Consider the following 57,671-nt stretch of genomic DNA (forward strand, 5'->3'; position numbering starts at 1 on the left):
TTATGTTTTTTACTTTGGCAATCATATTTAATTTCATACTACTTTAATTTTTGATTAATAAATGTCACTAATAATGACAATAAAAAAACCTATAAGGTTGCATGTAAATCATTTTTTAGTTTAACTTTTTTGTTTCTTTATAAGAAAAATATGATCATTTTAAAACTGCATTTTCGATTGCATTACGCAACCCTTTAGATATATCGCATCTAATAAGTAAATCAAAAAATTACCTTGTGAAAAAATTATTATTTATCCCTTTGACGATCATATTTCTCATATCTTGCTCAGAAAGCACAGAATCAGAATTAATTCCCTTTAATTCAAAATTATTCCCTCAACAATGGCGATTAGTTGCTATGACAGGTAGTATTGCAAATATGCCTCCTATTACAGGTAGGAAAATGTCTTGGCAAGAGTCTTATACTTTAAATACTAACAAGACTTTTGTTAAATCCCGGGATACTAATGGAAATGTAAGTCTTGCTACCGGAACATATACTTTTCTTATGCTATCAGATGGCACCTATTTAGAACTTACCTACATTTCAGAAAATAACCTTATAGGCAATTGTAATAGTGATCTTAAAGAAATACTTAGATTAAATGATTCTCAAGATAAGTTAACCGCAACATGGTGGGCTTGTGATGGACCTGGTTTATTTTATGAAAGAAAACAGTAAATGTAATCATATATCTAAAGCTGGATATGATATCTTAAAGCTATAAAGTTTTGATGATAAATGGATATACAAAAAAAAATTAAATTCTTTTTATGGGTATCCATAACGAACATATTAATTCTTGCAGTAGTTTAGTACTAATAGTGAGGCTGTTATAAAATTCACTATTTGATTTAGCAAGGTGATTATGGTAAATGAACAAAGTAGACTACAAGATTTAGAAGAGTACCATATTATGGATACTCCTCCAGAGAAAGAATTAAATGACCTTGCTGAAATTGCATCTGCTCTTTGTGATACTCCAATATCACTTATATCATTATTAGATAATAAACGACAGTGGTTTAAAGCAGTTAAAGGGCTAACTGTAAAAGAAACGCCTATTAAAGATGCTTTTTGCCGATTTGCTTTACATAATGCAGATGAAGTTTTAGTAGTCGAAGATTCTTTACTTGATGATCGTTTTAGAGAAAATCTTTTGGTAATTGGTGATCCAAATATACGTTTTTATGCAGGCGCTCCTTTAAAAACGCCTAACGGAAATGTGCTAGGAACATTGTGCATTATTGATCGCAAACCTAGGTTTATGTCAAAAAACCAAAAAAAAGCTTTGAAACTTTTGGCAAGTAGAGTAATGGATTTTCTTACTACTCGAAAAATAATGATTCAACAAGCTCATAAGATTGAGTTTAATCGTAAGAGGTTAAAAAAATTAACTGATCAAGTGCCTGGTATCATTTTTCAATTCGAAATGACCCCACAAAAAGAAATGTCATTTTCATTTGTAAGCAAAGGTGTCGAACAAATGAATTCTGGATTAAACACTAATGAAATTTTAAAAAACCCTAGTGTTTTATTCAACAGCATTTATGAACAGGATTTGTCACTTGTAGAAAATAGTATTTTGAAATCATATTCTAACATGTCATTATGGGAAACAGAATTTAGAGTAGTACTTTCCAGCAATTCAAAACCCTTATGGTATAAAGGTACGGCAAAGCCTGAATCACAAAAAAATGGTAACGTAATATGGTATGGTATTATTCAAGATATTTCTTATCAGAAGGAATACGAAAAAACCATAGAACAAATTTCTTTCGATATTTCACATGTACTACGCAAACCTATTTGCACTATGCTTGGTTTAACTACATTAATTGAAAATGAAGAAATTAATGAAGAATTATTAAAAAAGTATTCTAAATACATTAGAGTTGTATCTGATGAACTGGATAACTTTACAAAAACTCTAAATGAGACCTATGCTAAGAAAAAAAAGAGAGCATACAGCAAATCACAAATTAACTAATTTTTCTTTCGTATAAGTTTATCGTATCGCTATTGTATACAATCTTCTCGTAAACCACAAAATTATAACCATTCACTATTCGAGTATAACATCTCACTTTTAAAATAAACTAAAATATGTACCTTGGTATAATTACATATTATAACAAGGAATTTTTATGATGGATAAGCCAGAGTTTTATTTTAAAAATGATCAAGAATGGCGTTCTTGGCTTCATGATAATCACCAATCATCAAATGGTATTTATCTTATTTTTTATAAAGTACAAAGTAAAAAACCCAGTATGCGCTGGGAAGAAGCTGTAAAAGTAGCCCTTTGTTATGGGTGGATCGATTCTACAGTTAAAAAGTTAGATCACGAGAGGCGCAGACAATATTTTTGTCCTCGTAAACCTAAAAGTGTTTGGAGTAAAGTAAACAAAGATTACATTATTGATTTACTCAAAAGTAATCTTATGCACCAAAGTGGTTTATTAAGTATAGAAACAGCCAAAAAGAATGGATCTTGGATAGCGCTCGATGATGTTGAAAAAGGCATAATTCCTAAAGATTTAAAACTTGCTTTTGATGCAAACCCAAAAGCTTTTAGGAATTATCAAAATTTTGCTCCAAGTTATCGTAAACATTACCTGTATTGGATCAACCAAGCCAAAAGACAAGAAACGAGAGACAAACGAATTCTAGAAATCATTAAATATTGTACCGCAAACATAAAATCAAGAGGAAATCGGTGATTCTACTCTTAAATTTAATAAAACAATAATTTTTTATTCTTTTCCTTTGATTAAAAAAACCGTGAACATTATGCAAAACCTATACTATAATACTCAACGTATCTTTCGCTATAAAAAATCATATGATCTATAAAAAAACATCATTAGATTATTATACGACTTATTATACACATGTGATCCATGATATATAACACTTATGCCTTAACAACACTTTAAGATAAATTACTCTGTAATTCGTTATTTTCGAAGCATATAAATTACACATCATGCACAAACACATCATCACATCCCTAATTCTGGGATTATTTATCATTACCTCTACACAAGCACAAAAAAATAAAAAAAACGAAAAAGAAGACGAAAAATGGAATGTTTCTAATCCCAATGGAGAATTCAACTACAAAAATCATGCTTTCTCTACTACAGAAGGAACTTGGATGAATCTGGATGTTAGTCCAGATGGCAAAACTATTGTCTTTGACCTTTTGGGTGATATTTATAGTATCCCTATTTCTGGTGGAAATGCAAAAGTATTACGCTCCGGTATCCCTTTTGAAGTACAACCACGCTTTAGTCCTGATGGAAAAAAAATATCTTTTACAAGTGATGCTGGTGGTGGTGATAATATCTGGGTAATGAATATTGATGGTAGTAACCCTAAACAACTTACTAAAGAAAAATTTAGATTGCTAAATAATGCAACGTGGATGCCCGACTCAAATTATCTAGTTGCACGAAAACACTTTACATCTCAACGTTCTTTAGGTGCAGGAGAAATGTGGCAGTATCATATTACAGGAGGTGACGGACTTCAATTAACAAAAAGAAAAAATGATCAGCAAGATGTTAATGAACCTTCAATTTCTAATGATGGAAAATATTTATACTATAGTGAAGACATGTACCCCGGAGGCTTTTTTCAGTATAACAAAGATGCCAATAAACAAATTTATGCGATTAAAAGATACAATTTTGAAAATGGTAAAACTAGTACTATCACAGGTGGTCCCGGCGGTGCATCACGACCTGAAGTATCAAGAGATGGAAAAAAATTAGCATTCATCAAAAGAGTACGCACCAAATCCGTATTGTATGTACACGACCTTGAAACTGGCGAAGAATGGCCGATCTATGATAATTTAAATAAAGATCAACAACAAGCTTGGGCCATTTTTGGAACGTATCCAAATTTTAGTTGGATGCCCAATAACAATGAAATTATCTTTTGGTCCGGGGGAAAAATTAATAAAATAAACGTAGATACTAAAACAAGTACAGACATACCATTTAAAGTAGATGCAAATATAAAAATTGCAGAAACTATTCATTATAATTCACCTGTTGCTCCAGATACATTTACTTCAAAAGTAATCAGAAATGTAGTTACTTCTCCTGATGGAAAAACTATTGTATTTAGTGCATTGGGGCAGTTATGGAGTAAAACATTACCCAAAGGAAAACCACAACGTTTAACCAACCAAAGTAAATATTTCGAATTTGAACCTAGTTTTTCTAACGATGGTAGACATATAGTTTTTGTTACCTGGAATGATGAAGAATTAGGCTCGGTAAGTAAAATACCTAGTACTGGTGGTACAGCAACCAAACTTACAACCGAAAAAGGTATCTATAGAACTCCAAAATTTAGTACATCCAATGCTTCTATCGTATATAGAAAAGAAAATGGAAATAGCGATCAAGGTTTAAGTTTTACAAAAAACACTGGTATTTACACCATGTCGTCCTCTGGATCAAACCCTAAACTTGTTATAGAAGAAGGAGAATATCCGACCTTTTCTAAAGATGGAAAACGCATATTTTATCAGACTGGTGGAACATACTTTGGGAGTCTTACTAAAGAATTGAAATCGGTTGATCTAAATGGAAAAGACAAAAGAACTCATGTTAAATCTAAATATGCTAACCGACTAGTAATTAGCCCAGATAATAAATGGATTGCTTTTACCAATCTTCATAAAGCATTTATTGCTCCCTTGGTTTTAAATGGAAAAGAAATCAACCTTGATAACAAGTCCAAAACCGTTCCTGTATCTCAAGTTTCAAAGGACGCAGGTGTAAACCTTCATTGGTCCAGAGATAGCAAAAAAATATTTTGGACGTTAGGTGATGAATATTTCACTAACAATATTAAAGATAGATTTACATTTTTACCAAACTCACCAGAAAAAGTTGGAGAAATTACTACTGCAGGTATCAAAATTGATCTTGTGGTGAAAACCGATACTCCAGAAGGCAAAATTGCATTTACAAATGCTCGAATAATCACTATGGAAGGAGACCAGGTTATTGAAGAAGGGACAATCATTATTAATAAAAACAGAATAGAAAAGATAGGCAAAGTCAATGAAATAAATGTCCCAGCAGATGCAAAAGTATATGATGTAAAAGGAAAAACAATTATGCCAGGAATTGTAGATGCACATGCTCATGTTGGAGGTTTTAGATATGGATTAACAACTCAAAAACATTGGCAGTTATATGCTAATTTGGCTTTTGGTGTTACCACAGCCCATGATCCTTCTGCTAATACAGAATCTATTTTTACAATGTCTGAAATGATTAAAAATGGACGTATGGTTGGGCCACGCCTCTACTCTACTGGGATTATATTATATGGTGCCGATGGCGATTTTAAAGCTGTTGTAAATAATTTAGAAGATGCCAGATCATCAATTAGAAGAACTAAGGCATTTGGAGCAAAGTCTGTAAAAAGCTACAATCAACCTCGTAGAGACCAACGTCAACAGGTAATTCAAGCCGCAAGAGAACTACAAATTAACGTTGTGCCAGAAGGGGGTTCTACATTTTACCATAATATGTCTATGATTATGGATGGGCATACGGGTATCGAACACAATATCCCCGTAGCTCCTGTCTATAAAGATGTAAATGAGCTTTGGAAAACAAGTAAAACCGGATATACCCCAACGCTCATTGTAAATTATGGAGGAATGAATGGAGAATATTACTTTTATCAAAAAGACAATGTCTGGGAAAACGAAAAACTTCTAAAATACACTCCAAGATCAATCGTTGATGCTAGATCAAGACATAGAACTATGGTACCAGACGAAGAATATGAAAACGGACATATTTTAGTCTCCAAAACATGTAAGGCATTAACCGATTTAGGTGTTAAAGTTAATTTAGGTGCCCATGGACAATTACAAGGACTTGGTGCACATTGGGAGTTATGGATGTTACATCAAGGAGGTATGACTCCTATTGAAGCGCTACGAGCTGCCACAATTAATGGTGCAGAATATATTGGTGCCGGAGCAGATATTGGTTCTTTAAAAGAAGGAAAATTAGCAGATCTTATTGTTTTGGATAAAAACCCTTTAGAAAACATTAGAAATACCGAAACCGTTAAGTATACCATGGTAAATGGAAGACTGTACGATACTGATTCTATGAACGAAATAGGTAATACTTCTCTAGAAAGATCAAAATTTTGGTGGGAAAACAATAAATACAGTCAAGCATTTCCTTGGCATCAGGAGTCTCAAAGTTTTATGAAACCAGGATGTGGTTGTCATATAGGTCATAATTAAAATCAAAATTTAATATTATGAAACATCTTATATATATACTGACTTGCTCCTTGTTGTTGCAAAGCTGCGTGAACCAAAAAACAGAAAGTCATGAGGTCACCAAAGAAACAAAAGAGGATATTAATTACTTTGATTATACCAATCGAGATGATCAATTTATGGGTGGGATTAAAATGATCCCTATTACCACTCCAAAAGGTGAGTTTAAAGTATGGACCAAACGAATAGGTAATAATCCCAAGATTAAAGTTCTGCTGCTGCATGGAGGTCCAGGAATGACTCATGAAATTTATGAATCCTTTGATGGTTATTTTCCACAAGAAGGAATAGAATATTATTACTATGACCAGCTTGGTTCTTATTATAGCGATCAACCAAAAGATAAAAGTCTATGGGATCTTGATCGTTTTGTTGAAGAAGTCGAACAAGTACGCATCGCTTTAGGTTTAAATAAAGACAATTTTTATCTCTATGGGCAATCTTGGGGAGGTATATTAGGGATGCAATATGCACTAAAATATCAGCAAAATCTAAAAGGATTAATTATCTCCAATATGGTCGCTTCTATACCTGATTATCAAAAATATTCTGACGAAGTATTAGCACCACAATTAGATCCTGAAGTCTTAAAAGAGATCATGAGTTATGAAGATAAAGAAGACTATAGCAATGAGCGGTATCTGGATTTAATAGTCCAGAATTACTATACTAAACATATTATTAGAATGCCTGTAGATCAATGGCCCGATCCTATTAATCGAGGCTTCAAACATCTTAACCCCGATGTATATGTAACAATGCAAGGACCAAGTGAATTTGGTATTAAAGGTGATGCCACACTTAAAAATTGGGATGTAAAAGATCAACTTTCTAAAATTACAACACCAACTTTGGCTATTGGTGCTCAGTATGATACAATGAATCCTAAAGAAATGGAATGGATTGCTAATGAAGTACAGAACGGCAGCTATTTACACTGCCCTAATGGTAGTCATTTATCTCAGTTTGATGACCAAAAGATTTTTTTTGAAGGTCTCATTAAATTTATTAAAGATGTAGATAATCAAAACTTTGATCAGGACAATTCTTAAATACAGGTTCTAAATGAAAAAAATATAATGAGAAACTTTCTTTTTACAATACTAACAATAAGCCTACTAAGCTGTTCGCAAAAAGAAAAAGAGCACTTTGATATTGTTATTTCAAATATCAATCAAATCCAGATTGAAAATGGAGATATTGCTAGCAAAACTGTTTTCATATCTAATGGAAAAATCGTAAAAATCACCAATTTTGATAGTATTAAAAATTATGTCGCCGAACATAAAATTAATGGTAAAGGAAAATTCTTACTCCCGGGGTTTTGGGATAATCATATTCATTTAAGAGGTGGTGAAACCTTAATCGAAGAAAACAAAAGATTATTACCTTTATTTATAGCTAATGGAATTACAAGTGTAAGAGATGCTGGAGGTGATCTTACCACTGAAGTTTTGCAATGGAGAAAAGACATTAAAAACAATTCATTAATAGGCCCTACTATATACACTTCGGGACCAAAACTTGATGGTAAAGATGCTACTTGGGCAGGTTCATTAGTAGTAGAATCTAGTAATGATATAAATTCGGCATTAGATTCATTACAAAAAATACCTTCAGATTTTGTAAAAATATATGATAGCAAAATTTCAAGAGATAATTATTTAGAAATCTTGAAAGAAGCTACAAAAAGAAATATGATTTCCTCTGGTCATATGCCTTTTACAGTAGAACTTAATGAGGCTGTTTTTTCTGGCATTAATGCTATTGAACATTTATACTATGTTTTAAAAGGTTGTTCTTCTAATGAAAAAGAAATAACACAAGCTATTATAAATAAAGAAATCGGTTTTTGGGATTCGATGGAACAATTAATTAACTCCTATGAAGATACTACTGCTCAAAAGACATTTACGTTATTAAAAAATCATGACACCTATGTTGTACCAACACTTCATATAGGCAATGTATTAAGTTATATCGATGAAGTAGATCATACACAAGATCCCTATTTAAAAATTATAGGACCAGGAATTATCGATACTTATAAAGGAAGAATCAATCGTGCTTTAAATGCTTCAAATGAAGCTAAAAAATCTAGAAAAGAATTAAATACTTTTTTTAAAAAACTATCCAAATCATTGAATGACGCTGGTGTTAAATTATTAGCAGGGTCAGATAGTGGTGCTTATAATTCTTATACTTATTCAGGTATTTCATTACATAAAGAACTAGAAGCAATGGTAAATGCTGGCATATCCCCTATTAAAGCCATTCAAGCATCATCTTTAAATGGTTCTAAATATTTAAAAAAAGATAGTCAAACCGGAACAATATCCGTTAATAAAGCATCAGACTTGGTAATTTTAAATTCAAATCCTTTATTAGATATAAAAAGTACTCGTGATATTTATCGAGTAATTAAAGGAAATCAAATATTTGATCCCGTCGTGATTGCAAAGCAATATGATTGCTCAGAATGTTTTATCATCAATCATTAAATAAGTAACCTATGAAAAAGTTTTTATTTATAATTCTTACAATACTTGTAACGTCATGTGCGCAACCACAGAAACAAATTAGTAAAACCGCAATTTTAATTACAGATGCCACTATTATTAATGTCCTTGACGGTTCTTTACAAGAAAAACAGCAAATCGTAATCGATTCTGGTAAAATAAAAAGCATAAGTAACATTGTCGAAAATGCAGATAAGTATACTACTCATATTAATGCATCAGGAAAGTATGTACTTCCTGGACTAGCAGAAATGCATGCACATATACCTCAACCCTCAACAAATAAAGAACGTATAGAAGATGTGTTATTTTTATATCTCTCTAACGGAATTACAACCATTAGAGGAATGTTAGGACATCCAACTCATTTAAAACTTCGTCAAGAAGCAAATACTAATCAAATTGTAAGTCCTAGAATTTTTACTTCTAGTCCATCACTGAATGGAAATTCAATTAAAACTAAAGAAGAAGCAATTACTAAGGTTACCGCTTATAAAAAAGAAGGGTATGATTTTCTGAAAATTCACCCAGGAATTAAACTTGATGTATTTAATCAGGTCGTAAAAACTGCAAAAGATGTAGGTATCCCTTTTTCAGGACACGTACCCGTTGATGTCGGTGTGCGCAATGCCTTAAAAAGTAAATATGCGTCTATAGATCATATCGATGGTTTTCTCGAAGGTCTCGTTCCAGAATCTGAAAACGTAAACCCAAACGACAATGGATTTTTTGGTTATAATTTTACTCCATTAGCAGATGAAAGTAAAATTGAAGAATTAGTACAATTAGCAAATTCTAATGAGATTTGGATTGTACCAACACAAAGTCTATATGAAAGATGGTTCGCGCCTATAACAGCTGAAGAACTTCTAAAAGATCCCGAAATGAAATATATGCCTGCCTCTACCTTGCAAAATTGGAAAGAACGTAAAGGACAGTATACAAAGGGCAATCCGAATTTTAACGAACCTCAATGGAAACAGTTTAATAACATTAGAAGAAAGTTGTTAAAACAATTAAATGATAATGGTGGTAGAATATTACTTGGATCTGATGCTCCACAGCTATTCAATGTTCCAGGGTTTTCTATTCATCATGAAATCGATGGAATGATAGGTGCGGGATTAACTCCATTACAAATTATCCAATCAGGAACGATAAACCCAGCAAAATTTTTAGGAAAAGAAGATACTTTTGGGCAAATAAAAGTAGGTCTCGATGCAGATATATTGATTCTTAATGCCAACCCCATTGATAACATTAAAGCGTTACAACAAATTAATGGTGTACTCTATAGAGGACAATGGTTATCTAAAAAAACTATTGAATCTAAACTTGAAAAAATTGCTATAGAAGCATCTAAAAACTAGCAACAGCTATGACTACAAATTCAACACAAAACATATTACTTTGGACAATTCTGCTGATTCTTTTTGTTCCTCAGAATGGAAAGGCTCAACAAATCAAGGTTCCTAAAGATACTACAATAGTTACCAATCACACTACAAATATAAAAGGGAAAACTATTCCTTATAAAGCAACGGTAGGGTTTCAACCCGTTTGGGATCAAAACAGAAAACAAATAGCCTCATTATCCTATACCTATTATAAAAGAACTGATATAAAAAATGATCAGAACAGACCCCTACTAATCTCTTTTAATGGTGGACCAGGATCTGGTTCGGTTTGGATGCATATTGCATATACAGGGCCTCGAATCCTTAAAATCGATGAAGAAGGTTTTCCTATTCAACCCTACGGTGTTAAATCTAATCCTAATTCTATTTTAGATGTAGCCGATATCGTATTTATTAACCCAGTCAATACTGGTTATTCAAGAATGATAATGGATGCCGAGGGTAAAATGCCCGAAAAAGAAGTTTTCTTTGGAGTAAATGCAGATATAAAATATCTCGCCAGTTGGGTAAATACTTTTGTTACTAGATATAACAGATGGAGATCTCCGAAATATCTTATTGGCGAAAGTTATGGAACCACAAGAGTTTCTGGGTTGGCCTTTGAATTACAAAATAACCATTGGATGTACCTTAACGGTGTTATTTTGGTTTCGCCAACTCAAATAGGATTTAAATTTGATGGACCTGTAGAAGTAGCAAATCGTCTACCTTATTTTGCCGCTGCAGCTTGGTATCACAAAATGTTACCTTCAGAATTACAAAGTAAAGATTTATTAGAAGTATTACCCGAAGTAGAACAGTATGCGGTAAATAAACTACTTCCTGCTATTGTAAAAAGTGGATATTTAGATGCTTCAATAGAAGAAGAAGTAATTACAAAAATGGCATATTATTCAGGTTTGTCTAAAAAAACTATAAAACAACATAATCTCGAGGTTCCTAAAAGTTATTTTTGGAAAGATTTACTACGAAATCGTGATGGATTTACTATTGGAAGATTAGACTCTAGGTACAAGGGGATGGATATCAAAGAGGCTGGTGAAATGCCTGATTATAATAGTGAGTTAACCGCTTGGCTTCATGCTTTTACTCCAGCTATTAATTATTACTACACACAAGAATTAAATTTTAAAACGGATCTTAAATATAATATGTTTGGGCCCGTTCGCCCTTGGGATAGAACAGAAAATAACGCAGGAGAAAGCCTAAGAAAAGCAATGGCGATGAATGCCAATTTACATACAATGATTCAATCAGGATATTATGATGGTGCTACCACATATTTTAATGCCAAATATGTAATGTGGCAGCTCAATACTAATCGAAAATTAACAGATCGACTTAGTTTTAAAGGATATCGTAGTGGTCATATGATGTATCTTAGAAACGAAGATTTGATTAAGGCAAATGATGATATTAGAGATTTTATCATAAAATCCTCTACCACTATTAGTAAAGGTTCAAAGTATTAGAGACTTCAAAACATGCTAAAGAATAGCAAATCAAAATTCTTGTTTATTGAAATTCTGTTTATCTTTAAATCAAAAAACACATATCCAACTTAATTAATACTATGCAATTAGCACAAGTAAATATAGCAGAAATGCTAGCGCCAATAGACGATCCTATTATGGCTGATTTTGTAAATAACCTTGATCGAATTAATGAACTTGCCGAAAAAAGTGATGGTTTTGTATGGAGACTTAAAGGTGACGAGGGTAATGCAACAGCAATAACAGTATTTGATAATTTATTCTTGATCATTAATATGTCTGTATGGAAAGATTCAGAATCATTATTTGATTTTGTATATAAAACAGCACATTCTGATATTTTAAAACGTAAAAAAGAATGGTTTCATAAATTACCGCGGATGCATATGGCATTTTGGTATATCGAAAACGGACATGAACCTACTCCAGAAGAAGCAAAAGAACGTCTTTACTATTTGCAAGAACACGGGGAAACGCCTTATTCTTTTTCTTTTAAAAGCAAGTTTACAGAAACAGATGCTAAAGAATATATTCCGAAAAAATAAGGATATTTACTCACAAAATGGCTTTGACACCAAAGATTATACTACTTTTTTTCTGTCTTGTATATTGTAATTTATTTGGCATACAGGAGCAAATAAAATTTGAAAAAGAACAGCGGATAAAAAAAGTACAAGTACCACAAAATGCATTGTCATTTATAGACTCTTGTTTTACACAAAAGAAAATAAAATGGTTTGCCGAAAAAAGTCAAGACGGAAAAACATTTGAAGCCAAGGCTAAATATAATAACTACAGATATAGTATCGAATTTGATACATCAGGGAACCTTATTGATATAGAGAAAACGATTCCTTATAAAAGTTTGCCTACAGAGATCAAGACCAAAATTAATCTTAGATTATCTAAAGCTTTCTTGAAACCAAAAATTATTAAAATTCAAGAGCAATGGGTAGGCAATAAAAAAGCACTCCTACAACTAATTAAAAAAGGTAATACATCAGAACAGTATGTTTTAAATTATGAAATAGTACTTAAGGCTAAAAAAAGTGGTGCTTTTAAAATGTTTGAAGTGCTTATCAATACTAACGGAGAAATTATCAAAACGTTAGAAATTATTGAACGTAATACAGATAACTTAGAATTTTAGTAAAAAGATATAAGTTAATGAGGAAAACTTTTTATTTATTTTTCTGTATCATGATATATTCATTCTCCTGGTCGCAATCTACGTTTACCTCTGGTTTGTTACCACGAATAAGAATATCATCTAAGTTAACAAACACTATTAAATGGGTAAACGGTATAGAATCCAGGCAACTCTTTACAGATAATACTAAGAAAAACTCCTTTGACTATTTCTTAACAGATATATCTTCTCTAGCATCCTTTAAAATTGGACATAATAGCTCTCTTAATGGTGGATATTTGTTAAGAATTGAAGATAATCAAGTAACCCATAGAACTATTCAACAGTATAGTTTTGTGTATTCTTATCATGCTATACGAGTAGGCCATAGATTTGTAACCGATCAGACATTTAGTACTACTACTTTACCTAAATATAGAGGTCGTTATAGAGTAACTTTAGAAAAACCACTTAACGGAGATAAAATAAACCCAAATGAGTTCTACATAAAACTAAGTAATGAATATTTGTTTTCATATCAAGACAGTAAATTAGATATTGAACTTAGAGTATTGCCATTTTTAGGTTATGAGCTTAATCTTAAAAACAAGATAGAAGCAGGTATTGATTATCGTCTTAGTAAATTCATAAATTCAGATCCAAAAAACACGCTATGGTTTACAATTAATTGGTTTTATACCATTCAAAATCTTAAGAATAAAAAGTAACTGGATACAAAGGATTAACTCTATTTTATAATGAAGTTTCTAACAAAATATATACATTAGTTATATAAATCAATAACAATGTCAGCAATTATCAAAATAAGACCTTTAGGATTTCCATGGGAAACGAATGATCCTTTTTTATTCTGTGCATATCATGAAGATCAATATCCTAAAGGAAATGGAAAATTAGGTCCAGAAGCTTCGTTAAATGGACGTAATATCGGGCAAGATTTTACACTTAAAGATGGTTGGAGAATGTATCATGGTAGTAAAATCCCTGGATTCCCCGCACATCCCCATAGAGGTTTTGAAACAGTAACTATTGCCCAGCATGGGCTAGTTGACCATTCGGATTCTCTGGGAGCGGCAGGCAGATTTGGCAATGGTGATGTGCAATGGATGACCGCTGGTAAAGGAGTACAACATTCAGAAATGTTCCCTTTACTTAAAACAGAAGAAGAAAACCCTTTATTACTTTTTCAAATTTGGCTTAATCTTCCAAGGGAGAAAAAAATGGTAGAACCGTATTTCAAAATGCTTTGGAATGAAGACATACCTATCATAAAGTTAACAGATGAAAATCAAAAAGTTATCGAAATTACATTAGTAGCAGGTACACTTAATAACCACATAGCACCAGAACCTGCACCAAATTCATGGGCAGCAAACCCTGAAAATGAAATACTAATATCAACAATAAAAATAGATGCTAATGCAAAATATACTTTTCCTAAAGCTTCTTTAGGAATTAATCGATCTATATACTTTTTCAAAGGAACTGAAATAATGGGCGAAGAATCTACAATCCCTGTTAATCATGAAATTGTTTTGAACGCTAATCAGGAGTTCACAATAAAAAATGGCGATACCACAGCACACATACTCCTATTACAAGGCAAACCAATAAATGAACCTGTTGTTAAACATGGGCCTTTTGTAATGAATAGTCAAATTGAAATTCGAGAAGCAATACAAGAATACCAACAAACCGAATTCGGAGGATGGCCTTGGCCCGGTTATGATCATGTTCATGATAAACGTAAAGGTCGTTTTGCACTGTACCCTGACGGAACAGAAATTGTAAAGTGATGTAACTTTTAAAATACGAAAAGAAATAAATTAGCAACATTAGTTTCATATACTTTAACATTATATTATCTTTAAGCATATCATTGTCAATATCTAAGAAGATTTTACCTGAATGTTTGCTAGAAATACGCTTTTCTTACTCCTAACCTTTTTTCTATATTCAACATTCTTTGTTTCTTGTTCAAAGAAAGAAATTTTAACAGATGACGAAAAAAAATGGCTTGATAATAATAAGGTTACCTTAGGATTTTTCCCCTACTACCCTCCATATGAATTTGTAAGTAAAGAAAATGAAATCATAGGATTCTTTGTAGAATACTTTGATTTGATAGAAGAAAAAATTAATTATAAATTCGACAGGAAATATTATGTAGAGTGGCCAGATGTAATGCATGATGCAAAAAATCAAAATGTTGATATAATTTCTCAAATACAAGCCACTCCAGAAAGAAAAGAATATTTAAACTTTTATGCAGAGTTGTTCGAGTCTAAACATGTTCTTGTTACAAGAAAGAACTCTTTGTTTGACACTATTGATGATTTTAAAAATAAAATTATTACGATCCCCGAAGATTATGCCATTTTAGATATTCTAAAACTTAAATACCCTAATCATAACTTTGTAGAAGATGAAGATGACCTAAAATGCCTTCAAAAATTAAACTCTGGAGAATACGATGCCTATATAGGTCCAAGGTCTGTTATTAATTTTTTGATAAAAAACAAAGAACTTAACAACCTACAAATTGCTTCTGAAACAAATCTTTCATATAAGCCAGGTCTATCCGTTCATAAAAACAATAGGGTTTTAAACAATATTATTAGAAAAGCAGTAAACAGTATTTCTGAATCAGAAAAAGAAGATCTAATTGGAAATTGGTTGTATACACAAACACAACCTTTTTATAAAAAAAATAATTTTCTGATTCCTTTTATCATAATTTTATTGTCGGTATTAAGTACCATATTGGGCATTAATTTTTATTTAAATTATATTGTAAAAAAGAAAACAAAAGAACTAAGAATTTCGAAAGAGATTGCCGAGAAAGACAATCAACTTAAAACAGCATTCATTAATAATATTTCACATGAAATTCGAACACCAATGAATGGAATCATTGGATTTTCAAAGTTTCTTGAAGAATCACTTACAAGTACCGAAAAAGAAAAATACACTAAAATTATTATCAATAGTAGTAAACAACTTATCACTACTATGGATAACATTCTTGAGATTTCTAAACTACAAACGCAACAGGTCGCCCTTAATCTCAAAAAAACTGATGTATTCAAGTTATTGGATCAAGTGTTTTCTAATTTTGAAGAGAAGGCAAAGAAAAAAGAGATTGCTCTTATTCTTAATAATAATTTATTAGAACATGAACGATTTGCGCTGCTTGATCAATCTAAATTAAATCAAGTTATTTCAAGTTTAATCGAAAATGCAGTTAAATTTACAGAAATAGGTGCTGTGCTTATCTCATGTAATATTTTAAATTCATCACTTATCATCGCCATTAGAGACTCTGGGATAGGAATAAATTCAAAAGATCAAAAAAATATTTTTAAAAGTTTTTCTCAATCAGAGAACCAAATTTCACGAAGATATGGTGGCCTAGGTTTAGGATTGACTATTGCTAAAGAGAATGTTAGTTTAATGGGAGGTAAATTATCATTTTCTTCTATTCAAAATCAGGGATCCACTTTTAGGCTTGAACTACCATATTCTATTATTAAAACACAAAACTCAAATGTTTCTGAACAAAATGACTCTCAGTCTAGTAAACTCAAAGAATATAGAGCATTAATAGCCGAAGATGGTGAGGTCAATTTTTTATTCCTCAAAACTATATTAATGAAAATAGAAAACTACTTATTTGTCGTATATCGGGCAAAAAATGGTAAAGAAGCGGTAGATTTTTGTAAAAACAATGATTATTTGGATATCGTTTTTATGGATATAAAAATGCCCGAAATGGATGGATATGAAGCTACAAGGCTCATAAAAAAAATGAATACCCAACTCCCGGTTGTAGCCCAAACTGCATATTCTAGTAATGAAGATATTCATAATGCCTTTGCTGCCGGATGTGACGATTTTATTTCAAAACCCGTAGATCCAAAAGCATTAAAAAAAATAATTGAAAAATACCTAGTAATTTCTTCTTCCTGAAGAATACGGCATACTTAGGTTGCATTGATTATTTGCAACTATTTTATAAATATCTTAACACTTTTCTTGAAAGTGTTGCTATTAAATAGTATCTTTAATTTAAGGGAGTAAAAAAAGTAAGGGATAATTAGTATAAGTTATGCCAAAACACATACAACAAGTTTTTCTTTTAGCTCTTGTGCTATTAGGTCTTTTTTCCTGCTCCAAGTCTCAAACTCTTAGTGAGGCTGATAAAAAATGGCTCCGAGATAATGATAGTATTTCTGTAGCTTTCTTTCCGTACTATGCACCGTATCAATTTATAAACGAAAACGAAAAAATAGATGGTATTCTTACAGATTATCTATCATTGATCGAAGATAAGATGGGGCATAAATTCGAACGGAAATTATACAACAACTGGGAACAATTATTAAAAGATGCAGAAAATAATAAGATAGATATCATCTTAGAAATACAACAGACAGAAAAACGTGATAATTATTTAAATTTCTATTCTCAACTTTTCAAGTCCAATTTTGTCTTGATTACAAAAGATAATTCTTTCCAGAACTCTAAACTTAGTGATTTTCATAACAAAACAGTAGTGGTTCCGAAAGATTACGGGATACATGAAATGCTTAAAGAGCAAGAAAAAAAATTGAATATTGCAACAGAAGTAGATGATATAGCATGTTTAAAAGAAGTTAATAGAGGAACATATGATGCCTATATCGGGCCTAAAGCAGTAGCTAACTATCTTATAAAAACAGAAAACTTAGAAAACCTTAATATCGTTCTTGAGACTCCGTACAGTTATACTCCTAGCCTAGCTGTACAAAAACAGAATGTAGAGCTTAATCAAATTATATCCAAAACAATCAAAACAATAAAAGATTCTGAAAAACAGGTTATTTTTGACAATTGGCTATACAATGCAATAGTTCCTTTCTACAAAAAACCAAGTTTTTGGATTGGTCTTTCAGGTATTATTTTAATCTCGCTTATTATTATTCTATTACTTAATAGATATTTAAAGTACTTAATTCGAGAAAAAACTAAGGAGTTAAAGGTTGCTAAAGAACGTGCAGAAGAAAGTAATAAGCTAAAAACTGCATTTATACATAATATCTCTCACGAAGTACGGACTCCTATGAATGGGATTATTGGTTTTTCTGAATTACTTAATGATCCACAAATAACAGTTCCAAAACAAAAAGAATATTCAAAAATTATCATTGATAGTAGCAATCAACTTATTAATATCATCGATGATATTATTGAAATTTCAAAATTAGAAACCAATCAGGTAGAGGCCCGTTTTGAAGAAACCAATTTAAACGATATACTTAGACTACTATTTTCTGATTTTCAAAGTAAAGCTATTCTAAAAAAAATAGCCATTTACCTTAATAACGCCATACAAGATGAGCAAGCTATTATCTTAACAGATAAATTAAAACTTAACAAAATACTCTACAATTTAATTGATAATGCTATTAAATTCACAAACAAAGGTAGTATTGAAATTTCTTGTAAAATCGATAATGGAAATATCCTTATACAAGTAATAGACACTGGAATAGGTATTAAACCAGAGGACCAAGAATTAATTTTTAGAAATTTTTCTCAATCCGAAAAAGAAGTCACAAAGAGTTATGACGGACTTGGATTAGGCTTATCCATTGCTTTAAAAAATGCCAAATTACTTAATGGAAATATTTCTTTCACATCAACTCCAAAAAAAGGATCTACTTTTATATTAACGATTCCTTATCATCCTATCGTAGATCCAAATAAAGTTGATCCGTCTTTAAAAGAAATTAATGATATTTCAACAAATACTCCTATTAAACAAGTTATTTTAATTGTCGAAGATGGAGAAGTAAACTTTCTATTTCTTAAGACTTTATTATTAAAAATGAAAGGTTATAAATTTGTGATTCATAGAGCTGAAAATGGAAAAGAGGCATTAAATATTTGTGAAAACAATACACACATTGATTTAGTACTTATGGATATCAGAATGCCTATAATGGATGGATATACGGCTACACGAAAAATCAAAAAAATCAGACCCGAACTCCCCATTGTAGCACAAACTGCTTATTCTACAGAAGAAGATATCCAAAAAGCCCTTGATGCTGGTTGTGATGATTTTGTATCTAAACCTGTAGACAGAAAACTCCTTGGTCCAATTATCAGTAAATATTTTTCTGGTTTAAAAAAATCAATACACTCCTAAATGTCTATAAAAAATCAGTATTTAGGTTTTTTAAATAGCAGTTCATTATGGCAAGGCCGTTTTTCTGATGTAATTCAATTTGATTTTGAAGCACTAAATACTCCTGCTGTAATTCCAGACACTTTACCTTTTTCAATTTCAGAAAATGAAGTTTTAGGAAAGTGTATCGAACAGTTTTTTGCTTATACTATTGACAATACTAAAGACTATCAAATTATTACTAAAAACAATCAAATATTTAACGATAAAATTACAATTGGTGAGATTGATTTTATGATTAGAGATCTCCAAAATTCAAAAATTTTACATATTGAATTAGTTTATAAATTTTATATCTACGATCCTAGTATTACTACTGAAATTGATCGATGGATTGGTCCAAATCGTAAAGACTCTTTATCCCAGAAGATTAAAAAATTAAAAAACAAGCAATTACCTTTACTTTATCGACAAGAAACTTTGTCCCTACTAGATTCTTTAAATTTAAAATCTCAAGATATCGATCAAAAAGTATGTTATATGGCTAATCTTTTTGTTCCTATATCACATATTGGGAAAAAATTACCGCATATTAATCCTAAATGTATTATTGGGTATTGGATAAAATTTGAAGATTTTACTGCCAAAGGTTACTTAACAAATCAGTTTTATATCCCTAAAAAAAGAGATTGGGTAACATCCCCCGATACTAATAGCATTTGGTTTTCTTTTGCTAGCATTCTAGAACAAGTTAAACCTTCACTTTTACAAAAAAAATCTCCATTACTTTGGATGAAAAGTAATGAAGATTCTTATCAACGTTTTTTTATTGTTTGGTGGTAATTTATTATTTCGATTAATTTCAAATTAACAAAAACCAACTTCTCTTTTACAATCCGCTAATATAACTTCCGTATAGATCATTAAACCTAAAACCTTCGGATAATCTATACTTGCTCAATTTTTTGTATTCTACCAATCCCCATAACAAGAATTCTTTCATAAAATAACTATCCTCATCATTCAAATCGGCTTGATACTCTTTTATCAAATCTGTAAGCGGAGAAATCGCATCTAGTTTTGAGGTATATTCCTGATCAGAAACATCATCTAACAATTCAAATCCACTTTGTTCAAAAAACCAGCTTAATAATGTTTCGTACGGGCTTTTATAGTCTTCTTTTTCTAATTTTTCTATCGCAGGAAAATAGTCAGGAAATAAAGTTTTAATAGCATTTGCAATTAGAGAATGTGCTACAGAAGAAGCTCCTTCTTGTTCTCCTTCATAAACCAGTTCTACTTTACCTGTTACAGCTGGAATAATACCCGTAAAATCACTTAATCTTAGTGTAGTAGTATCATCTCCAGATATCAACGCTCGATGTTCTGCAGTACTTAAAAGGTTTTCATAAGCGGTAATACTCATTCTAGCACTAATACCACTTTTATGGTCTATAAACTCACTATCGCGGGCTTCAAAACTAATTTGTTCTAAAAGATCTTTAGCTAGTTCAGGAACATATACCAAATCACTTTGTCTAGTATCTAATTTAGCTTCTTGTTGCGTAATTGTCTTTGCTATAGCGATAGTCTCTGGATAATGGGTTAGAATTTGAGAACCAATCCTATCTTTTAGAGGAGTAACGATGCTTCCTCTGTTTGTATAATCTTCTGGATTTGCAGTAAAAACAAATTGTATATCTAAGGGTAATCGTAGTTTAAATCCTCTAATTTGAATATCCCCTTCTTGTAAAATATTAAACAAAGCTACTTGTATACGAGCTTGTAAATCTGGTAATTCATTAATCACAAAAATACTACGATTTGCTCTAGGAATCATTCCAAAATGAATAACACGATCATCGGCATAACTTAACTTTAAATTAGCTGCTTTAATAGGATCAACATCTCCAATAATATCCGCTACGGTAACATCTGGAGTTGCTAATTTTTCAGAAAAACGTTCTGACCTATGTAACCAACTTATAGGTGTATCATCTCCTTTATCTTCTATTAAATTTGTAGCATATCTAGAAATAGGATTAAAAGGATCATCATTAATTTCAGATCCATCTACAATAGGAATCCATTCATCTAAGAGATTAATCATTTGCCTTGCCAACCGTGTTTTGGCTTGCCCTCTTAATCCCAATAAATTAATATTATGCCTAGAAAGAATCGCTCTTTCAAGTTCAGGAATAACAGTGTTTTCGTATCCATGTATACCTGTAAAAGTATCTTCTTTTTTACTAATCTTAGTTCTTAAATTATCCCTGAGCTCATCTTTTATAGACTTTCCTTTGTAACCTGTCTCTTTTAGTTCACCTAAGGTTTTTATATTTTGAATCTTCATATAATTTTTATTCTCTTTTCTTTTTATCCTTTAATTCTCTTTTTTCTATTGGTTTCGTAATCTTCAAAGATCATCTCTCCTAAACCTTTTAACCCGGTATAAAATGCTTTTCCTTGATTTGCATAGGTAAATTCTCTTACAAACTGCATTAAATAAGAGTCTTGAGCGATCATAAATGTAGTGATTGGTATATGTAACTTTCTTGCTTGTTGAGCCATCATATAACATTTATTTACAATATGTCTGTCTAAACCATTACTATTTTTATAATATTGACCATCCGGCATTTTTAAACAACTAGGTTTACCGTCTGTAATCATAAAAATTTGCTTGTTTGTATTACGTTTTCTGCGTAACATATCCATTGCCAACTGTAAACCAGCAACAGTATTAGTATGATAAGGGCCTACTTGCAAATAAGGTAAATCCTTGATTGCAATTGGCCAGGCGTCGTTTCCAAACACCAAGATATCTAGAGTATCTTTGGGGTATCGCGTTGTAATAAGCTCTGCAAGTGCCATCGCTACTTTTTTGGCAGGAGTGATTCGGTCTTCACCATACAAAATCATGCTATGACTAATATCTATCATTAACACCGTACTCATTTGAGCTTTGAACTGAGTTTCTTCTACAACAAGGTCATCTTCTGTAAGGTTTAGGTCCCCAATACCATGATTAATTTGTGCATTTTTAAGACTTTCTGTCATCGAGATTCGTTCTAGAGAATCGCCATATTGGTAATTACGAAACTCACCAGAGTGTTCGTCTCCCCTACCAATATAGTTCGTTCGATGATTACCCGATCCACTTCGCTTTAGTTTACCAAAAATTTGATCTAATGCTCTTTTACGAATTGCTTGCTCGGTTTTAGCAGTAATTGACATCCCTCCTTTTCCATCAGGTTTAATCTCTTCTCGAATATACCCCTTCTTTTTTAAGTCTTCGACAAAATCATCCAAAGTATATTCATCGTCTGTTAACTGATATTCTTTATCCAACTCTTTCATCCAATCAAGTGCTTCATCCAAATCTCCAGAAGTATGAGTGATGATCTCTTGAAAAATATCAAAAAGTTTATCAAAAGGAGATTGTTCAGGGGCTTCGTAGATTTTAAAAGAGAAACCCTTTTTAAAATTTTTCTTTTTCATAAGTTAAAGTTAGTACATTTTTATATAAGAAGAGGGCATATCAACCCGATAAGAAATCAGAATTAACATTTGTTTTACAGAACTTTTATAGAAAAATATCTTACCAGTACGTTTAAAAATAAAAATAACTAACAATTGTTATCTTTGGGAAAGCCTAAGAGGCAGATAAAACATCTTAATACGTATACATATTCATCACTCATTTATCACATCAATCCTATGAAAAAATATTTCTTACCAATAGTATTCACTCTTTTTTCAATCTTAACCTTGGCTCAAGATGATGCAGAAAAAGTGGCATCTACTGTTTCTAAATCCGAAATAAAAGGGCATATCTACTTCTTAGCTTCTGATGAGCTAAAAGGAAGACAAACGGGATCTTCAGAAAATAAAATTGCCGCACAATATCTAGCAAATATGCTTAGAAGCTACGGAGTTAATCCCATTCCCGATACAAAAAGTTATATTCAGAATGTCGCATTACTAAAAACATCAAGTGCTACTACAACTATATTTAAGTCTAATACTACTGAAATAAAAAAGATTATTCCTATTACAAAAACAAATGCAAATTTTAAGGGTAAAGCTGTTTTTGTAAACTATGGCACTCCTGAAGATTATAAAAAAACTAATGTAAAAGGAAAATACGTTATCTCTTATGTAGGTACTAAGGATAATAATGACATGAGATTTGCTTTTTCTAAAATAAAAGAAAAAAGAGAGCTCGCCGAAAAAAACGGAGCTATTGGTTTTATAGAAATCTCTAATATTAATGACAACATTTGGGAACGAATTTCTCATTCTCTTAACGGAGATAAAATGGAAACTGTGGGTAGTAACAATAGTAAATTAGATCAGTTCTCTTATGCTTGGGTCAATGATCAAAAAGAAGAAATCAGCAAACTTTTTACGGATAAAAATGAAATTGATATCGCACTTACTATCGAAGGGGTCAAACAAAGTAAAGTAACTTCTCAAAACGTAGTTGGTGTTGTACAAGGTACAGATCCTAAACTTAAGAATGAATATATTATTTATTCTGCGCATTATGATCATGTAGGTATAGGAAAAGCTGTTGACAATGACTCTATTTATAATGGAGCACGTGATAATGCAGTAGGAACTGTCACTGTGCTTTCTGCAGCAGAGAACATTGCTAAATATCCGACTAAAAGATCTGCACTTTTTATACTATTTACAGGAGAAGAAAAAGGCTTACTTGGTAGTAAGTGGTATGTTGAACATCCTGTTCTACCATTAAATCAAATGGTGTATTGTTTTAACAGTGATAATGGAGGGTATAATGATACTAAATTAGCAACCATAGTAGGACTTAGTAGAACAACGGCACAAAAAGATATTGAAACTGCCGCTCTTAAATTTGGATTAAAAGCTATTGATGATCCAGCACCAGAACAAGGTTTGTTTGATAGATCTGATAATGTAAATTTTGCTGCTAAAGGGATACCAGCTCCAACATTTAGTATGGGATTTACAGCTTTTGACGAACAAATTACCAAATATTATCATCAGGTAACAGATAACCCTGACACACTAGATTATGATTATTTATATAAGTTTTTTCAATCTTATGTTCTAGCATGTCGAAATATCGCCAATAACCCCACTACTCCATTTTGGGTAAAAGGCGATAAGTATTATGAAGCTGGCGTCAAGCTTTATAAAAAATAATCAATCCGATTATTCAGATGAGTTTATAGAAAACAGGCTTGAAAGTAATTTCCAAGCCTGTTTTTATAATTTTAGAACTTTATTTTTTTTATAAAATCAAATACTATGTTCTTAGATAACTATTGATTAATTCTCATCTTTTGAAGCAAAAACCATCTAAAAACATAAAATTTAAGAAAACATATTCCTTTTTTAACAAAACAATATTATAAATAGGGCATTTTATACATTAATTTTATATTACCCTAGAATTAAGATAATTGTTAAAGCAACATAACAAATACATATGACAATAAGTAGTAACCCCATGTAATTGCATACTGTGTAGGTGACGATATGTAATTCATTAAATCATAAGATTATGAAAAATTACATATTTATAGTATTCGTGATTTCTTCATGTTGGCTATATCCTAACAATACTAGTCATTCTTTAAAATCAAATTCAGAAGAATATTCTCAAAATCCTCGTGATCGTAAACTCTCAGCAGACGAAGTCAAACAAAGAGGTCTCGATGTATTAGCTAATGAAATAACCGAAAACTTCGAAAGTTTAGACTTAAAAAAAACAGCAAGGTCTGCTATATTTGAAACTTCATACGGTTTTAGATGGAAACTTGTAAATCTTCATACAGGTAAAAAGATTATTGTAAAAGTTGATAAAGACTTTAAGCTTATTTCGGCAAGAGATAATAAGAATACTAAAATTATGAAACCTTGAATTAAGATGAAAGTAAATTCTTAACTGTTTCAAAATCTTCTTCATACTCCCAATAGATTACTCTATCATATGCGTATTTAATTAAAATATAATTTTCACTTACAGATAGAACCCTTTCTATGGCTACAAGTTTTCTAGAAGCTTTTTCGACCTTTACCTCTTCAACTATTTCTTGATTACGGGCATCAAAACCATGAACTATGGTATGACTTTTTAATGTTAACTCTATAAATTTCATTTTAATCGTTTTTTAGATCTTTAAAAATCTCAAATTTTAACTTAACACCACTTTAAGACTTTATCGTTGTCATTTTATTTATTTTAGACTCTTCATTATCAATCATCCAAAGGTGCCAAAATTTTTTCTTCTTTTCGCCACTATTTTTTCATGTTTTTTTAGTCGTGCTCAAGAAAATATCTCTATTACATACACAGGTAACATGGGGGTGTATATTACGGATAAACAATCTTCAGTTCTTATAGATGGTTTACACACTAGATATGGTGATGATTATTTATTTCCAACTGCTAAGCTAGTCAATGAAATTAATACACAATTACAACCCGATGTTATTTTATTTACACATTATCATGGGGATCATTTTAGTGTTGAATTGGCAAAAGAATATCTTAAAAAAAATAAGGAAACTCATGTCTTCGGAGCGAACCAAATAACAAAGCATTTTTCATCAAATAGTAATCAAATCCATACGATAGCAACAAACGATTATAACAAACAAGTAAAACCTATAAAAAAAGCAACTATTACGGGATTTAAAGTCGATCATGTAGGAAAACGACATAGTGCTGTAGAGAATGTAGGATTCATAATTGAGATTAGTAATAAAAAGATACTACATGTAGGGGATACTGATTGGCTACAAGAAATTAATCTATTTGATCAATTAAAATTATCCGAAGAAGCCATTGATATAGCCATTTTACCGTATTGGATGCTTTTATCTGACAATGCGACTTCATTGATAAAAGAAAACATAAATACAAAACATATTATTGCTACTCATATTTCACCACAAATAAAAAAAGAAGAGCTTTCAAAATTAAAAAACACATATCCCCATGTGCATTTTTTCACAAAACTCAAACAACAGATACAACTATAATTAACACACATCCAAAAAAATGAAAAAAATATTATTGTTACTACTACTCACAACAGCCATAGGGGTTTCACAAGAATTCTCTATGGATCTTATCAAGGATAATACACCACGTAATATAGGGCCGGGAGGTATGAGTGGGCGTGTAACCTCGATAGATGTAGTAACTTCTGATCCAAATACAATCTATGCAGGAACAGCCTCTGGAGGATTGTGGAAATCAACTTCGGGAGGAATAAAATGGAATCCCATTTTTGATAATCAAGCCACAGCTTCTATTGGTGCAGTTGCAGTTCAACAATCAAATCCATCTGTTATATGGGTTGGCACAGGAGAAGGAAATCCTCGTAATAGTTTAAATGGTGGATATGGTGTATACAAATCCTTAGACGGTGGTAAAAACTGGAAACTTATGGGATTAGAAAAAACACGTCATATTCACAAAGTGATTATTGATCCAACTAACCCAAATATTGTTTATGTTGCCGCTATTGGATCGCCTTGGGGAGAACATCCAGAAAGAGGCGTTTTTAAAACTACAGATGGTGGTGATACATGGTCAAAAATTCTTTTCGTTAATAATAAAACTGGAGCCGCAGATCTTGTGATTGATCCAAAGAATCCTAATAAATTAATTGTGGCCATGTGGGAACATAAAAGAGATCCTTGGTTTTTTAAATCAGGAGGAAAAGGATCCGGGCTACACATTACTCATGACGGCGGAAAAACTTGGAAAAAAAGAACTGATTTAGATGGGCTCCCGAAAGGAAACCTTGGACGTATTGGATTAGCAATAGCTCCTAATAAACCTAATATTATTTATGCGCTAATCGAAGCAAAAAAGAATGCCTTATACAAGTCGATAGATGGTGGTTTTAAATGGAAAAAAGTTAATGATAAAAATGATATCGGTAATCGACCTTTTTATTATTCAGATATTTTTGTAGATCCTCAAAATGAAAACAGAGTCTATTCTGTTTTTACATATGTAAACGTTTCTGAAGACGGAGGTAAGAATTTTTCGCAATTAATGCCTGCATATGGAGTGGATAATGGTGTTCATCCAGATCATCATGCATGGTGGATCCACCCTAACGATGGTAATTATATGATAGATGGTAATGATGGTGGTTTAAATATTACACGTGATGGTGGTAAAACATGGCGATTTATTGGTAACCTACCTGTTGCTCAATTTTATCATATTAATGTAGACAACGAATTCCCTTACAACGTGTATGGGGGAATGCAAGATAATGGTAGCTGGAGAGGTCCTGCTTATGTTTGGAAAGCACAAGGGATTAGAAATTCATATTGGCAAGAAATTTCTTTTGGAGACGGTTTTGATGTTGTCCCTGATAAAGAAGATTCACGTTACGGCTGGTCTATGAGTCAGCAAGGATTTGTAAGTAGATACGATTGGATGACAGGTAATAATTATACAGTTCGCCCAACTCACCCTGATCCCAAAGTAAAACTTCGTTTTAACTGGAACGCGGCCATTAATATTGATCCCTTTGATAGCAGTACCTTATATTTCGGAAGTCAGTTTGTACATAAAAGCACCGATAAAGGATTAACATGGAAAGTAATTTCTGGAGATTTATCTACCAATAATCCCGAAAAATTAAAACAGTCTGAAAGTGGCGGATTAACAATGGATGCTACTGGCGCAGAAAATCATTGCACAGTTTTAGTAATAGAACCTTCTACTTTAGAACAAAATATGCTTTGGGCAGCTACAGATGATGGTCGAGTGCACGTTACACAAAATGGTGGTACCAACTGGACAGATGTTTCTGCTAATATTAAAGGTTTACCTAAAGGTAGCTGGATTGTTCAAATCAAAGCATCTAACAAAAATAAAGGTGAAGCTCTACTTGTTGCAAATGATTATAGAAGATTTAATTATACGCCTTATGCATATCGCACTAAAGATTATGGTAAGACTTGGGTACGTATCGTAGATCAAAATGATGTAAAAAGTTATACGCTAAGTATTGTTGAAGATCCAATAGAAAAAAACCTTTTATTTCTAGGAACTGATGATGGATTGTATATTTCTTTAAATGCAGGTAATAATTGGGTTAAATGGACCAAAGGATTTCCTACAGTTTCTGTTAAAGATTTAGTGATTCAACCCAGAGAACATGATTTAGTAATTGGTACATTTGGTAGAGCAGCCTGGGTACTAGATGATATTAGACCTTTACGAGCGTTAGCAAAAAACACCTCTATTTTAAAGCAAAAATTACAACTTTTTGAACCACCAATTGCATATCAAGCTGCTTATCAGCAACCTACTGGTAGTCGTTTTGGTGCAGATGCCATTTATAATGGTGATAATCGTGATTATGGTGCACTTATCTCCTACTATCTACAAGTGGAGAAAAAGAAAAAAGAAGATAGTGACAAGGAAGAAGAAAAAGAGGATGAAGATGTGAATACAGACGAAAAAGAAGAGACAAAAGTAAAATGGGACTCTATTCGCTTAAAAGTATATGACGGTGATCGATTAATTAGAACACTCAAGCAAAAAACTCCTGACTCTACTGGATTTCATAAAATTACATGGTTTATGGATGAAAAGGGAGTAGATCGACCTTCTAGAAAAGTTATAAAACAGGATAAAGAACCTAATGGAGTTTTGGTAAAACCTGGAAACTATAAATTAGTCATGGAATATGGCGATCAAACATCTGAGACTTCTATAAAGGTACAATCAGATCCTAGGTTACAAGTATCCACGCAAAACATAAATGAGGTATACGCAGCTTCTAAGAAACTAGAAAAAATGATGCAAACTGCATCTGACGCTGTAAAACAGTTAGCACAAAGTAAAGAGGTCGCTACGAAATATAAAAAAGAGCTTCAAAAATTAGATAAAAAGAAGTTTAAGGAGCAGATCAAATCATCTAAAGGTATTTCTAAGAAAATTGATAGTGTAATGGCTTTTTATATTGGTAAGATTGATAAACGTCAAGGGATTACACGTAATCCAGAAGTTACCATAATGCAACGTCTTGGAAAAGCAAATCAATATGTAAGCAGTCGTAAAACAGGAATAACTGATACAGAAAAAACACTAATGCAACAAGCCAAAGATGCTCTGCAAGATGCCTTGCAAAAAACGAATACCTTCTTTACCAATGACTGGAAAACATATCGTGAAGCTATCGAGAAATTAAATACGTCGCCTTTTAAAGAAACTAAGAATTTTAATTTAGAATAATTAATATATACTTCTTATGAAAAAACTTATCATATTTTGTGTTAGTTTACTAATCCTCCACTCTTGTAAAGAAGAACAAAAAAAGGAAGCGATTATAAAACCAATAGAAATTGGGCAATATTCCATAGAGCAATTCATGGATAACGAAAATGCCTTTACCAATGGATTTTCAGTAGACAAATCTAAAGTCTTAATAACTAGTAATAGATCAGGTATATATAATATGTATTCTGTATCTGCTAAAGGAGGAGAACTTCTTCCTCTTACCAAATCCGATAGTGCATCTGTCTTTGGCATATCCTATTTCCCCAAAGATGACAGAATTTTATTTAGAATGGATGGTAACGGAGATGAGATCTTTAAAATCTTTCTAAAAGACAGTTCTGGTATTCAACGGCTAACACCAGAAAAAAATGTTAGAGCTTTGTTTAGAGGCTGGTCAAAAGATGGTAATAGCTTTTACTACGGAACAAATGAACGTGACTCTAAATTTATGGATCACTATGAAATGGACATTACTAATTTTAAGTCAAAGTTAGTTTATCAAAATAATGATGGATTAGATTTTTCAGGAATGTCTGAGGATAAAAAATACATTATACTTCGGAAAACCATAAATACAAATGATAATGACTTATTTTTAGTTAATACTACTTCTAAGGAAAAGATAAAAATTAATGAAAATTTGAGTAATAACTCTTTTCAAGATTTTTCACCAGATGACTCGGCATTTTATTATACAACGGATGATGGAGCAGAATTTTCATATTTAATGAAATATAATCTTCAAGATGGTAGCAAAGAAAAAATATTAGAAAAAGATTGGGATATTTCCGGTTTTGGATTTACACAAAAAGGAAAATATCAGGTTACATTTACCAATGAGGATGCTAAAACTGTTTTTAATGCAAAAGAAGTTGCGACTGGGAAAACTGTTGATTTCCCAACTATTGACGGTAAAGAAATTAGCCAAGCATCATTTTCCAGAGATGAAACGATGGCTATTCTTAGTATTGGGGGTTCAAATTCGCCAACAAATTCATATACATATGATCTTTCTACTAAAGAATATTCTCAGTTAACAAATGTCCTAAATAAAGATATTAATCCCGATGATCTTGTAAGTGCTGAAGTAGTTCGTTTTAAATCATTTGATGGCTTAGAAATCCCAGCTATTTATTATAAACCAAAACAAGCTACATCTGATCATAAAGTTCCTGCCTTAGTTTGGGTACATGGTGGTCCAGGAGGGCAATCAAGGCAAGGATTTAATTCTACGATCCAATATTTAGTGAATCATGGTTACGCAATCTTAGCAGTTAACAACCGTGGTAGTAGTGGATATGGAAAAACCTTCTACGGCTTAGATAATCTTAATCACGGAGATAAGGACCTTAAAGATTGTGTTGCAGGTAAAGACTGGTTAGCACAACAAGAGATAATTGACAATAATAAAATAGGTATCATTGGTGGTTCTTACGGTGGATATATGACCATGGCCGCATTAACCTATACTCCTGATGAATTTAATGTTGGAGTTAATCTTTTTGGAGTAACCAATTGGATCAGGACATTAAAAAGTATCCCACCATGGTGGACATCCTTTAAAGATGCATTATACCTTGAATTAGGAAACCCGAATACAGCTGATTCTGTTCGACTAAGAAAAATTTCTCCCCTTTTTCATACCGAAAAAGTTACAAAGCCATTAATTGTACTTCAAGGGGCAAAAGATCCTAGAGTATTAAAAGTAGAATCTGATGAAATTGTAGCCGGAGTAAAGAAAAACGGTGTTCCTGTTGAATATGTTTTATTTGAAGATGAAGGCCATGGATTTGTAAAAAAAGAAAACCAAATTGAAGCCTACGGTAGGGTATTAAAGTTTTTAGACAAATATCTAAAAGGTAATGGAAGCGAGGTTATTAATGATGGCAAAACTGAATCTACTAAAATTGAATAAACTTTAGTAAAATTAATTAAAAAAAATCTAGTTCGTCTCTATCCTAGTATAGAGATGAACTTTGAATATAAAAGCAATACCAATTATGATATTTAAAGATTACGATAACACGTACAAACAAAAGAATCACCAGACTTTCTACAGAATTTCCTTATACATTTAATCCGATGTATACATATTACAAAATTAAATTTTAAAATAGTAACCCAATAATGAATAGTAACAAAACACTTTTCGGTTTAATCGTATTGTTTACCATCACAATGTCAAATGCACAAAATACAGGCGAAGATGAAATCGGCGCTTGGTACATGTATTTTGGTACCAATAGAGTATCAGAAAAATTAAGCATCCATTCTGAGGCTCAATTTAGATTTTATGAGGTAGGATCTACATTTAATCAATTATTATTAAGAACAGGATTAAATTATCATATCGAAGACAAAGCTATAGCCACATTAGGGTATGGATACATTAGTACCGATGGTAGTTTTGAAGATATTCCTGGTGAAGAAAACGCAAAAGAACATCGAATTTTTCAACAATTTATTCTTAAAAATACAAGCGGAAAATTTAAGTTCGAACATCGCTATCGATTAGAACAACGATTTATTAGTACTCAAAATGATGATTTTACAGAACATAGAGCTCGCTATCGCTTACAACTTACATATCCTATAAATGATAAATGGTTCTTAAATGCTTATGATGAAGTTTTTATCAATTTGCAAGAGCCAATTTTTGGTCAAAATCGATTATATGGTGCAGTAGGATATAATGTACAATCTAATTTTAGCATTCAATTAGGATATCTTAAAAATCATTTTACCGGAATAAATTTTGATCGTTTGCAGTTAGGTGTTTTCTATAATACCGACTTTAGAAAGAAAGATAACAACTAATGGATATTGTAAAAAGTAAAAGACCTGCATTACTGCTAATTGATATACAAAAAGGATTTGAAGATATTGAGTATTGGGGAGGAGAACGTAATAATCCTGATGCTGAGAAGAATATGGAAAAGCTACTCACTTTGTGGAGAAAGAACAATCTACCCGTTTTTCATATCAAACATTGTTCTACTGAGCCCAATTCTCCTCTTGCAAAAAGCCACCCTGGAAACGATTTTCAAGATTTCAGTGCTCCTCTAGAAGACTTAAAAGGAGAGCATATTGTAGAAAAAGAGGTAAATAGTGCTTTTATTGGTACTGGACTTAAACAGTTATTAGAATTTAAAAAAATAGACACCTTAGTAATCGTTGGTTTAACCACAGATCATTGTGTTTCTACAACAACTAGAATGGCAGGAAATTTTGGTTTTAAAACCTTTTTAGTTGAAGATGCTGTCGCCACTTTTAATAAAATTGGCGCAAACGGTCAAAATTATAGTGCACAACTAATTCATGATACAGCAATAGCAAGTCTAAAAGATGAATTCGCAACTATTGTATCAACAGCATCTGTTATAGAAAATCTAGCATAACACACCGCAAATACAATTTTACGATACACAAGAACCTTATTAACTTATTTCTTGTGTATCATTGTGTGTATAAAATCCAAAATATCATTTAATACAATATTCTTTTCTGGTTCATTATGCAATTCATGATATAATCCTTCATAACTTTTGAAGTGTATCAGAGTATTTGAAAGTGCAAATTCTTTAGAACTAGTATAACTGGTTAAGCGATCTTTGGTTCCATGCAGCACTAGTGTAGGAGTACGTACTGCTTCTCCCCTATCTTCAGCCCACTTTCCTGCTTCGAAACAAGATAAAAAAAACGATGGTGTTATTTTATTATGGACCAAACTATCTTTTTGATAAGCCTCTACAACATTTTTATCTCTGCTAATGGCATTGGCATCCAGATTAGTAATATCACTAAAAGAAGGGTAAATAATATTCATAAACTTAGCTAAGGTTATTTTAAATGTAGGAGGTTTAAAAGGCAATGTAAACCAAGGAGCAGAAAGAATAGCACCTGCAATTTCTGGAGTTCTTCTAATTAAATAATTAGCCACTACATTTCCCCCCATACTATGGCCATACAAAAATATGGGAAGACCCATATCTTCTCGAATCGCAATGGTTAAAATCTTTTCTATACTTTCTAATAAGAAATTATAATTGGGTGTGTGCCCACGTTTTCCATCAGATACTCCATGACCGATATGATCAAAGGTATACATACTAATACCATTCAAGTTAAAAAAATCTTTTACATGCATATATCTAGAACTATGTTCTCCCATGCCATGTATCAAACACACTATCGCAACAGGGGTATCAACACACCAAGATTGCGCATGGATATTTTTACCTTCTTGTAACCAGCTAAATTTTGTATGCATTATTTGATTTTATTTTATACAATATAACAATCTTCATCTTGATTTTTGTTTATAACCAAAAATGAGATAGAATTTTTGGTATTATTTATACAAACAGTATTGATCATGAAAATTAATTAAAGTGAAAAAATAGTTTGTATCTGGCATATTATTTTAAGCGTAAAAAATTATCTTTAAAGCAAGTATTCTTCTTAAATCTCGACTCTTAAATAAAAATAACACAATGAGTTTATCAAAAGTCACTTTTACGAACGCCGAAGGTCAAACATTATCAGGTCGTTTAGAACTTCCTGCCGATCAACATCCTCATAATTTTGCATTGTTTGCACATTGTTTTACCTGTAATAAAAACTTAGGCGCAGTACGAAATATTAGTAGAGGACTTACAGCTCAGGGGTTTGGAGTCCTTAGATTTGATTTTACAGGTTTGGGAGAAAGCGAAGGAGACTTTGCAGATACTAATTTTTCTGGAAATGTAGAAGACTTAGTTGCAGCAGCAGATTTTTTAGCCAAAGAATATATGGCTCCCGCTTTGATTGTTGGTCACTCACTGGGTGGCGCCGCATCAATTTTTGCCGCTTCACAAATCGATTCGATAAAAGCAGTTGCTACCGTTGGGGCTCCTTCTAATCCAAAACATGTAAAACATCTATTAAAAAGTGGACTAGAAGAAATTCAAGCCACTGGTAAAGCTGTAGTTAATTTAAGTGGACGGGATTTTACTATAAAAAAACAATTTATTGATGATTTAGATACGAAATCATTACCAGAAGTTGCTAAAAACTTAGACAAGGCTCTTTTGGTCATGCATTCTCCTCAGGACACTACGGTAGGAATCAAAAATGCCGAGGAGATTTATCATGCTGCCAAACATCCTAAAAGTTTTGTGAGTTTAGATGGTGCAGATCATTTACTTATGCGAAAAGAAGATTCTAACTATGTGGGTAAAGTGATTGCAGGTTGGTCTTCAAGATATATGGATATACCCGAAACTTCAAAACTTAATAGTCAGCATCATGTAGTGGCCAGTTTAGATAATACAGAAGGATTTACTACACAAATGAAAATTGGGAATCATTACATGATTGCCGATGAACCCGAAAGTATAGGAGGTAATGATTTTGGTCCATCGCCTTATGAATTAGTATCTGCAGGATTATCAGCATGCACTGCTATGACTATAAAAATGTATATGGCTAGAAAAGGTTGGGATTTACAAAATGTAGAGGTACACACTAGTTACAGTAAATCTCATGCCGCAGATTGTGAAAATTGTGAAGATCCTAATGCTAAAATTGACACATTCGAAAGAGAAATAAAAATTGAAGGTGATCTTGACGAAAAACAAATTAATAGAATTCTACAAATTGCGGATAAATGTCCAGTACATAAAACATTACACAGCCAAACACAAGTAATAACTAAATTAATATCTTAATAAGAACTACTATACTAATTTATATGTAATTATTGCATATTCTTATAAACAAGTGGGCAATCAAATGAAGCGTATAAGGCTTACAAATATATCTGATAATTATTTTAAGCTTGCATGGGAACTTTATCAAAAAGCTTTCCCTTCAGAAGAGCAAAGGTTATTGGATGCTCAAGCCCTTGTAATGAAAAAATCAAATTATCATTTTGAAATTATAATTGAGGAAAAGGAATTTGTAGGGTTTCTTTTATGGTGGGATTTTGAAACCTATAAATATATTGATCATTTTGCTATTGCTATGCAACGAAGGAATCTGGGTTTGGGAAAATTAATTCTTGAAAAGTTCATTGACACCACTGATAAACCAATTTTGTTAGAAGTAGAATTACCTAGTTCGACTATCAATCAACGTAGAATAAAATTTTATGAAAAGATTGGATTTAAACTTAACCAACATTATTATGAAATACCACCCTTGGTAGAAGAACAATCGTCTTTGCAATTGTTATTAATGTCTTATCCTGAAATTATTTCAAAAAAGAATGTTGAAGAATTTATAAAAATATGCCATCCCATTATGTTCAAAAATTAGGTATAAACCCGACGTTTTTCTAAAGTAGAATTAAATCAAAACAAGGTATTTCTATTTTCATACTCATAGTTTTTAAAGAGTTAACGATGAAATTGAAATGTAAAAAACTCAACTATTTAGTAACAAAAATAATTTCAAACAAACAACCAAAAAAAATGATATACACAAAATTTAGTACGCATTTTCGGATATACTCTTATATCGTAATTATCCTTTTCTCTGTTAATTCGGGTTTTAGTCAAACAGTACGACAAGAAAAAATGGAAAAACTTAGTTATCTGGTTGGTGAATGGATTGGTACCTCAACTATTTACAAAAACGATTCTATTACTAAACAAGTTCCTGTTTTTGAGAACGTAAGTTTTAAACTAGATAAGAATATAATTACGCTAGATGTGTACTCTGAATTAATTCAATTACATACTATAATTTACTATGATGAAAAGGATGAAAAGTATTATTACAATCCTTTTTCAAAAAATGGTGCTGGAAAATACCCAGGTGAATATAAGGATGGAAAATTTATAGTATGGTTTAATGAAAACAGGAGATTAATATTTAGCTTAACTCCAGAAGGATATTTTCAAGAATATGGTGAGAAACTTGAAAATGGAATATGGCACAAATATTTTGAAGATGTTTTAAAAAAAACACCCTAAAGCTCATTATGGATTAATAGTTAAAATAAAATTTAGATATATTTTCAAAAAAACATACAAACTTGGTAACATTTTTTACTACTTGGGTACCTATATTTACCAACTCAATTAGTATAGGAATAGAATTTATGAAACTTAGAAATCAGATAATTAACTTTCAAAACTCAGCAGAAAAAGAGTTTAACGAGAAAAAAAATATACTTACATGTATCAAATTTTTACTTGCATTACTACTGTTTTTTGGCTCAACTATTTTTGCGGGTTTGACATTGCCTTTTAGGGTTCTAATAAAACAATTCTCTAAAAAAAGTAAAAAGTCTAAGGTTTATGTAGGTCATAATCAAAACATCGATGAACTTCTAAAAAAAGAAGAATTAGTATTGATCGATTTTTGGGCAGAATGGTGTGGTCCTTGCGTCATGATGAATTCAGTAATAAAAGAGTTTTCTGAAGTATCACAACATATTAAAGTAATAAAGATCAATGCAGATATGAATATGAAAACATTAAAAAGGTTTAATGTTAGAGGTTTACCTCATTTTTTACTTATTGCTAATGGTAAAGAAATTAAACGTCATGCCGGACCTATGACATTTAAGGATTTAAATGAATTTTGTTTTAACCCATAACCATACGAGTACAGTAACATCACATCAATTTATAACTTGATTCTTTATACATTATAAAAAAATAAAATTTATACTTGAAAAAAGTATTAAAAATAATATCACCAATATTACTATTTGGGTTTCTAACCGTAGTGACTCAAATTGGTGGAATTATTTATCTAGGGAGCCTCTTAATTGCAAAAAAATGGAAATGGGATTTAAAATATAAACTTCTAATTATTTTTACCGGATTCTATTTAATTTCCACCTTCTTTATTATACCATTTATTGCTCCCTTCTTTGGACGAGAAAAGGTAAAACATCATGATAGTATAAAACCCACTAATTATATGACTGTTTTACTGAATAGAAATTATGTCACACCTGCACTAAATGAATTACTTTATCAAACAGAAAAAGAATTAGAGGGAACAGGCATTCAAATCCATTATCTAGATGCAAACTTTCCTTTTTTTAATAAATTTCCCTTACCGCCTCACTTAAGCCATAATGACGGAAAGAAAATTGATCTTAGTCTGATTTATGAAACAAAAACTGGAAAGCTAACCAATAAACAAAAATCAATAAGTGGTTATGGGGTTTTTGAATCTCCTAAATTAAATGAGTACAATCAAATTGACAAATGCCTGAAAAACGGTTATTTTCAGTATGATTATCCTAAATATGTAACTTTTGGAAAAATAAATAAACAGTTAGTCTTTTCTAAAAAAGGAACTTATACACTTATAAAAAGTATTTTAAAAAATAAAAACTTAGGAAAAATTTTTATTGAACCTCATCTTAAAAATAGAATGAAGCTAACTCATGAAAAAGTAAGGTATCATGGTTGCAAGGCCGTAAGACACGATGATCACATTCACATACAATTAAAGTAAATAGTACTCACAATGCTTTGTTTTTGTATATTATATGTAAAAGAGCTCTTTAAAATAGTCATGTTTTTTTTCAAAAAGAATTCATAAAAAACAAAAAACTTGTTTAGTTGAGAATTTTTTATCATCTTTGAACTGTAATTAAATTTATTACAGTTAAAAAATAAGAGTTTTGGTTAAAAGTAAATTTTCTATTTCGTTACATATAATGACTTTATTGGCATATTATCCTAATGAATGGCATGCCTCATCTCAAATTGCAGATAGTCTTAACATCAACCCTGTTCTTGTTAGAAAGGAAATAAAAACATTAAAAGAAAGCGGTCTTATAGAAAGTAAAGAAGGTAAAAATGGTGGTGTAAAATTACTAAAGCCTTCTAAAAATATCACGATAGCCGATATTTTTGAATCTGTAAAAGGAAGTAGCCATGTACTTAACCTTTCTAGTAATCTACCCGATGTTACTTGTAAAATAGGCGGTCAAATTAATGAAAAACTACTTTCGATGTTTAATGATATTGATAATGCAATTCTAAATACCCTAAAAAACCAAACATTAGAAGAATTTAAAAATCAGTTTTAGTTTTTTTTAACCTAAACTGTAACAAAAAACATAACAGTAAAAACAACAACATGAATACCTCAATTGAAATTAATGGACTATCGATTTTCTATAGAGAATCAGGTCAACAAAACCAAGAAACAATTTTGTTTTTACATGGTAACCCTTCTTCATCACATATGTACAAAAGTTTAATGACCATATTAGAAGATAAGTACCATGTTATTGCTCCTGATTATCCAGGTTTCGGATTTAGTGACAGGCCTACAATAGAAGAATTCGAGTACTCATTTGATAATATTAGTCAAATCATTGAACAATTCATTGATAAACTTAAGCTTAAAAATTTCTACCTGTTTGTTCAGGATTATGGGGGACCTGTGGGGTTTCGTATCGCAACGCGACGACCTGAGTTAATAAAAGGATTAATTATCCAAAATGCAAATGTCTATAAAGAAGGTTTCGGCGAATGGGCAATAGAAATAGGGACCTATGTACAAAACAATGATATTGAAGGTCTTAATACATATAAAAAACACTTAACATCCTTAGAAGGTATTAAAGAGCAATATATTACCGGTGCCAAGGATACTAATTTAATAGATCCATCTTCCTATTTCCTTGACTATGCTTTCCTAAATCGTCCCGGTGTAAAAGAAATTTTCTTAACGCTATTTGATAATTATGGCACAAATTTCGAAAAATACGAAGAGTGGCAAAATTATCTTAGAACATATCAACCTCCAACTTTAGTCGTTTGGGGTGAAAATGATAAATTCTTTAGTAGACCCGGTGGTGAAGCTTATGCAAAAGATCTAAATGATGTAACACTACATTTTTTTGATGGAGGTCACTTTATGCTAGAAGAGTATAAATCAGAAGTTGCGATCCTCATAGATACATTTATTCAAAAACAAATCAATTAATAAATTAAAAATATATAAGAAATGAAAATATTTGTAACAGGAGCTACAGGGTTCCAAGGTGGTAATATTGCAAAAGCATTATTAGATGACAATCATAAAGTGATAACTCTTAAAAGAGATCTTACCAGCGGAATGCCTGTTATGCCAGGTGTTGAAGTTATTAAAGGTGGTCTAGAAAATAAAGAATCTTTAATTGAAGTAATGAAGGGTACGCAGGCGGCCGTATATTCATTCCCGCTTATTTTTGATATTGATCTTGCCAAAACATACACTAAAAATTTCATTGCAGCTGCAAAACAAGAAAATGTTGAGCTAATCATATTTAATACAACTTTTTATTTACCCACAAAAGAAACCGGGTTTTTAGCGCTTGATATGAAAGTAGCCATGAAAGAATTATTTGATAATTCAGATCTAAATGTAATAACTCTTGTGCCAGATATTTATCTTGATAACATTGCCGCTCCATGGTCTGTTCCTGTTATTTTAGAAAACAAGATTGTACCTTATCCAATAGCTTCAAACAAGAAACTACCTTGGATTAGTCATTTTGATCTTGCAAAATATGTCGCCAAAGCAGTTACAAAACCTGAACTAGCAGGCCAAACACTTCCAATAGGTGGCAATCTTGTAACTGGTAAAGAAATTACATCTGCTATATCCTCAAAAATAGATCAAAGTCTTGATTTTATAGAAGTTCCAGTAAATGAATTTGAAGAACAATTAAAGCCTGGATTTGGAGAAGTAGGAGCCAGAGAAATTTCTAATCTATATCGTTTTGTAGAACAAAATCATTCAGATTTTATAAATAAGGATTTTCAAAAGACAAACGAATTACTAGGCATCTCTCCACAATCCATTTCAGACTGGGTAGCTTCTGTAAATTGGAATGTTTCTTAAACTTTTAAATCCTAAGTTTTAGCATAGGACAATGTATGATGGAATTTGGCCAATTTTAATTATAAATTCAATATTCAAATGAAGACTCATTTTCACGAAGGAGAATTAAAACTCCAGAAAAAGTATAATGCTTGGCATGACCCAAAATTGGTAGAACGCTTGTTAAAAGATCATATTGTTAGTCAATTAATTCCATTTATAGAACAGCAAACTACTGTTATTCTAAGTACAACAGATTCAACTAAGAATATATGGGCATCTATGTTTATTGGTACCAAAGGCTTTGTAGAGGTATTATCACCTAAGTATATTCGTATTCATCTTGACAAATTAAAAAGTACCAAAGCAGATATTCTTTTTAAGAACATTAAGGTAAACTCGAAGATCGGGCTTTTATTTATAGATACCGTGACAAGAACCAGATATCGTTTGAATGGTTATGCTAATTTATTGCAGGATAGGTTAGAAATAGAGGTACTTGAAGCTTATCCAAATTGCCCTAAATATATTCAACAACGCATACTTAAGTTTTCAGAAGACAGTTCTGATCTTGGTGCAGAGCAAACTGTAGGAACAGTATTAACAACTATTCATAAGCAATGGATTAATGAAGCAAATACTTTTTTTCTTGGCAGTATGAATGCCAATGGCGATATGGATGCATCGCACCGAGGAGGGCCTACAGGTTTTGTAGAGATTTTAGAAAATGGAGTCCTTAAGATTCCAGATTATGTTGGAAACAACTTGTTTAATACACTCGGTAATTTTGTTCAATTCCCTAAAGCCGGTTTGCTTTTCATTGATTTTGAAAAAGGACACTCTCTTCAACTCTCCGGTAAAACTGAATTAGTTTTTGATCAAGAAGAAACTAAAGATTTAGAAATTACTACCGGAACAGGGCGTTACTGGCTATTTAAGACTGAGCAATGGATTCAAACACAAACACATCATAAAATAGATTGGGAGTTCGTGAGTTTTTCTCCTTTCAATCCACAACTAAAATCATAAAAAGCAAATAAAATTATGAATGAAAATTTAAAAAATGAAATTAGAAATGCTTTAGACAAATGGCTACAAGCATTTAACAATAATGATTTGGATGCATTAATGGATTTATATGATCCAGAAATCAATTATGCAAATAGTAACAAACCTATTGAAGTTGGGATTACAACGGTAAAAGAAGGTTTTGCTCAAAGTTTTGCAATCAAACCTCAAGTTACTTTTAAAGAAGAGCAAGTAATTGCTACTACTGACTTGGGCTTTATTGCAGGTCAATTTAGAGTTTCTGGAACAGATCCAGAAGATGGAAATGCTGTTGGCGAAGCTGGTCGTGTAGTCGCTATTTTTAGAAAAAATACCGAAAACCAATGGAAATTAGTATTTGATATGGATAACCGTCCACCAGACGTAACAATTTAAAAACAAATAATCACATGATTAGAAAAGCAATGCGACCAAGAGATGTTGCTAACGAAATAGGAAAATGTATAGCGGAAGGAAATATTGATAATATAGTTGATTTTTTTCACCCCGATTATCGCATGTCTTTTCCTCCTACCGAAGCACCAAAATCAGGTTTAGACACGGTAAAAGAAGTTTTCTCTTCTTTCATTGAATCAAAATCAGTCTTGAACAGTACAGTAACCGGTGAAATTATTAATGGAAACATTGCATTAGTACAGGCAAAATGGAACATTAAAGATTCAACTGGAACAATTATAAGTGAAGGTAACGCAACAGAAGTTTTTAAGCAACGTGAAGATGGTAGTTGGGTATATTACATTGATTGCCCAATGGGTCTACCACCAATAGAATGATTACATCGTTTTGATTATAAATCAAGTGCATAAAAACCACTTGCAGTAACACCTACAAATAGCAATATAGAATTTAAACACAAGTTTAATTTTGTATTGCTATTTATATATACAAACTATCGACAACAAATAAACACTACTATAAAATTATAAGCAAATTTTGATTTCTATGAAGTTAAAACACAGCCCTACATCTGATTAATTATAGGCAAACTTTTAAATCGATATAGATAGATACAATTATGCTAGAGATACTAAACAATGATTAATAATGTAGATTTAAGACTAAAACCACTATAATTATTTATTTTGTAAATTCATTTCCGAAAAAGTAGAGATTAAAAACTTGGTATCAATCATCTTCAAAATGTTCTTAGTAATCAATGATAAAATTCTTTAGAAAAATTAGACAAAAAGCATTAACCAACAATAAATTTAGTAAATACATTTTATATGCAATTGGGGAAATTGTGCTTGTGGTAATTGGTATTCTTATAGCGTTACAATTAAACAGCAAAAAAGCAAAATCTGACACCTTCAAAAAACAACAAAATTATTTAGCGTTGATCAAGGGAGAGATGAAAAACAATCTTCTTACATTATCGAATGAGAGTGAAGACTTACTGTCAATTATAGAAGATAACCGTAAGATTATCGCACTAATGGATTCAGATTCTGCGGCTACCACTATTAATGAAAATGATCTTTCCTCGTTGTTATTAATGCCCATATCTAGAGCTATTAGTATTGATTATGAAAATGGGGCTTTTAAGGAACTTATTTCTTCTGGAGGATTAAAAGATATACATAATGATAGTATTCGAACTATATTAAGATCTTGGGAAAGTAAGCTAATTACTATAAAAGAACAAGAAAATGCACTTCGTCAATCTTTAAATAAAACTATTGAATATGTAGAGGCTCATGGAAATTATAGAGCAGTTTTTGATAGAATAGGGCTATCAGAAGATTTAAACATTAATCTGTCTTCAAAGGTCACGACCAATAAACATTTGTTAACATCTCAAAAACTAGAAAATATCCTGTTAAATTACTTGGCTTGCGCTATTCAGCTACATGAAAAGAATTATCCAACATTTAAAAATGATATACAGTCATTAATTGATATGATAGACAAAGAATTGAAAAAGTAGTTTCAAAAAAAACACACAAAATTATATAACGCTACTCCATTTATTATTAATACTATAATCATACAGTACAACAATTTCAACGCATATGAAAAATATAGTCCTAACTCTACTTTTGAGTATTTCAGTTTCTATCGGTTTTGGTCAATCTGATCAAACAATACCAGATAAATTAACTAAAGAATTAGAGTCTATAAGTGCACAAAAGCATATTAATGGGTTTTCTGTAGCCATAGTAAATCAAACCGGTGTATTATTTACAAAAGGGTTTGGGTCGTCTGATATTAAAAAAGGAAGTGAATACACTCAAAATACAATTCAGAATATTGGTTCTATTTCAAAAACTTTTATTGGAATAGCCCTGCTAAAAGCTCAGGAACTCGGTAAACTGAAGTTAGACGACCCCATAAGTAATTATTTATCTTTTAAAGTGATCAATCCTTATTTTCCTGATCAACCCATAACTATAAGACAGTTAACAACACATACTTCTAGTATTAAAGATGCGGCTAGTTATGAGAAGTATGGATATGTTTTGAAAGAAAAAGCCAACAAAGAAGTTAAGGTTAATCGTAATTTTCGATCGCCTAATGAAATGATGGATCAACAGTCATTCTTAAGAGAAATACTTGATGTAAAAGGAAAATGGTACAAGAAAAAGAACTTTTTAAAAACCGCACCAGGAAAACAATTTGAATATTCTAATATAGCAGCAGGTTTAGCTGCGTTAGTTTTAGAAAAAGCTACTAAAGAGTCATTTAATGAATTTACTAAAAAACATATTTTTGAACCTTTAGACATGACAAATACAGGGTGGGATTTTAATGAAATAGATATCTCAAAACACTCTAAACTTTACAGCGATAAAGAGACTCAATTAGCTTTTTATAAATTAATCAATTATCCAGATGGAGGGTTAATCACCTCATCTTCTGAGTTAGGAAAATACTTATCTGAATTAATTGCTGGCTTTAGTGGTAATGGTAAAATACTAAATAAAGAAAGCTACAAGGAATTGTTTACCCCTCGGCTTACTGATAAACATTATCAAGAACGAAGTGAAAGGGTTTATAATGATGAATATAATATGGGCGTTTTTATGGGGTTTTCTGCTAAAGACCAAATAGGACATACTGGTGGTGATCCAGCAATTGCTACATTAATGTTTTTTAATACCAAAACTAAAGTCGGTAAGATTTTAATTATAAATACAGAGTTAGATAAGAGCGGTATCAAAGAATTTATTAGTATTTGGAAAAAGCTTGAAGCATATGAAAGTAAATTCTAACACTTTTTAATAAAATTAGGAGCGAGTAAGGATTTACCCGCTCCTATATAGCTTAATTCTTATTGTTTTACAACTTTTTTAGATCCTAACAGTTTGCCATTTGCACCTATAACCTGTAATATATACATACCTCTAGGTAGCTCTTGCGACAAATCTAAAGTAATGTTATTGTTATTTTGTAATTCTTTGTTTTCAGTTATTATACCTCCTAAAAGGTTAATTAAACGAATACTAGAAACCGATGAAGATTCTTTGGATGATAAAGTAACTTGAAGCTGATCACTAAATGGATTTGGGTAATACGAAAAACCAACTGTTTTATCAAGCGATAAAGATCTAGATTGACCTCCTGCACAAAAAACTTCGAATTCTTCTATTGAAACCCATGGGCCTGAATATCCAGAAGCGCCAGTTACTGTTAATTTAATAAATCGTGCTTCTTTAGCTGTAAAATCTCTTGTTATAATCGACCCTCCCTGGGTATTATTTCGAGCATCTGTAAGTGTTGAGAATCCAGAATTGGATGAGTCTAAAGAGCCTTCAACCAAAAACTGATACGCTCTATTTTTATATGGATGCACTTGTATTTTATCGATACTGTAAACGTCTCCCAAATCAATAACCACGGATTGCGAATAGCTATTAGCAGACCAGCGATTAGAGGTATTACCATCAAACAGATTACTCGCGGGATGCGTAGATTGTTCGTCACTAATACTAACAATAGTAGTATTTGCCGCTAAGTTAGCTCCTAAGGTACAGTTTGAACCTGGAGGTGATGTATCTAGAGTAAAATCAATCCAGTTGATATTCCATCCTCCTCCTGTGGCCAATACCCTTAGAGTTTGATCTCCTGAACCTAAAGTAACCGTAGCAGAAACTGTCTTCCAAATTTGCCAACCATTTGTTGTTGGAGTACTTACCGTGGTTAGTATCGTATTTCCATTACGTAATTGAAAATTCATAGTATTCGATAAAGAAGCTACCCTAAAAGAAACATCATATGTCCCAGCAGTAGCTACATTTACGGTGTAATCCATATAGTCATTGGTGTCAATATATCCTACATTGAGTCCTCCGCCAGTATCCCCTGTATTTTCAGTTTGAATCCCGTTTTGTAGCGAAAAGTCCTCTGCTTCAATTTTACCTGGTATAGCTAAAGCCGGACTTGGTACCGAAGAAATCGTTAATGATATAGTATCACTAAAATTACCATCGGTAGTGGTAACAGTAATAGTAGCCGACCCTGCCGATAATGCTGTTACTACCCCATTAGAACCAACTGTTGCAATAGCCGTATTGCTGCTCATATAACTAACACTTTTATTACTGGCGTCAGCTGGACTTACAGTAGCTGATAATTGTTGTGTTTCTCCCACTACAAGTTCTGAGTTTGGTGGATTTAATGTAACCCCAGTAACGGGTATTACTGCAGGTCCACCATCATTACCAAAAACCCTAAATTCGGTTAAACTTACCCATGAACCTGTATAACCAGAAGCTCCAGTAACTGTTACTTTTACAAAACGTGCGTTTACTGTTGAAAAATCATCTATAATAGGGCTAGTTGCTGTTCCCGGTGTGGTATTTGAACTTCTGTCAACTATTTGCGAATACGTTCCGTTTTCTGCTGTAGCTGTTTCAATAACATATTGATAAGCTCTGTCATTATAACAAACTAATTCTGTTCTATCTATATTGAAAGCAGCTCCTAAATCCACAGTAAAAGATTTTGGAAAACCAGATACTGACCATCTTGACGTCGTAGATCCATCTACCAAATTTGCTGGTACATTTGCTCCATCTGCATTACCGGTAGCACTTACATTTTTATTAAGTGCTAAATTAGTTCCTGTTGAAGGTGCCTTAACCGTTATAGTCATCGTATCTGTGAATCCTCCGTCTACGGTAGTTATTTTGATCGTAGTACTGCCTTTACTCACTGCTGTTACCAAACCATCAGAATTAACCGTTGCTATTGCTGTATTACTACTTTCATAACTTACACTTTGATCTGTAGCATTATTAGGAATTAATGACGGGGATAATTGTTGTGATCCTCCAACACTTATTGATGCGGTAGAAGGGCTCAATGTTACTCCTGTAACAGGAACATTGACAACGACTGCCGCTTGTGTGATACTAATAGTTCTTGTTAACCCACCTCCAGATACTGTAACGGTTCCTGATCGATCTGAATTACTTGTGTTTTCTGATACAGATATTGTAATACTTCCGTTGTTGGAACCTGTAAGTGGACTTACACTAATCCAAGTACTGGAATCAGAAACAGTCCAATTTACATTTGATGATATTGTAGCTGTTTTACTACTAGCAGACGCTGTAAATTGAGCTACAGCAGAAATGGATAATGTTTCTGAACTATTTGAGCATGTATTTATCGATGCTCCTGTAGCATTTAAAAAACATGCTCCAACATCTGTACCCACTTGATTATTTGTAAATGGAGTAAATACAGCACTTCCGCTTCCTCCAGAAACTTCATGTGCACCAACATCCATATTGTTATTTGGACGTGAACGTCCTTCAATATCAAAATTTACTGTTGTACTATAATCACTTCCTGCTGCATTTGCTGCAGGTCCTGAGCTACTCGGTTTAAATGTTTCTCCATCGGCAGAAAAATTAGCATTTGCACTTGTGATTCCTGCATTTGAAATACCAATTGTGCTTCCCCCTGCTATATTGCCCACATATTGCATCCCTTGACCTGTACCCGAAATATCACCTGTAACAATATTGGATTGTGTTGTATAGATAGCATTATATGCCAATACACCTCTTGGATCATAACTTGATCTATCATTATAAAAAATAGGTGAATCAGAATTATAAATTGTATTAAATGCTACAACAATATCATCTACTTTTTGGTATCCATTACTTGTTCCTCCTGTTGTAGCAGAACCACCAACTAACGTAATTGGATTATTCCATTTATCTCCTGTACTAATTACATCTTGTATATAATTATTAGTAATTACATGAAAACTATCCGAAATACGTATTCCTCCCGTTCCTTCGACATTTTCTCCTAAAAAGAAATTACCGTCTACCGTTGCACGTGCTCCATGACGCAATACTAAGGAACCTCTACATCTTCTAAAAGTATTATTCTTGTATGTATTACCTGCACTTTTATTTGTTATTATTTCGTTTTCACCATCTGCTTTAAAAAAATAATTGCCCTCTACTGTCGTACTTGCACTTTTATTTTGAAATTCACTAGTTCCTACTCTTATGGTTTCACTATCTCCTGCATGAGTAGTTCCCGATGGTCTTTTAACATAATTATAGAAATAATTATTTCTTATCATATGTCCAACTGGATTTAGATCATTATACTCCAACTCGACTAGTACTAAGGCTCCTGGACTATTTTTATTTAAAAAAGAACAACCTTCTACAGTATTGTTTGTCCCGTATAATACGATCCATCTATGTTTTGCTGTTCCGTCTGGAGTTAAATTATTGAAAGCACAATTTCTTATTGTAGAATTGTTGGCATATACACTACCTTTTCTAAATTGTACATGATTATTCGTCCCCGTTCCTTCTTTCCAGTAAAACCCTTCAATGATTACAAAATCTCCAGAGATATTCATAGTAGTTTCACCAGTAAAAATAACCCCTCCTGGTGTCTCTGCCTTTAAAATAATTGGGTTTGAAGATGTGCCATTAGCAGTAAAGCTTATTCGTTGATCAGCACTGTATGTCCCATTGGTCCATGTTACCACATCACCTGGTGAAAGATTAAGATTATTAAATTGACTTGCAGAACTTACAGTAAAGTCTGCCCCAAAAATATTTCCGAAAGAAAGAAAAGCTACCACAAGCAAAAACATTTTAAAAAAAGCTTTGCTCGTTTCCATCATTATTAAATTAGAGTTACTAATTTTTTGTTGCCAAATAGATTCATTAAAAATGAATGTTTTGTGTTGTAATTGTTCCATTTTAAGATTTTAGTGTTTGTGTTTAAATTGGTCAACCAATTATTAAATTCACAATATACTACTTTTATAATAAACCACTTACACATTCATAAATATTTATGTTAATAAATTAAAGAGTTTGTATTTCATTATGATTTCAGGTTTAAAAGAGCCAATACTCTTACCTATTTTGTAAGGTTCAAACACTTTTTAATTACTCCTTTAATTTTACACTGTTCGCGATTTTAAAAATTTCTTTTCTCAGTAAAACTGAAATTATATTTCTACTACGGTCAAATTTTAATACGTTTATATACTGTTTTCTCTTTCATAAAACTATTTTTACTTCTAAGTTTTAACTCTTATTCACAATCTTAGATTAACGATAATTCTAGTATAACAATGGTTTCAAAAACGATATTAACAACTAGCAGACTTTCTCTTCGAGAATTTGATATAAATGATGCTTCTTTTATTTTGGAACTACTAAATTCTCCTAATTGGTTACGATTTATTGGAGATAAGGGAGTTAAGACTATCGAGGACGCTACAAACTACCTCAAAAACGGTCCTATACAAAGTTACCTGAACAACGGATTTGGACTTTGGTTAGTTGAATTAAAAGGTACAAATACTCCTATAGGTATGTGTGGGTTAGTGAATCGAGAAATATTGGATAATATTGATATTGGTTTTGCTATGCTCCCTAATTATGTGGGATTAGGTTATGGTTTTGAAATAGCCTATGCCACATTACATTATGCAAAAAGTAATTTAAAGATTCCAAAAATTATCGCTATTACTGATACTAATAACATCGCATCTATAAAACTTTTAACCAAAATTGGTCTTCGATTTGATAAAACTCTAAACCTACCAGAAGGTGATAGTATTCTTGTTTTTTCACCGCCAAAATATAATAATGATCTAAGTAAAATCGACAAATTAACTACATCTTTTTTTAGTCTTTTCTCAAATATTAATGGACAAATTCCAAATGTAAAAAAGGTTAAGGATTTGTTTATTCCGCAAGGAATATTAATAAATAACTCAAATGAATCTCAAGAAATCTATAACCTAGAAGATTTCATAATTCCAAGAGAAGAGATATTAACTAATGGAACACTTGTAGATTTTAATGAATTTGAAATTTCACATACAACCGAAGTATTTGATACGATAGCGCACCGCTTTAGTCTTTATCAAAAATCTGGAAAGTCAAACGGAATTCCTTTTGAGTCTAAAGGTATGAAGACTATACAATTTGTCAAGATAAATCAATACTGGAAAATATCCTCAGTAGTTTGGAGTGATCAAACATAACCACAAGAAATAGAAACAGCTACTAATTATGAGATTAGTAGCTGTCTTATTCTAATGATTAAAAATTACAATTTCTATCTTTTTAAAAGTCTTTTGGTCTTTATTGTTTTTCCATTTTCATCATTAATCTTTAACATATATATGCCTGATTGACTAATATTAGGATTCAATTTTATATGGTCATTTTGTGATATTGGCAAGATGCTTTCTTTAAAGATCAAACTCCCACTAACATCATATATAATAATAGTATATTTTTTATCAGTTCTTACTAACGGCAAATCTATACTTAAAATGCTATCAAAAGGGTTTGGATGTATTCTAAATGTTGTGATAGTTTCTTTTAAAGAAGGAGGGAAAAACACTCCACTTGTATTTTTACCTGTATTTCTTGTTGTACCGCAAGCGCCTAGTAATTTCCAATCAGATGGAATACGTTCAAATAAATTACCTTGATAAGTAACTTTATCACCTTCTACATAGTTTACGCCACTTTGCCAAGGTGCTATTCCTGCACAAATATCAGGAGGTGTATTACCATCTGTGGTATAGTTTACCAGTAACCTGGCTGCTTTACTTGCTCCTCCTTCATATGAATCTGCGACTCTTTTTGCTGATGTACTTGTGAGACTTACCCCTTTTCCTCTTACAATAAAACTTGCATTATTACCAGATGTCCATCCACTTTTGTTTACCAAGCTTTGCACCATAGTCTTCAAATTAGGTGAACGCTGACGGCTTCCGCTTTGATTACTAGTCCAAGATTGTGGTCTCCAAGTAACCTTGCTTGAAAAAGTTGTTCTTCCTGATACGTTATTAGATGAGGAAAATGATGGTGAGTTACTACTATTATGCAATGCAATCTCTAACTCTGCATTACTACTATTACTTTCATCTGCAGTAAACTGAAGATACGCACTCGTAATTGTAGCATTTTTTGGTAATCCTAAAGATTGAAAACGTAACCCTACTACCTGATAACTCGTATTACTTGAGTCATAAACTAGTTCTAAATCACTGCTATTAGTATACAAACTTCCATCTTTTTCTTCCTCTACATCATCATTACCATTACTAATGGCTACTTCTATACTTCCATTATCTGGGTTTGGATCCACAATGGTTCCTTTGTTGATAGTGACTACGCTTCCGTTAGACGGTCTCCAAATATCTAAATTGGCAGGTATTGCAAATACATTATTATTTGAAACTGATCCAACCTGAGAAGCATTATCAACCTTTATTGTTCTTGCTTCGATCTTGCTTTCGCTAACAAAAATCCATTTAAATTGATTAAATCTAGAAGAATTCCGCGTCCAACTTTTATTATCATTATTTGATCGTAGTGGTGCTCCCCAACAACCTTCTCCGACGTATACTGTACCGTTCTCATTATCTCTTTTAAAGCCTTCATCATTTCCTGAACTTGTAGATGGACGAAGAGGCCAAGTTGTTTTTACAGTATGTGCATCACACTCTACTACAAGTTTTACTCCTTTATCATAAAAAAGACGTGCCCAATTACTATACTGGCTATTTCCTTCTCTTTTAGAAGATACATGTGGACGCATTGGTTTATGATACTGTGCCATTTTCCAAACTGTATTTGTATTAGCATTTAAATCATTACGTAACCATGTTGTTTGACTTCCTGAAATAGAAATCTCTGTATTAAGTGTATATGTTCTAACTAGGTTTCTACCAAAAGTAATTGCATAATACACACTTGATGATGGTACATCAAATAAATTATAAATACTATTATTACTATCTTCATGATTTCCCCTTGCCGCTATGATCGGAAACATTCTTCCGTCGCTAGCAATTGTTAATTGCCAGTCGTTAAACCACGTTCTCCATTCTGAACTACTATCACCATTAGTCATATCACCACCAAATAATACAGCATGTGGTTTCAATTTTGCTACTAAACTATTTGCATTACGCCTTGGAGTTCTATTATTTCTAGAATCTCCTCCCGCAATAAAAGATAATCTTCTATTATCTGAAGGTGCAGTTTTAAACCAAAAACGACTACTTGTACCTTGACTATCTCTTATGACAAAATAGTACGCTGTATTTGGAGTCAATCCTGTAAGCCTTGCAAAAGTATTATTCATACTTTTATAAGAAACGGTTCTGCTTGGTGCTTTTGAATTTGGATAATTTCTATAATTTGTGCCATAATCTGTTGTGCCATAATACACGACTGGATTACTGCCAGATGTTTGGTCCCATCCTATTACTATCGAAGTTGCAGGATTTCCTCGTAATGTTAATCGATATTTACCATTGGAAGCCTGAGTTTGCAATCCTATAAGAATTGCAAACAGAAAGTAGAGTTTTTTCATTTTTAAGAGTTAAGGTTAGTGATATCGAAGATAATGATACTTTGTTAAAAAGCCTTTTTATATACATTGATTTATCTTAAATTTAATCTAAAAATAAAGGGCCCTAAAAAAAAATTAGAGCCCTTGTTTTAAAAAAAGTTAAGTTACCTTCTAACTCTTTTATTATTTTTTTATTATTCTTTTTATCTCTATCACCTCATTACTCTCATTACTAATTGAAAGTAGATAAATCCCTTTACGATTAATTTTGGGAGCAATTGAGATATTTTCATTCTTAAATTTAGATAAAATTACCTCTTTATGCATCACCTTACCGCTTAGGTCATAAATAATAACAGTATAGTCTCTATTTTGTACTAATAAAGATGTTGATATTTGTAAAGTACTAGTAAAAGGATTGGGGTAAACATTAAATGATTCTTTATTATTTAATGTCATGAATGATTTGCCACCAGTTGTAGAATATTCTACTATCAATCTTACTGCCTTAGCTGCTCCACCTTCATAAGAATCCGCGACTCTTTTAGCAGAAGTGTTTGTCAAACTATTTCCTTTTCCTCTAATAATAAAACTTAAGTTATTTCCTGAAACCCAACTACTTTTATTTACTAAACTCTGTACCATAGCTTTAAGATTAGGAGAACGTTGCGCATTTCCGTTTTGATTTGATGACCATAACTGTGGATTCCATGTTACTTTTTCTGAAAAAGTTGCTCTATTTGACACATTATTTGAAGAAGAAAATGCAGGAGAATTACTGCTATCGTGCAATGAAATTTCTAATGACGCACTAGCACTATTACTTTCGTCTGCAGTAAATTGAAGGTATGCGTTTATTATAGTTGCATTTTTAGGGATATCTAAAGCTCTAAATCGTAATCCTACTTTTTGATATCCATTCCTAGAACCGTCGTATACCATTTCGAGATCACTACTATTTGTATATAGTGTTCCATTTTCTCGTTCTTCTACATCATCGCTACCATCAATAATTGCAACATTAACAGTTCCTGTTTGTCCTCCTCCAGGATCCGTTTCGGTAAAAGTTGCAGTTACATTTTTATCTGCATTCATGATAATACTACTAGGGTTTGTTCCTCCGGTAAGTGCACCACTCCATCCATCAAATTGCCATCCTGCAGCTGGCGTTGCTGTAAGCGTTGCAGAAACACCTTCGTTATATGTTCCTCCACCACTTACAGTTCCTTGTCCAACAGCATTTGTTGTTAGAGAATATGTAACTGAGGATGTGTTTCTTAAATAACTTGCATATACCGAATATCTAAAATTACTTTGTCCGCCGCTACCATAACTAGATGGCATATTACCTCCATTTGCAGACCAACTAGTCCCATCTGCTTGATATCTTCCCGGACTTCCTGATACATAAGCTACTCCAGGATTATTTGAAAACATCCATGCTAACCACACTGTATCACCATCATTCACATTTACAGCATTTTGTAATGGAACAGTTTGCCAACCTCTGGTAGATCGTACTTGGGTTATAGCGGTTTGACCTAGTCTTGTTCCAGGAGTTCCGTTATTATCTTCATAAACTCCTAGTTGAACATCTCCTGTACCTCCTTCTACATGAATAGTAATACTTTGTAATACTCCATTTTCACTCAATGTATATGGCATTGCCCTTCTTGTAGTATGAGTTGAGTTACTCGTTCCTACTGTTGTAATTCCAAGATTATATAGTGTTGTCGAACCATCCAAAGTTGTAACACTCTCTACTGCACTAAATGCAGAAACGTTGCCTGCAGCATCTTTAGCTTTAACTTTAAAAGTATAAGCTGTATTTGGCGATAATCCCGTGACATTAAATGCAGCAGTAGCAGTGGCACCTATTTTTGAATCACCTTGATATACATCATATCCAGCAACCGAAATATTATCTGTAGAAGCATTCCATGTCAATGAAACCGAACTAGATGTTATATTAGAAGATATTAAATTTGTTGGTACCGTTGGAGCTTCATTATCAGGCGTTGTTACAGCTGCATTAATAGTCACAACACTACCATTTGATGGATTCCAGATATCAAGATTTGACGGTATTGCAAAAACGTTAGTGTTCGACACTGATCCTACTTGTGAAGCATTATCAACTTTAATTGTTCTCGTTTCAATTTTATTTTCATCAACAAAAATCCATTTAAACTGATTGAATCGAGCAGAGTTACGAGTCCAACTTTTGTTATCATTATTAGATCGCAACGGAGCTCCCCAACAACCTTCACCGGCATAAACAGTACCATTTTCATCATCTCTTACAAAACCTTCATCGCTTCCTGATCCTGTAGCTGGACGTAATGGCCAGGTTGTTTTTACAGTATGCGCATCACATTCTATAACCAACTTTACATTATTATCATAAAAAAGTTGTGCCCAATTATTGTATTGATCGTTTCCTTCTCTTTTTGAAGAAACATGAGGGCGCATTGGCTTATGGTATTGAGCCATTTTCCAAATTGTATTTGGATTGGCTGTTAAATCATTTCGTAACCATGTTGTCTGACTTCCAGAAATTGAAATTTCAGTATTTAAAGTATATGTACGAACTAAATTTTGTCCAAAAGTTATTGCATAATATACGCTTGATGAAGGTACATCAAAAAGGTTATAAATACTGTTATTACTGTCTTCATGATTACCTCTTGTCGCCACAATAGGAAACATTCTACCATCACTTGCAATTGTTAACTGCCAATCATCCATCCATTGTCTCCATTGTGAACTACTATCACTATTGGTCATATCACCTCCAAATAACACTGCATGAGGTTTTAATTTTGCAACCAATCGATTTGCATTTTGCCTTGGAGATCTGTTATTACGAGAATCTCCCCCAGCAATAAAAGACAGCCTGCTATTATCTGCTGGCGCTGTCTTAAACCACATACGTTGGCTAGTTCCTTGACTATCTCTAATCACGAAATAATATGCTGTATTAGGTGTTAAACCTGTAAGACGAGCAAAATTATTATTCATTCCTTTATATGACACCGCTCTATCTGGAGTTTTAGTATTGGGATAACTACTGTAATTAGTACCAAAGTCGGTTGTACCATAGTGTACTACTGGGCTATTTCCTGAAGTTTGATCCCATCCTATTACGATAGAAGTTGAGGGGTTTTCTCTTAAAGTTAATCGATATTTACCATTAGAAGCCTGTACTGCTTGTAATCCTATTAGGATAGCAAATAAAAAAAAGAGTTTTTTCATTTTGTGTGTTTTAGGTTTTAGTTAATTTGGATTTAATAGTGAATTTTAAAATAAATTCTATAGGGAATATGTTCTGAATTATTTCAGATAAAAAATAAACTGTCATATGGTATTTGGCTCTACCATTAGCCAACAATTACGATGAAGAAATAGATTTTTTCATAGGGCAATACTTTTTGGGGTTATAGAAAGTCAAATTTAATTAAATGGCTATCAAATAGTTGAACTCTACCAATTCTTAACTAAGAATTAAACTAGATAACATTGAAGTCATTGTTTGTTAACATCTATTAAGTATAATTAAGAAATCATTTTACATTTATACACCGTATGAATTTGATACCTACAGTAAAAAATAAAGAAAGTGAGTTTTGGTTTCATGAGTTTACATTTGGTTTTTCAAAAATAGTCACTTTGTAGAACTTGAATATAGATTTTTATCAATCATAAATATGATATAAATCAATTCAATTCATTCATTATTATCTTACCCCTTTAATTAACTGGTATTAAAAAAACCTTGTTGCTACCGACTTCAAACAAAAAATGAGTATTACTATATTTATAAATAAAAAAAAGACCATCAAAATGATGGTCTTTTTAATTTGAAATATCTCAACGAATCGAATTATTGAATAATAAAGCGTTGTGTTGAGTCTTGCACTTTAAGTATATACATACCTGCCCCCAGACGGCTCACATTGATAGAGCCACTATTATTTAATTTTCCTTTTCCAACAACTTGTCCCATAATATTTATTATAGAATATGGTGTTTCTGATAATTGTTTACCAGAAATAGATACTTGTAATGAGCTTCCTTTAGATAATGGGTTAGGGTGAACTCTCATTGCAAACGCTCCTTCATTTTCTGTTCCTAAAGTTGGTGTTGTAGGACCAAAACTTGCTACCACAGATGATCCTGGACAAGATCCTTCATAAATCTTCACATTCGAGAATACAGAAGTGTTTCCAGAACCAGCGTCATTATCATTAATAAATACTAATCTATCCATACTACCTGTATAGAAATTACCAACAGGTATTGTATATGTAGTAGTACCACCAGCATAATTATCAAAATCTAATACTCCATAACTTTGAGTACCGTGAACTTTGAAATATCGAGTTTGTGTTAGTGTATTATCATCTTCGAAACCAACTGCATGGATTTCTCCTTGAGCTGTACTGCTAAAGTCAAACTCTATTACAGTATTTGCCGTAACAGTATAGTTAAGAGCAATAAATTTCCAAGTATTATTTGACATTGATAATCCTGCACCTCCATTAATAACTGTTGCATTATTACCTGTTGCTGTATCTTGATTAGAGAAAGGAGAGATTGTGAAATCATTAAAACTTAGTGCATCACAAGTTGGGTCAGGATTTCCTGTACCATCCTGAATACTAACAGCATCTATAGCTATATCACTTTGCCAACCTTGACCTCCATCACCAGTTAGTACATTAAATCGTAATTGTACACTAGCGTTTCCTGCATATGCAGAAAGATCAACGTCTGCAGCATTCCAGTTAGTTCCTTGAGCTCCAGCTCTATTAAATACGCTTACCCAGTTTCCTGTATTATCGGTTCTTGCTTCTACGGTTAATGATTCAATAGCACTACCTACCATATGGTATTGGAAAGTAAGGCTAGGTGACGTAAGTCCGCTAAAGTTTAAACAAGGTGAGTTTAATATTGCTCTTTTGTTAGGGAATCCAGTACCATTACCAGATGCTTCTACATAGATATATGTACTACCATCTACTGCACTACTTGGTCCTGTTCCGTTTGATGGAGTACCACCAGAGTTTCTAGTGAAGTTTAAATCATCTCCTGAAGTAGCATCTTTCCATAACCCCAAGTTTGTTTCAAAACTTTCAGCAAATGGGAATGATGTAACATCTCCAGTACAATCATCTCCGCCTGGTCCAGGTCCACCACCATCACAAGGGTTTACAAATGAAACCGTTTGATCAGTTTGACCGTTAGAACCGCCATTATTATTTTCGTTAGCATCTTGACCAACTCCTCTTTCTGCAAATGCTTTCCAGATTAAACATCTGTATTGTCCGTTATATAAATCTTGATCAGCTTGAAGAATACCATCACGACCAGAAACGAATCCAGGATTGTTTGCAGTATTTTTTAATCCTTCGATTACTAATGCCATTGCGATATTGTTACCGCCTGTACCATTATAAAAATCTGGATTAAACCCTTCTTGATCAATTAGCGCCCATGTCATATCCCATAAAATAGTTGCAAAAGCATATCCTACTCCATGAGGTCTTGCTAAACCA

45 protein-coding genes (2 of these 45 cut by a window edge) are annotated in these 57,671 nt (G+C 32.2%); 36 read left to right on the forward strand and 9 right to left on the reverse strand.

All coding sequences use genetic code 11. The annotated features are described in order from the left end of the window. Window positions 1–37: the 5' end (the start) of a S41 family peptidase gene (locus D1816_RS07760; RefSeq protein ID WP_118502035.1), read on the reverse strand. The gene continues 1,355 nt to the left of window position 1, outside the view; the window shows 37 of its 1,392 coding nt (coding positions 1–37); it begins with the start codon at window positions 35–37; its stop codon lies off the left edge, out of view. Window positions 38–236: 199 nt separating this feature from the next. On the opposite strand from D1816_RS07760, the gene D1816_RS07765 reads away from it, so the two are divergent. From D1816_RS07765 to D1816_RS07835, 15 genes are all read left to right on the forward strand, one after another. After that, the gene (locus D1816_RS07765) at window positions 237–683 is read left to right on the forward strand and encodes a hypothetical protein (RefSeq protein ID WP_199729935.1); all 447 of its coding nucleotides are present in this window, start codon (window positions 237–239) and stop codon (window positions 681–683) included. A 187-nt stretch (window positions 684–870) separates the two neighbouring features. After that, the gene (locus D1816_RS07770; RefSeq protein WP_118502039.1) at window positions 871–1,992 is read left to right on the forward strand and encodes a GAF domain-containing protein; all 1,122 of its coding nucleotides are present in this window, start codon (window positions 871–873) and stop codon (window positions 1,990–1,992) included. A 157-nt stretch (window positions 1,993–2,149) separates the two neighbouring features. Further along, entirely contained in the window at window positions 2,150–2,725 is a 576-nt protein-coding gene (locus D1816_RS07775) for a YdeI family protein (protein WP_118502041.1), read from the forward strand. Window positions 2,726–2,991: 266 nt separating this feature from the next. Further along, the gene (locus D1816_RS07780; protein ID WP_118502043.1) at window positions 2,992–6,300 is read left to right on the forward strand and encodes an amidohydrolase family protein; all 3,309 of its coding nucleotides are present in this window, start codon (window positions 2,992–2,994) and stop codon (window positions 6,298–6,300) included. A gap of 17 nt (window positions 6,301–6,317) precedes the next feature. Beyond that, the gene (locus D1816_RS07785) at window positions 6,318–7,391 is read left to right on the forward strand and encodes a proline iminopeptidase-family hydrolase (RefSeq protein ID WP_066318280.1); all 1,074 of its coding nucleotides are present in this window, start codon (window positions 6,318–6,320) and stop codon (window positions 7,389–7,391) included. Between the two features lie 27 nt (window positions 7,392–7,418). Further along, complete coding sequence (locus tag D1816_RS07790) at window positions 7,419–8,840, forward strand: amidohydrolase family protein (RefSeq protein WP_118502045.1); 1,422 nt, start codon at window positions 7,419–7,421, stop codon at window positions 8,838–8,840. An 11-nt stretch (window positions 8,841–8,851) separates the two neighbouring features. After that, entirely contained in the window at window positions 8,852–10,228 is a 1,377-nt protein-coding gene (locus D1816_RS07795) for an amidohydrolase family protein (protein WP_066318285.1), read from the forward strand. 8 nt (window positions 10,229–10,236) lie between these two features. Beyond that, window positions 10,237–11,748: a S10 family peptidase gene (locus D1816_RS07800; RefSeq protein ID WP_118502047.1), complete on the forward strand. Its 1,512-nt coding sequence runs from the start codon at window positions 10,237–10,239 to the stop codon at window positions 11,746–11,748. 101 nt (window positions 11,749–11,849) lie between these two features. Next, window positions 11,850–12,314, forward strand: coding sequence for a DUF3291 domain-containing protein (locus D1816_RS07805; protein ID WP_066318291.1), 465 nt, complete (start codon window positions 11,850–11,852; stop codon window positions 12,312–12,314). A 17-nt stretch (window positions 12,315–12,331) separates the two neighbouring features. Beyond that, window positions 12,332–12,919: a hypothetical protein gene (locus tag D1816_RS07810; RefSeq protein WP_118502049.1), complete on the forward strand. Its 588-nt coding sequence runs from the start codon at window positions 12,332–12,334 to the stop codon at window positions 12,917–12,919. 50 nt (window positions 12,920–12,969) lie between these two features. Next, the gene (locus D1816_RS07815) at window positions 12,970–13,626 is read left to right on the forward strand and encodes a DUF2490 domain-containing protein (protein WP_158597715.1); all 657 of its coding nucleotides are present in this window, start codon (window positions 12,970–12,972) and stop codon (window positions 13,624–13,626) included. 78 nt (window positions 13,627–13,704) lie between these two features. Beyond that, complete coding sequence (locus D1816_RS07820) at window positions 13,705–14,715, forward strand: pirin family protein (protein WP_118502053.1); 1,011 nt, start codon at window positions 13,705–13,707, stop codon at window positions 14,713–14,715. 112 nt (window positions 14,716–14,827) lie between these two features. Further along, window positions 14,828–16,888, forward strand: a complete 2,061-nt coding sequence (locus D1816_RS07825) for a transporter substrate-binding domain-containing protein (protein WP_082832559.1) — start codon at window positions 14,828–14,830, stop codon at window positions 16,886–16,888. A 139-nt stretch (window positions 16,889–17,027) separates the two neighbouring features. Then, entirely contained in the window at window positions 17,028–19,112 is a 2,085-nt protein-coding gene (locus tag D1816_RS07830; protein WP_082832560.1) for a transporter substrate-binding domain-containing protein, read from the forward strand. Then, window positions 19,113–19,934, forward strand: coding sequence for a DUF1853 family protein (locus tag D1816_RS07835; RefSeq protein WP_118502055.1), 822 nt, complete (start codon window positions 19,113–19,115; stop codon window positions 19,932–19,934). A 46-nt stretch (window positions 19,935–19,980) separates the two neighbouring features. Here the strand turns inward: D1816_RS07835 and D1816_RS07840 are convergent, their stop codons facing one another. Beyond that, window positions 19,981–21,444 carry a sigma 54-interacting transcriptional regulator gene (locus D1816_RS07840; RefSeq protein WP_118502057.1) on the reverse strand — a complete coding sequence of 488 codons (1,464 nt, stop codon included), beginning with the start codon at window positions 21,442–21,444 and terminating at the stop codon, window positions 19,981–19,983. A 23-nt stretch (window positions 21,445–21,467) separates the two neighbouring features. Then, window positions 21,468–22,592 carry a VWA domain-containing protein gene (locus tag D1816_RS07845; protein ID WP_066318305.1) on the reverse strand — a complete coding sequence of 375 codons (1,125 nt, stop codon included), beginning with the start codon at window positions 22,590–22,592 and terminating at the stop codon, window positions 21,468–21,470. Between the two features lie 219 nt (window positions 22,593–22,811). Here D1816_RS07845 and D1816_RS07850 point away from each other — a divergent pair, with 219 nt between their 5' ends. Together D1816_RS07850 and D1816_RS07855 are read left to right on the forward strand one after the other, a co-directional pair. Further along, the gene (locus tag D1816_RS07850) at window positions 22,812–24,284 is read left to right on the forward strand and encodes a M28 family peptidase (RefSeq protein WP_118502059.1); all 1,473 of its coding nucleotides are present in this window, start codon (window positions 22,812–22,814) and stop codon (window positions 24,282–24,284) included. A gap of 361 nt (window positions 24,285–24,645) precedes the next feature. Next, window positions 24,646–25,005 carry a hypothetical protein gene (locus tag D1816_RS07855; protein ID WP_066318310.1) on the forward strand — a complete coding sequence of 120 codons (360 nt, stop codon included), beginning with the start codon at window positions 24,646–24,648 and terminating at the stop codon, window positions 25,003–25,005. Window position 25,006: 1 nt separating this feature from the next. On the opposite strand, the gene D1816_RS07860 is transcribed toward D1816_RS07855, so the two are convergent. Continuing rightward, the gene (locus D1816_RS07860; protein ID WP_066318313.1) at window positions 25,007–25,243 is read right to left on the reverse strand and encodes a hypothetical protein; all 237 of its coding nucleotides are present in this window, start codon (window positions 25,241–25,243) and stop codon (window positions 25,007–25,009) included. Between the two features lie 202 nt (window positions 25,244–25,445). Between D1816_RS07860 and D1816_RS07865 the strand changes: the two genes are divergently transcribed. From D1816_RS07865 to D1816_RS07885, 5 genes are all read left to right on the forward strand, one after another. Further along, on the forward strand, window positions 25,446–26,129 hold the full coding sequence (locus D1816_RS07865) for an MBL fold metallo-hydrolase (RefSeq protein ID WP_120702403.1): 684 nt from the start codon (window positions 25,446–25,448) through the stop codon (window positions 26,127–26,129). Window positions 26,130–26,148: 19 nt separating this feature from the next. Beyond that, window positions 26,149–29,358 (forward strand): hypothetical protein, encoded by a 3,210-nt coding sequence (locus D1816_RS07870; RefSeq protein ID WP_118502063.1) that lies wholly within the window; start codon window positions 26,149–26,151, stop codon window positions 29,356–29,358. A gap of 16 nt (window positions 29,359–29,374) precedes the next feature. Next, window positions 29,375–31,318, forward strand: coding sequence for an alpha/beta fold hydrolase (locus D1816_RS07875; RefSeq protein WP_066318344.1), 1,944 nt, complete (start codon window positions 29,375–29,377; stop codon window positions 31,316–31,318). 212 nt (window positions 31,319–31,530) lie between these two features. Then, window positions 31,531–32,220 carry a DUF2490 domain-containing protein gene (locus tag D1816_RS07880; protein WP_118502065.1) on the forward strand — a complete coding sequence of 230 codons (690 nt, stop codon included), beginning with the start codon at window positions 31,531–31,533 and terminating at the stop codon, window positions 32,218–32,220. Continuing rightward, a complete protein-coding gene (locus D1816_RS07885; protein WP_118502067.1) occupies window positions 32,220–32,801 on the forward strand; it encodes a cysteine hydrolase family protein in 582 nt (193 codons plus the stop codon). The genes D1816_RS07880 and D1816_RS07885 overlap by 1 nt, the downstream gene beginning before the upstream one ends. A 44-nt stretch (window positions 32,802–32,845) precedes the next feature. Here D1816_RS07885 and D1816_RS07890 read toward each other — a convergent pair whose 3' ends face one another. Beyond that, complete coding sequence (locus D1816_RS07890) at window positions 32,846–33,673, reverse strand: alpha/beta hydrolase (protein WP_118502069.1); 828 nt, start codon at window positions 33,671–33,673, stop codon at window positions 32,846–32,848. A gap of 223 nt (window positions 33,674–33,896) precedes the next feature. On the opposite strand from D1816_RS07890, the gene D1816_RS07895 reads away from it, so the two are divergent. The 13 genes from D1816_RS07895 (at window position 33,897) to D1816_RS07955 (ending at window position 44,507) form a co-directional block, all read left to right on the forward strand. Beyond that, on the forward strand, window positions 33,897–35,111 hold the full coding sequence (locus D1816_RS07895) for a bifunctional alpha/beta hydrolase/OsmC family protein (protein WP_066318352.1): 1,215 nt from the start codon (window positions 33,897–33,899) through the stop codon (window positions 35,109–35,111). A 64-nt stretch (window positions 35,112–35,175) separates the two neighbouring features. Continuing rightward, window positions 35,176–35,700, forward strand: coding sequence for a GNAT family N-acetyltransferase (locus D1816_RS07900; protein WP_118502071.1), 525 nt, complete (start codon window positions 35,176–35,178; stop codon window positions 35,698–35,700). 155 nt (window positions 35,701–35,855) lie between these two features. Next, window positions 35,856–36,359, forward strand: a complete 504-nt coding sequence (locus D1816_RS07905) for a hypothetical protein (RefSeq protein WP_147405035.1) — start codon at window positions 35,856–35,858, stop codon at window positions 36,357–36,359. Between the two features lie 62 nt (window positions 36,360–36,421). Next, window positions 36,422–36,988, forward strand: a complete 567-nt coding sequence (locus D1816_RS07910; RefSeq protein ID WP_118502075.1) for a thioredoxin family protein — start codon at window positions 36,422–36,424, stop codon at window positions 36,986–36,988. Between the two features lie 74 nt (window positions 36,989–37,062). Then, window positions 37,063–37,863: a hypothetical protein gene (locus D1816_RS07915; RefSeq protein ID WP_066318363.1), complete on the forward strand. Its 801-nt coding sequence runs from the start codon at window positions 37,063–37,065 to the stop codon at window positions 37,861–37,863. A gap of 169 nt (window positions 37,864–38,032) precedes the next feature. After that, window positions 38,033–38,443 (forward strand): Rrf2 family transcriptional regulator, encoded by a 411-nt coding sequence (locus tag D1816_RS07920; RefSeq protein ID WP_147405034.1) that lies wholly within the window; start codon window positions 38,033–38,035, stop codon window positions 38,441–38,443. 50 nt (window positions 38,444–38,493) lie between these two features. Next, on the forward strand, window positions 38,494–39,348 hold the full coding sequence (locus tag D1816_RS07925) for an alpha/beta fold hydrolase (protein WP_066318368.1): 855 nt from the start codon (window positions 38,494–38,496) through the stop codon (window positions 39,346–39,348). Window positions 39,349–39,369: 21 nt separating this feature from the next. After that, entirely contained in the window at window positions 39,370–40,248 is an 879-nt protein-coding gene (locus tag D1816_RS07930; protein ID WP_118502077.1) for an SDR family oxidoreductase, read from the forward strand. 78 nt (window positions 40,249–40,326) lie between these two features. Further along, entirely contained in the window at window positions 40,327–41,256 is a 930-nt protein-coding gene (locus tag D1816_RS07935; RefSeq protein WP_118502079.1) for a pyridoxamine 5'-phosphate oxidase family protein, read from the forward strand. Between the two features lie 15 nt (window positions 41,257–41,271). Further along, entirely contained in the window at window positions 41,272–41,670 is a 399-nt protein-coding gene (locus D1816_RS07940; RefSeq protein ID WP_118502081.1) for a DUF4440 domain-containing protein, read from the forward strand. A gap of 14 nt (window positions 41,671–41,684) precedes the next feature. Further along, window positions 41,685–42,068, forward strand: coding sequence for a nuclear transport factor 2 family protein (locus D1816_RS07945; RefSeq protein WP_066318374.1), 384 nt, complete (start codon window positions 41,685–41,687; stop codon window positions 42,066–42,068). A gap of 383 nt (window positions 42,069–42,451) precedes the next feature. Next, window positions 42,452–43,222, forward strand: coding sequence for a hypothetical protein (locus D1816_RS07950; RefSeq protein WP_118502083.1), 771 nt, complete (start codon window positions 42,452–42,454; stop codon window positions 43,220–43,222). 85 nt (window positions 43,223–43,307) lie between these two features. After that, window positions 43,308–44,507: a serine hydrolase gene (locus D1816_RS07955; RefSeq protein WP_118502086.1), complete on the forward strand. Its 1,200-nt coding sequence runs from the start codon at window positions 43,308–43,310 to the stop codon at window positions 44,505–44,507. A gap of 59 nt (window positions 44,508–44,566) precedes the next feature. Here D1816_RS07955 and D1816_RS07960 read toward each other — a convergent pair whose 3' ends face one another. Beyond that, the gene (locus D1816_RS07960) at window positions 44,567–48,481 is read right to left on the reverse strand and encodes a chondroitinase-B domain-containing protein (RefSeq protein ID WP_118502088.1); all 3,915 of its coding nucleotides are present in this window, start codon (window positions 48,479–48,481) and stop codon (window positions 44,567–44,569) included. A gap of 381 nt (window positions 48,482–48,862) precedes the next feature. Between D1816_RS07960 and D1816_RS07965 the strand changes: the two genes are divergently transcribed. After that, on the forward strand, window positions 48,863–49,783 hold the full coding sequence (locus D1816_RS07965) for a GNAT family N-acetyltransferase (RefSeq protein WP_118502090.1): 921 nt from the start codon (window positions 48,863–48,865) through the stop codon (window positions 49,781–49,783). Between the two features lie 74 nt (window positions 49,784–49,857). On the opposite strand, the gene D1816_RS07970 is transcribed toward D1816_RS07965, so the two are convergent. From D1816_RS07970 to D1816_RS07980, 3 genes are all read right to left on the reverse strand, one after another. Beyond that, the gene (locus D1816_RS07970; protein WP_118502092.1) at window positions 49,858–52,134 is read right to left on the reverse strand and encodes a fibronectin type III domain-containing protein; all 2,277 of its coding nucleotides are present in this window, start codon (window positions 52,132–52,134) and stop codon (window positions 49,858–49,860) included. A gap of 162 nt (window positions 52,135–52,296) precedes the next feature. Then, window positions 52,297–55,368, reverse strand: coding sequence for a fibronectin type III domain-containing protein (locus tag D1816_RS07975; protein WP_118502094.1), 3,072 nt, complete (start codon window positions 55,366–55,368; stop codon window positions 52,297–52,299). Between the two features lie 628 nt (window positions 55,369–55,996). Then, window positions 55,997–57,671, reverse strand: partial view of a M36 family metallopeptidase gene (locus D1816_RS07980; protein WP_118502096.1) — the 3' portion only. The gene runs 1,562 nt beyond the window's last position; 1,675 of the gene's 3,237 nt are visible here — the last part of the coding sequence; its start codon lies beyond the right edge, outside the window; it ends in the stop codon at window positions 55,997–55,999.

It is taken from the genome of Aquimarina sp. AD10, assembly GCF_003443715.1.
GTDB classification, from domain to species: domain Bacteria; phylum Bacteroidota; class Bacteroidia; order Flavobacteriales; family Flavobacteriaceae; genus Aquimarina; species Aquimarina aggregata.

Bases quoted from the DNA above. Each gene is read 5' to 3' on its own strand.
- D1816_RS07785 (WP_066318280.1), top strand. From the start codon at position 6,318: ATGAAACATCTTATATATATACTGACTTGCTCCTTGTTGTTGCAAAGC.
- D1816_RS07935 (WP_118502079.1), top strand. From the start codon at position 40,327: ATGAAGACTCATTTTCACGAAGGAGAATTAAAACTCCAGAAAAAGTAT.
- D1816_RS07965 (WP_118502090.1), top strand. From the start codon at position 48,863: ATGGTTTCAAAAACGATATTAACAACTAGCAGACTTTCTCTTCGAGAA.
- D1816_RS07830 (WP_082832560.1), top strand. From the start codon at position 17,028: ATGCCAAAACACATACAACAAGTTTTTCTTTTAGCTCTTGTGCTATTA.
- D1816_RS07805 (WP_066318291.1), top strand. From the start codon at position 11,850: ATGCAATTAGCACAAGTAAATATAGCAGAAATGCTAGCGCCAATAGAC.
- D1816_RS07770 (WP_118502039.1), top strand. From the start codon at position 871: ATGGTAAATGAACAAAGTAGACTACAAGATTTAGAAGAGTACCATATT.
- D1816_RS07905 (WP_147405035.1), top strand. From the start codon at position 35,856: ATGATATACACAAAATTTAGTACGCATTTTCGGATATACTCTTATATC.
- D1816_RS07775 (WP_118502041.1), top strand. From the start codon at position 2,150: ATGATGGATAAGCCAGAGTTTTATTTTAAAAATGATCAAGAATGGCGT.
- D1816_RS07895 (WP_066318352.1), top strand. From the start codon at position 33,897: ATGAGTTTATCAAAAGTCACTTTTACGAACGCCGAAGGTCAAACATTA.
- D1816_RS07815 (WP_158597715.1), top strand. From the start codon at position 12,970: ATGATATATTCATTCTCCTGGTCGCAATCTACGTTTACCTCTGGTTTG.
- D1816_RS07970 (WP_118502092.1), bottom strand. From the start codon at position 52,134: ATGAAAAAACTCTACTTTCTGTTTGCAATTCTTATAGGATTGCAAACT.
- D1816_RS07780 (WP_118502043.1), top strand. From the start codon at position 2,992: ATGCACAAACACATCATCACATCCCTAATTCTGGGATTATTTATCATT.
- D1816_RS07875 (WP_066318344.1), top strand. From the start codon at position 29,375: ATGAAAAAACTTATCATATTTTGTGTTAGTTTACTAATCCTCCACTCT.
- D1816_RS07900 (WP_118502071.1), top strand. From the start codon at position 35,176: ATGAAGCGTATAAGGCTTACAAATATATCTGATAATTATTTTAAGCTT.
- D1816_RS07845 (WP_066318305.1), bottom strand. From the start codon at position 22,592: ATGAAAAAGAAAAATTTTAAAAAGGGTTTCTCTTTTAAAATCTACGAA.
- D1816_RS07850 (WP_118502059.1), top strand. From the start codon at position 22,812: ATGAAAAAATATTTCTTACCAATAGTATTCACTCTTTTTTCAATCTTA.
- D1816_RS07835 (WP_118502055.1), top strand. From the start codon at position 19,113: ATGTCTATAAAAAATCAGTATTTAGGTTTTTTAAATAGCAGTTCATTA.
- D1816_RS07870 (WP_118502063.1), top strand. From the start codon at position 26,149: ATGAAAAAAATATTATTGTTACTACTACTCACAACAGCCATAGGGGTT.
- D1816_RS07945 (WP_066318374.1), top strand. From the start codon at position 41,685: ATGATTAGAAAAGCAATGCGACCAAGAGATGTTGCTAACGAAATAGGA.
- D1816_RS07880 (WP_118502065.1), top strand. From the start codon at position 31,531: ATGAATAGTAACAAAACACTTTTCGGTTTAATCGTATTGTTTACCATC.
- D1816_RS07890 (WP_118502069.1), bottom strand. From the start codon at position 33,673: ATGCATACAAAATTTAGCTGGTTACAAGAAGGTAAAAATATCCATGCG.
- D1816_RS07825 (WP_082832559.1), top strand. From the start codon at position 14,828: ATGTTTGCTAGAAATACGCTTTTCTTACTCCTAACCTTTTTTCTATAT.
- D1816_RS07810 (WP_118502049.1), top strand. From the start codon at position 12,332: ATGGCTTTGACACCAAAGATTATACTACTTTTTTTCTGTCTTGTATAT.
- D1816_RS07795 (WP_066318285.1), top strand. From the start codon at position 8,852: ATGAAAAAGTTTTTATTTATAATTCTTACAATACTTGTAACGTCATGT.
- D1816_RS07960 (WP_118502088.1), bottom strand. From the start codon at position 48,481: ATGGAACAATTACAACACAAAACATTCATTTTTAATGAATCTATTTGG.
- D1816_RS07955 (WP_118502086.1), top strand. From the start codon at position 43,308: ATGAAAAATATAGTCCTAACTCTACTTTTGAGTATTTCAGTTTCTATC.
- D1816_RS07790 (WP_118502045.1), top strand. From the start codon at position 7,419: ATGAGAAACTTTCTTTTTACAATACTAACAATAAGCCTACTAAGCTGT.
- D1816_RS07975 (WP_118502094.1), bottom strand. From the start codon at position 55,368: ATGAAAAAACTCTTTTTTTTATTTGCTATCCTAATAGGATTACAAGCA.
- D1816_RS07925 (WP_066318368.1), top strand. From the start codon at position 38,494: ATGAATACCTCAATTGAAATTAATGGACTATCGATTTTCTATAGAGAA.
- D1816_RS07885 (WP_118502067.1), top strand. From the start codon at position 32,220: ATGGATATTGTAAAAAGTAAAAGACCTGCATTACTGCTAATTGATATA.
- D1816_RS07930 (WP_118502077.1), top strand. From the start codon at position 39,370: ATGAAAATATTTGTAACAGGAGCTACAGGGTTCCAAGGTGGTAATATT.
- D1816_RS07800 (WP_118502047.1), top strand. From the start codon at position 10,237: ATGACTACAAATTCAACACAAAACATATTACTTTGGACAATTCTGCTG.
- D1816_RS07840 (WP_118502057.1), bottom strand. From the start codon at position 21,444: ATGAAGATTCAAAATATAAAAACCTTAGGTGAACTAAAAGAGACAGGT.
- D1816_RS07950 (WP_118502083.1), top strand. From the start codon at position 42,452: ATGATAAAATTCTTTAGAAAAATTAGACAAAAAGCATTAACCAACAAT.
- D1816_RS07855 (WP_066318310.1), top strand. From the start codon at position 24,646: ATGAAAAATTACATATTTATAGTATTCGTGATTTCTTCATGTTGGCTA.
- D1816_RS07860 (WP_066318313.1), bottom strand. From the start codon at position 25,243: ATGAAATTTATAGAGTTAACATTAAAAAGTCATACCATAGTTCATGGT.
- D1816_RS07865 (WP_120702403.1), top strand. From the start codon at position 25,446: ATGGGGGTGTATATTACGGATAAACAATCTTCAGTTCTTATAGATGGT.
- D1816_RS07940 (WP_118502081.1), top strand. From the start codon at position 41,272: ATGAATGAAAATTTAAAAAATGAAATTAGAAATGCTTTAGACAAATGG.
- D1816_RS07820 (WP_118502053.1), top strand. From the start codon at position 13,705: ATGTCAGCAATTATCAAAATAAGACCTTTAGGATTTCCATGGGAAACG.